The 57,671-nt window shown below is 35.1% G+C and carries 53 protein-coding genes and 1 riboswitch (2 of these 54 cut by a window edge); of the genes, 27 read left to right on the top strand and 26 right to left on the bottom strand.

All coding sequences use genetic code 11. From position 1 onward, the window contains the following. The 8 genes from AVL50_RS13455 to AVL50_RS13420 all read left to right on the top strand — a co-directional run. On the top strand, nucleotides 1-221 hold the 3' portion of the coding sequence (locus AVL50_RS13455; RefSeq protein ID WP_062617016.1) for a hypothetical protein. The gene continues 49 nt to the left of window position 1, outside the view; 221 of the gene's 270 nt are visible here — the last part of the coding sequence; its start codon lies beyond the left edge, outside the window; its stop codon occupies nucleotides 219-221. A 32-nt stretch (nucleotides 222-253) separates the two neighbouring features. Further along, nucleotides 254-1,147 (top strand): ADP-ribosylglycohydrolase family protein, encoded by an 894-nt coding sequence (locus tag AVL50_RS13450; RefSeq protein ID WP_062617015.1) that lies wholly within the window; start codon nucleotides 254-256, stop codon nucleotides 1,145-1,147. An 86-nt stretch (nucleotides 1,148-1,233) separates the two neighbouring features. Then, nucleotides 1,234-1,836, top strand: coding sequence for a suppressor of fused domain protein (locus AVL50_RS13445; RefSeq protein ID WP_062617014.1), 603 nt, complete (start codon nucleotides 1,234-1,236; stop codon nucleotides 1,834-1,836). Nucleotides 1,837-1,850: 14 nt separating this feature from the next. Then, the gene (locus AVL50_RS13440) at nucleotides 1,851-2,660 is read left to right on the top strand and encodes a metal-dependent hydrolase (RefSeq protein ID WP_062617013.1); all 810 of its coding nucleotides are present in this window, start codon (nucleotides 1,851-1,853) and stop codon (nucleotides 2,658-2,660) included. 505 nt (nucleotides 2,661-3,165) lie between these two features. Beyond that, the gene (locus tag AVL50_RS13435) at nucleotides 3,166-3,618 is read left to right on the top strand and encodes a hypothetical protein (protein WP_062617012.1); all 453 of its coding nucleotides are present in this window, start codon (nucleotides 3,166-3,168) and stop codon (nucleotides 3,616-3,618) included. Nucleotides 3,619-3,810: 192 nt separating this feature from the next. Then, nucleotides 3,811-4,209 carry a hypothetical protein gene (locus AVL50_RS13430; protein WP_062617011.1) on the top strand — a complete coding sequence of 133 codons (399 nt, stop codon included), beginning with the start codon at nucleotides 3,811-3,813 and terminating at the stop codon, nucleotides 4,207-4,209. Between the two features lie 113 nt (nucleotides 4,210-4,322). Next, complete coding sequence (locus AVL50_RS13425; RefSeq protein WP_082795806.1) at nucleotides 4,323-5,786, top strand: serine hydrolase domain-containing protein; 1,464 nt, start codon at nucleotides 4,323-4,325, stop codon at nucleotides 5,784-5,786. A 214-nt stretch (nucleotides 5,787-6,000) separates the two neighbouring features. Then, complete coding sequence (locus tag AVL50_RS13420; RefSeq protein ID WP_062617009.1) at nucleotides 6,001-6,858, top strand: sterol desaturase family protein; 858 nt, start codon at nucleotides 6,001-6,003, stop codon at nucleotides 6,856-6,858. 12 nt (nucleotides 6,859-6,870) lie between these two features. Here the strand turns inward: AVL50_RS13420 and AVL50_RS13415 are convergent, their stop codons facing one another. Further along, nucleotides 6,871-7,209, bottom strand: a complete 339-nt coding sequence (locus tag AVL50_RS13415; protein WP_062617008.1) for a hypothetical protein — start codon at nucleotides 7,207-7,209, stop codon at nucleotides 6,871-6,873. Nucleotides 7,210-7,482: 273 nt separating this feature from the next. Next, a complete protein-coding gene (locus tag AVL50_RS13410) occupies nucleotides 7,483-8,064 on the bottom strand; it encodes an alkylphosphonate utilization protein (RefSeq protein WP_062617007.1) in 582 nt (193 codons plus the stop codon). A 229-nt stretch (nucleotides 8,065-8,293) separates the two neighbouring features. Here AVL50_RS13410 and AVL50_RS13405 point away from each other — a divergent pair, with 229 nt between their 5' ends. Next, nucleotides 8,294-9,616, top strand: a complete 1,323-nt coding sequence (locus AVL50_RS13405) for an MATE family efflux transporter (protein ID WP_062617006.1) — start codon at nucleotides 8,294-8,296, stop codon at nucleotides 9,614-9,616. 97 nt (nucleotides 9,617-9,713) lie between these two features. Here the strand turns inward: AVL50_RS13405 and AVL50_RS13400 are convergent, their stop codons facing one another. Further along, nucleotides 9,714-10,817, bottom strand: a complete 1,104-nt coding sequence (locus tag AVL50_RS13400; RefSeq protein ID WP_062617005.1) for a cytochrome-c peroxidase — start codon at nucleotides 10,815-10,817, stop codon at nucleotides 9,714-9,716. A gap of 146 nt (nucleotides 10,818-10,963) precedes the next feature. After that, nucleotides 10,964-11,069, top strand: a riboswitch (SAM-I-IV-variant riboswitch). Nucleotides 11,070-11,126: 57 nt separating this feature from the next. Here AVL50_RS13400 and AVL50_RS13395 point away from each other — a divergent pair. After that, on the top strand, nucleotides 11,127-11,339 hold the full coding sequence (locus AVL50_RS13395) for a hypothetical protein (protein ID WP_062617004.1): 213 nt from the start codon (nucleotides 11,127-11,129) through the stop codon (nucleotides 11,337-11,339). A 128-nt stretch (nucleotides 11,340-11,467) separates the two neighbouring features. On the opposite strand, the gene AVL50_RS13390 is transcribed toward AVL50_RS13395, so the two are convergent. From AVL50_RS13390 to AVL50_RS13350, 9 genes are all read right to left on the bottom strand, one after another. Then, nucleotides 11,468-12,460, bottom strand: coding sequence for a GAF domain-containing protein (locus tag AVL50_RS13390; protein ID WP_062617003.1), 993 nt, complete (start codon nucleotides 12,458-12,460; stop codon nucleotides 11,468-11,470). Between the two features lie 476 nt (nucleotides 12,461-12,936). After that, on the bottom strand, nucleotides 12,937-14,133 hold the full coding sequence (locus AVL50_RS13385; RefSeq protein WP_063850705.1) for an FtsW/RodA/SpoVE family cell cycle protein: 1,197 nt from the start codon (nucleotides 14,131-14,133) through the stop codon (nucleotides 12,937-12,939). Nucleotides 14,134-14,145: 12 nt separating this feature from the next. After that, nucleotides 14,146-15,453 (bottom strand): UDP-N-acetylmuramoyl-L-alanine--D-glutamate ligase, encoded by a 1,308-nt coding sequence (gene murD, locus AVL50_RS13380; RefSeq protein ID WP_062617002.1) that lies wholly within the window; start codon nucleotides 15,451-15,453, stop codon nucleotides 14,146-14,148. Nucleotides 15,454-15,458: 5 nt separating this feature from the next. Then, nucleotides 15,459-16,673 (bottom strand): phospho-N-acetylmuramoyl-pentapeptide-transferase, encoded by a 1,215-nt coding sequence (mraY, locus tag AVL50_RS13375; protein WP_062617001.1) that lies wholly within the window; start codon nucleotides 16,671-16,673, stop codon nucleotides 15,459-15,461. Nucleotides 16,674-16,696: 23 nt separating this feature from the next. Further along, nucleotides 16,697-18,160, bottom strand: a complete 1,464-nt coding sequence (locus tag AVL50_RS13370; protein ID WP_253764283.1) for a UDP-N-acetylmuramoyl-L-alanyl-D-glutamate--2,6-diaminopimelate ligase — start codon at nucleotides 18,158-18,160, stop codon at nucleotides 16,697-16,699. A 12-nt stretch (nucleotides 18,161-18,172) separates the two neighbouring features. Next, complete coding sequence (locus AVL50_RS13365; protein WP_062617000.1) at nucleotides 18,173-20,272, bottom strand: penicillin-binding protein; 2,100 nt, start codon at nucleotides 20,270-20,272, stop codon at nucleotides 18,173-18,175. A 12-nt stretch (nucleotides 20,273-20,284) separates the two neighbouring features. Beyond that, on the bottom strand, nucleotides 20,285-20,680 hold the full coding sequence (locus AVL50_RS13360) for an FtsL-like putative cell division protein (RefSeq protein WP_062616999.1): 396 nt from the start codon (nucleotides 20,678-20,680) through the stop codon (nucleotides 20,285-20,287). A 155-nt stretch (nucleotides 20,681-20,835) separates the two neighbouring features. Next, on the bottom strand, nucleotides 20,836-21,765 hold the full coding sequence (locus AVL50_RS13355) for a hypothetical protein (protein WP_062616998.1): 930 nt from the start codon (nucleotides 21,763-21,765) through the stop codon (nucleotides 20,836-20,838). An 85-nt stretch (nucleotides 21,766-21,850) separates the two neighbouring features. Continuing rightward, complete coding sequence (locus tag AVL50_RS13350; protein WP_063850703.1) at nucleotides 21,851-22,885, bottom strand: DUF481 domain-containing protein; 1,035 nt, start codon at nucleotides 22,883-22,885, stop codon at nucleotides 21,851-21,853. A gap of 262 nt (nucleotides 22,886-23,147) precedes the next feature. Between AVL50_RS13350 and rmuC the strand changes: the two genes are divergently transcribed. Continuing rightward, complete coding sequence (gene rmuC / locus AVL50_RS13345) at nucleotides 23,148-24,665, top strand: DNA recombination protein RmuC (protein ID WP_082795805.1); 1,518 nt, start codon at nucleotides 23,148-23,150, stop codon at nucleotides 24,663-24,665. Nucleotides 24,666-24,861: 196 nt separating this feature from the next. On the opposite strand, the gene AVL50_RS13340 is transcribed toward rmuC, so the two are convergent. Continuing rightward, nucleotides 24,862-27,459, bottom strand: coding sequence for a DNA gyrase/topoisomerase IV subunit A (locus AVL50_RS13340; protein WP_062616995.1), 2,598 nt, complete (start codon nucleotides 27,457-27,459; stop codon nucleotides 24,862-24,864). A gap of 693 nt (nucleotides 27,460-28,152) precedes the next feature. On the opposite strand from AVL50_RS13340, the gene nadA reads away from it, so the two are divergent. The 4 genes from nadA to AVL50_RS13320 all read left to right on the top strand — a co-directional run bounded on the left by nadA (nucleotide 28,153) and on the right by AVL50_RS13320 (nucleotide 34,265). Then, complete coding sequence (nadA, locus tag AVL50_RS13335; RefSeq protein WP_371259038.1) at nucleotides 28,153-29,091, top strand: quinolinate synthase NadA; 939 nt, start codon at nucleotides 28,153-28,155, stop codon at nucleotides 29,089-29,091. 88 nt (nucleotides 29,092-29,179) lie between these two features. Beyond that, nucleotides 29,180-30,757 (top strand): L-aspartate oxidase, encoded by a 1,578-nt coding sequence (nadB, locus tag AVL50_RS13330; protein ID WP_062616993.1) that lies wholly within the window; start codon nucleotides 29,180-29,182, stop codon nucleotides 30,755-30,757. 305 nt (nucleotides 30,758-31,062) lie between these two features. Beyond that, nucleotides 31,063-33,192, top strand: coding sequence for a fasciclin domain-containing protein (locus AVL50_RS13325; protein ID WP_062616992.1), 2,130 nt, complete (start codon nucleotides 31,063-31,065; stop codon nucleotides 33,190-33,192). A gap of 173 nt (nucleotides 33,193-33,365) precedes the next feature. Continuing rightward, nucleotides 33,366-34,265 (top strand): WD40 repeat domain-containing protein, encoded by a 900-nt coding sequence (locus tag AVL50_RS13320; protein WP_062616991.1) that lies wholly within the window; start codon nucleotides 33,366-33,368, stop codon nucleotides 34,263-34,265. 73 nt (nucleotides 34,266-34,338) lie between these two features. On the opposite strand, the gene AVL50_RS13315 is transcribed toward AVL50_RS13320, so the two are convergent. Both AVL50_RS13315 and AVL50_RS13310 read right to left on the bottom strand, forming a co-directional pair. Then, entirely contained in the window at nucleotides 34,339-34,704 is a 366-nt protein-coding gene (locus AVL50_RS13315; protein ID WP_062616990.1) for a hypothetical protein, read from the bottom strand. Nucleotides 34,705-34,707: 3 nt separating this feature from the next. After that, nucleotides 34,708-35,925 (bottom strand): molybdopterin molybdotransferase MoeA, encoded by a 1,218-nt coding sequence (locus AVL50_RS13310; protein WP_062616989.1) that lies wholly within the window; start codon nucleotides 35,923-35,925, stop codon nucleotides 34,708-34,710. A 55-nt stretch (nucleotides 35,926-35,980) separates the two neighbouring features. On the opposite strand from AVL50_RS13310, the gene moaC reads away from it, so the two are divergent. Continuing rightward, complete coding sequence (moaC, locus tag AVL50_RS13305; protein WP_062616988.1) at nucleotides 35,981-36,475, top strand: cyclic pyranopterin monophosphate synthase MoaC; 495 nt, start codon at nucleotides 35,981-35,983, stop codon at nucleotides 36,473-36,475. Between the two features lie 135 nt (nucleotides 36,476-36,610). Then, nucleotides 36,611-37,579 (top strand): NTP transferase domain-containing protein, encoded by a 969-nt coding sequence (locus tag AVL50_RS32735; RefSeq protein ID WP_172826836.1) that lies wholly within the window; start codon nucleotides 36,611-36,613, stop codon nucleotides 37,577-37,579. A 99-nt stretch (nucleotides 37,580-37,678) separates the two neighbouring features. Here the strand turns inward: AVL50_RS32735 and AVL50_RS13295 are convergent, their stop codons facing one another. The 6 genes from AVL50_RS13295 to AVL50_RS13270 form a co-directional block, all read right to left on the bottom strand. Continuing rightward, nucleotides 37,679-39,265, bottom strand: a complete 1,587-nt coding sequence (locus AVL50_RS13295) for a polyamine aminopropyltransferase (RefSeq protein ID WP_062616987.1) — start codon at nucleotides 39,263-39,265, stop codon at nucleotides 37,679-37,681. Nucleotides 39,266-39,334: 69 nt separating this feature from the next. After that, entirely contained in the window at nucleotides 39,335-40,117 is a 783-nt protein-coding gene (locus AVL50_RS13290) for a hypothetical protein (protein ID WP_062616986.1), read from the bottom strand. Nucleotides 40,118-40,203: 86 nt separating this feature from the next. Then, nucleotides 40,204-40,755 carry a DUF4178 domain-containing protein gene (locus AVL50_RS13285; RefSeq protein WP_062616985.1) on the bottom strand — a complete coding sequence of 184 codons (552 nt, stop codon included), beginning with the start codon at nucleotides 40,753-40,755 and terminating at the stop codon, nucleotides 40,204-40,206. Nucleotides 40,756-40,860: 105 nt separating this feature from the next. Then, nucleotides 40,861-41,778: a ribonuclease Z gene (locus tag AVL50_RS13280; protein WP_062616984.1), complete on the bottom strand. Its 918-nt coding sequence runs from the start codon at nucleotides 41,776-41,778 to the stop codon at nucleotides 40,861-40,863. Nucleotides 41,779-41,939: 161 nt separating this feature from the next. After that, nucleotides 41,940-42,320, bottom strand: coding sequence for an STAS domain-containing protein (locus AVL50_RS13275; RefSeq protein ID WP_044202651.1), 381 nt, complete (start codon nucleotides 42,318-42,320; stop codon nucleotides 41,940-41,942). A gap of 67 nt (nucleotides 42,321-42,387) precedes the next feature. Next, a complete protein-coding gene (locus AVL50_RS13270) occupies nucleotides 42,388-43,323 on the bottom strand; it encodes a phosphoribosylaminoimidazolesuccinocarboxamide synthase (protein WP_062616983.1) in 936 nt (311 codons plus the stop codon). Nucleotides 43,324-43,669: 346 nt separating this feature from the next. Between AVL50_RS13270 and AVL50_RS13265 the strand changes: the two genes are divergently transcribed. Next, the gene (locus AVL50_RS13265) at nucleotides 43,670-44,008 is read left to right on the top strand and encodes a hypothetical protein (RefSeq protein ID WP_062616982.1); all 339 of its coding nucleotides are present in this window, start codon (nucleotides 43,670-43,672) and stop codon (nucleotides 44,006-44,008) included. Between the two features lie 30 nt (nucleotides 44,009-44,038). Here AVL50_RS13265 and recN read toward each other — a convergent pair whose 3' ends face one another. Continuing rightward, complete coding sequence (gene recN / locus AVL50_RS13260; protein ID WP_062616981.1) at nucleotides 44,039-45,694, bottom strand: DNA repair protein RecN; 1,656 nt, start codon at nucleotides 45,692-45,694, stop codon at nucleotides 44,039-44,041. 158 nt (nucleotides 45,695-45,852) lie between these two features. On the opposite strand from recN, the gene yjjX reads away from it, so the two are divergent. After that, complete coding sequence (gene yjjX / locus AVL50_RS13255) at nucleotides 45,853-46,398, top strand: inosine/xanthosine triphosphatase (RefSeq protein ID WP_062616980.1); 546 nt, start codon at nucleotides 45,853-45,855, stop codon at nucleotides 46,396-46,398. Nucleotides 46,399-46,465: 67 nt separating this feature from the next. On the opposite strand, the gene AVL50_RS13250 is transcribed toward yjjX, so the two are convergent. The 3 genes from AVL50_RS13250 to AVL50_RS13240 form a co-directional block, all read right to left on the bottom strand. Further along, nucleotides 46,466-46,954 carry a hypothetical protein gene (locus AVL50_RS13250; protein ID WP_062616979.1) on the bottom strand — a complete coding sequence of 163 codons (489 nt, stop codon included), beginning with the start codon at nucleotides 46,952-46,954 and terminating at the stop codon, nucleotides 46,466-46,468. Between the two features lie 173 nt (nucleotides 46,955-47,127). After that, complete coding sequence (locus AVL50_RS13245) at nucleotides 47,128-47,547, bottom strand: GNAT family N-acetyltransferase (protein ID WP_062616978.1); 420 nt, start codon at nucleotides 47,545-47,547, stop codon at nucleotides 47,128-47,130. A 314-nt stretch (nucleotides 47,548-47,861) separates the two neighbouring features. Then, a complete protein-coding gene (locus AVL50_RS13240) occupies nucleotides 47,862-48,098 on the bottom strand; it encodes a hypothetical protein (protein ID WP_062616977.1) in 237 nt (78 codons plus the stop codon). Between the two features lie 200 nt (nucleotides 48,099-48,298). Here AVL50_RS13240 and AVL50_RS13235 point away from each other — a divergent pair, with 200 nt between their 5' ends. Continuing rightward, entirely contained in the window at nucleotides 48,299-48,748 is a 450-nt protein-coding gene (locus AVL50_RS13235; RefSeq protein WP_044202641.1) for an Rrf2 family transcriptional regulator, read from the top strand. A gap of 136 nt (nucleotides 48,749-48,884) precedes the next feature. Here the strand turns inward: AVL50_RS13235 and AVL50_RS13230 are convergent, their stop codons facing one another. Beyond that, complete coding sequence (locus tag AVL50_RS13230; protein ID WP_044202640.1) at nucleotides 48,885-50,147, bottom strand: M48 family metallopeptidase; 1,263 nt, start codon at nucleotides 50,145-50,147, stop codon at nucleotides 48,885-48,887. 116 nt (nucleotides 50,148-50,263) lie between these two features. On the opposite strand from AVL50_RS13230, the gene AVL50_RS13225 reads away from it, so the two are divergent. From AVL50_RS13225 to AVL50_RS13195, 7 genes are all read left to right on the top strand, one after another. Continuing rightward, on the top strand, nucleotides 50,264-50,971 hold the full coding sequence (locus AVL50_RS13225; protein WP_062616976.1) for a LytTR family DNA-binding domain-containing protein: 708 nt from the start codon (nucleotides 50,264-50,266) through the stop codon (nucleotides 50,969-50,971). Between the two features lie 36 nt (nucleotides 50,972-51,007). Continuing rightward, entirely contained in the window at nucleotides 51,008-52,348 is a 1,341-nt protein-coding gene (locus AVL50_RS13220; protein WP_062616975.1) for a UvrD-helicase domain-containing protein, read from the top strand. Next, nucleotides 52,296-54,362 carry an exodeoxyribonuclease V subunit beta gene (locus AVL50_RS13215; RefSeq protein WP_062616974.1) on the top strand — a complete coding sequence of 689 codons (2,067 nt, stop codon included), beginning with the start codon at nucleotides 52,296-52,298 and terminating at the stop codon, nucleotides 54,360-54,362. The genes AVL50_RS13220 and AVL50_RS13215 overlap by 53 nt, the downstream gene beginning before the upstream one ends. A gap of 5 nt (nucleotides 54,363-54,367) precedes the next feature. Further along, the gene (locus AVL50_RS13210) at nucleotides 54,368-54,922 is read left to right on the top strand and encodes a hypothetical protein (RefSeq protein ID WP_062616973.1); all 555 of its coding nucleotides are present in this window, start codon (nucleotides 54,368-54,370) and stop codon (nucleotides 54,920-54,922) included. A gap of 149 nt (nucleotides 54,923-55,071) precedes the next feature. Beyond that, nucleotides 55,072-56,478: an LptF/LptG family permease gene (locus AVL50_RS13205; protein WP_063850700.1), complete on the top strand. Its 1,407-nt coding sequence runs from the start codon at nucleotides 55,072-55,074 to the stop codon at nucleotides 56,476-56,478. Nucleotides 56,479-56,629: 151 nt separating this feature from the next. Next, complete coding sequence (gene cmk, locus AVL50_RS13200; protein ID WP_062616971.1) at nucleotides 56,630-57,310, top strand: (d)CMP kinase; 681 nt, start codon at nucleotides 56,630-56,632, stop codon at nucleotides 57,308-57,310. A gap of 158 nt (nucleotides 57,311-57,468) precedes the next feature. Continuing rightward, on the top strand, nucleotides 57,469-57,671 hold the 5' portion of the coding sequence (locus AVL50_RS13195) for a class I SAM-dependent RNA methyltransferase (protein ID WP_253764282.1). Its footprint extends 937 nt past the window's final position; only the first 203 of its 1,140 coding nucleotides appear in the window; it begins with the start codon at nucleotides 57,469-57,471; the stop codon falls past the right edge of the window.

The following is a 57,671-nucleotide window of genomic DNA, read 5'->3' as shown; positions in this document are numbered from 1 at the left end:
TAGATAAATGGAACAATAGACAATATCTGGAAGATAAGGTTAATGTCGATGTATTGATACGAAAACTATATAAGATAAGAGAGTGTAAGAAACTGGATGCTATGCAGTCAAGTTATCAAGCCTTTCTTCATATTTTAGTAGAAAGAAAACCTCCAGAATTAGGTGAATTTTTAAGAAGAGAATTACTGGAATTAGAATTAGAAATTTTGAATAGGAATTAATGATTTTTTGATTATTGTTAATTGTAAGTGAAATGTTATTTAGTAGAAGAACATCAAATAAAATAAAAGAAAGACTGCTTGGTTGTCTTATTGGTGGAGCTATTGGGGATTCAATTGGCGGTTATTTTGAAGGAAATTATTCCAATCAATACCATGAGGGTTTTAGGTGGACTTTATCAGACGATACTCAACTAACACTGGCAACCTGTGAGGCTATTTATAACACAAAGAAGGTTTCTGCTGAGCAAGTAGCAAAAAGCTTTTTAAAGTGGTTTAATGAAAGACGCTTAACAGGGTTAGGTTCAAGTACACTGAAAGCGTTGAGGGAGTTGCAAGTAGGAGGGCATTGGGCTTTAGTAGGAAGAAGTGGTGAATACGGAGCTGGAAATGGTGCTGCTATGAGGATTGCTCCATTAGCTTTTAAATCATCTGTTTCAAGGCTGGATGTTCAGGATATAAGTATCATTACGCATAAAAATGATGAAGCCTATATTGGAGCATTATGTATTTATAAATCATTGGTGAGATGTTTGAATGATGAATTTATAACTTCTCAAAGTTTGATAAAACCTTTGATTGAAGAGTTGCCAGACACAAGAATTAGAGACCGATTAATTGAGTTAGAGAAAAGAAATGATCTAGATATTGAAGAATGCGGAAAACTATTTCCTCCAAGTGGATACGTTGTTGATTCAGTTCCGTTTTCAATATTTTGTGCTGAAAAAATCGTTACAAGAAGCTTCAGAGATATAATTATTAGTCAAATTAAAGTTGGAGGTGATACAGATACAGTTTGTTCCATGACAGGGCAAATTATAGGGACTGCTTTTGGTGTTGAAAAGTTTGATGAAGAATGGGTGGATAAAGCTAAAAACCTTAACTTATATCCGACGATGGAAAACCTTGTGTCAAAATGGAAATATTAGAGCATGTTTGAAACATCTCTTTTCAAGATATACGAACATACTCTTAAATTCCTCTAACAGTATAAAATCAGTAAACTATAAAGCAAATGGAAAACTCACTAGGATGGAAGGCTATTGACAATGCCTTAGATAACTTATATCAACGTAAAGAAAACAAGCATTTTGCACCCGAAATAGTACCTAGTTTGGGTGGGGATGATTATTTGGAAGGTGTAAGCGTCTATTTCAATGAATCCAATTATCATTATCATTACATATCATACGGACTTTCTGAACTGCATGAAAAAGTATCAGAAGACTCAAAGTACAGTGGGTGGGGCTATGAATTAACTTTTAGGCTTAAAAAGGTTGAAGGTGAAGAGGAGATACCTACTTGGCCTGTCAATTTACTGGAACAGGTTGCTAAAGCGACGTATGAAAATGAAATTATTTTTGATGCTTATCATACTATTTTTAGTGGACCAGTAGATCCTGAATCTAATACGAAAATTGAGGCGATTCTATTTGTGAAAGATCCTGAGTTGGGTACCATTCAAACGGAATTTGGTGAGGTGACTTTTTTACAGCTTTTTGGTTTGACTGAATCGGAATATGAAGGCATCACTGAAAAAAGTATTGATAGAAGAGCTTTTATCAAAAAAGAACAATTGACCAACCCTCAATTAATTACTGATATCACAAGAGGATAATTTGTATTCAATCAATGGACATTTTAACGCATACTTTATCAGGTGTTGCAGTAGGAACTGTAGCATCAAGTTTTGACAACTCAGGATTCACTCAAAAGTTAAAAATCATATTACTTTCAGGTATCGCAGGAGCTTTACCAGATTTAGATGCCATCAGTTTGTGGAGTGGATTTGATTCTACTTTAGGTACTCTTTTTAATCTTTCAACTAGCGGAAGAGACATTTATTCCGCAAAATTTTGGTATTCGCATCATGCATTTCTTCACAGCGCTGTGGCAGGGTTGTTGATTACTGGAGTTTTGGGAGTCCTGTTTATGTTGTTGGGATCAAGTCCAAAAAGTGGAAAGAAGAAAAGTAGGCTATCAATTTTAAGTAAAGAGCGATTTACATTGACCGCTTTCTTTTTTGGTTTTCTAATGCATCTAATAGAAGATATGCCAACACCTGCTTCTACATGGGGAGGTGTCAATTTGTTGTGGCCTTCCAATACTTACATTGGAGGTTTTGGATACATATGGTGGTGGAACAATTATGATATTTTTTTAATTGTGGTGAGTGTGATTATCGCTAATATATTATTGATGGCAATTGGTGGATTTTTAGATTTTAATATAAAAAGGTTGACCGTAATGGTATTTACTTTAGGGTTTATATTGGCCGTTTATCAAATCAAAACCAGAGGATTCGACTTTGCTTACAAAGGCCGCACTGTAAAATATCAGGAGTATGAGACAAAATCGAAGGAAATTCAAAAAGAGATTCTTGGAGAGAAGCTTTATACTTTAATGGAAAGTTTTGACAACAAATTGCGTATCTATTTTTAATCGAATCGATATACTGTAAATGAAATTTTCAACAATTTATGAAATTTAGAAATCAGGAGATTTCTGATGGTTTGTAGGGCACAAATGATACTTACGCTTAACATTCACACCAATGGAATTTAGCTTTTGACTTCTAAGCCTAGACTTTTTGTTTTTCATCAATGGAAAAATGAAGAAGAAGAAAGTTTGACAGTAGGTTATAGAGAACTTGCAGATTAATCAATTGATGGTTGAAGAAAAATAATAAACTTAACGAACTCTACTTTAAATCAAGAGAGAGTGAGAATATCAAAAATGACTGAAAAGACCTACTTGAAAAAGTATCATAGGATCATGTACAAAGTGTTGATGATTATGATGAACTCTTATTTATTCTTTGGATAAAAGAAAGGAAAGAAAATAGTTGATAAAGAAAAGTAAAACTATTAAATAGAAGTAATTAAATCAGCATCGAGACTTCTAAACATGCTCTAAATTACTGACGCAACTATAAATACCTTGCCTTATGAACTTTAAATCATTTTTCAACTATTTAAGCTACCTTCAATACCCACTGATGCTAATAGCTGTATACTTTATGTTGAGCCCTTATTTATTAGGCTTAGAACATTTAAAAGCCAATCCACAAATCGTTTTTGAAAACTTGAATTCAGTATTAATTTTTATAGGATTGGGTACAGGTTTTTCTTCTCTTCAAGATACTACAAAAACACAGAATAATTTTTCCAAGAAAATATGGGAAAACCCGCTAAAAGGGAAATTGACTATCATTTTTATGTGTTTGACACTGCTGTTTTTATTGGTTTTGGGATTGATAGGCTATTTTAAAACTGCAGATGGTATTTTAAAAGAACTATCAGTTGGAGTTATTGTATTAAGCTTGGGCATGTTGGGCTTCTTAAAAACGGCTATTGAGATATTTGAAAATCATCGAAAAGATAAGGTAATCAGTGTATAAAATCATAAATTGAAAACTATTAAAGCTAGAGATTGTAGGAAAATGAAAAGCAGTTAAACTGAACAAAATTTTAAAACCGAACATAAGAACGATCGCTCTTTAAAAGGAGTGGGTTACACATATGTATTAAACCTATTTTTAATGAAGTACTAAACCTTAATTCTTAGTACTTATAAACTAAACATTCAACTAATGGAAACTACAAAGCAGTCTATTTGTATTTATTCAAAAAAAGCAATTTGGGGATTTTCAGTTTTATGCTCACCAATATTTGGGGGAGTCCTTCTAAGAAGTAACTTAAAACAGGTAGAGAAAAACAGCGAAGGAAACATAGTATTACTCTTGTCAATTTTAATGACGATGGGAGTGATGTTTATTATGGAATTAATAAATACACTAGGAAGTTCAACTAGTTCTCTTACTTTACCATTGAATATGATTGGAGGGGCGGTACTTTCTGAATATCTATTTAAAAAGCACCTTGGAGAGGACAATTACGAGCATAAAAAGATTTGGAAACCGCTCTTAATTTCAGTAGTCATCACACTCTCAGTATTAGCTTTGGTACTCATGAGTATGATTCATCGTTAAATTAGACTTTCTCTTGTATTTTGTTAGTAGCAGTGAGCTGAAAATATTTCTATTGAAAGTGAGCGGCTTATAAGTTAACTTTATAAAGTGCTGATTAAAAATTGAATAGACCTATGAAGCATTTTATTAAAGCTATAATTCTTATACTTTTCTTTTCCTCTTGTGAGAAGAGAAGTGTTGTTACTGATATGCAAACTGAAAAATTTACAAGTGAACTCCTTGAATTGAAGGAATATTTTAATATTCCTGGACTAGCGGTTTCTATTGAAAAGGAAGGAGAAACTGTATACAGAGAATACTTTGGTGAGTCAGATGTCGAAAACGGAACAAAGTTAGATTCAAATACCTTGTTTCCTATAGCATCTATTACCAAAGTATTCTCTGGAGTTTTACTGATGAGACTCGTAGAAAAAGGAAAATTATCCCTTAGTGATCCTATTAACAGATATGTATTACAACCTGCAATTCCCGATGAGATTCTTATCCATCATGTACTATCACATACATCACAAGGAAATGTAGGGTTGCATTTTTATTATAGTTCTAGATTTTCCATTCTTACACAAGTCATTGAAAAGGCATCAGGACAAACATTTGCGGAGATTGTACAAAATGAAATCTTTATACCCTTAAAGTTAAAAAATACATTCTTGCTCAAAGATTCAACACAGATTATTGGTATAGCGAAGCCCTATATTTTAGAAGATGGAGTAGAGGATGGATTTATAGACTATGGTTATTCAGCTTCAGCAGGAATAGTTTCTAATTTAGAAGACTTGGCCATTTTTAATAAGGCAATGGATCGTGATTTAATTATCAATAAACAATCAAAAGAGACAATGTTTTCTTCCTTCCGAGAAGGTTTGCCTTATGGGTATGGAATTTTTAATCAGCAGTTTGAAAATCTAAATTTGGTTTGGGCTTACGGTCAATATGATTGCTATTCTAGCTTACTTTTAAAAGTTCCTTCTGAAGATATTACATTAATACTCTTGGCAAATAATAGCCTTTTAAGCGATCCTGCAAGGTTAATTTATGGAGATGTAACCTCTTCTCTCTTCGCTCTTAGTTTTCTGAAAAACTTTTTATTGGATTTACCTCAGATGCCATTGTTGGAATCACCAGAAACTATTACACAGGATCTTGATCACCAAGAAATCCAAAGAAAGAAAATCTTGGCTCAAGCACTTTCTGAGTCTTATATGGCCCGTTATGATACGGAGAAGTTGGAGTCAAGTGCCAAGCTTTTAGAATTTGTTTTCACTAACTACCTAGACTATTTGAATTACGCTGACTTAAATCTTTTACACAATTTATCTTTCTTAAAAGATGTAGCATTTTATAAGGAGCTGGGTGATTTTAAACGTTTTGATCAACAGATAGAAACCATTGGAGAGCAGTTATCACAACAAGAACCCAATAATCCTTATGTCCATATTTATATGGGAACTTATTATGATAGAAAAGGAAATAAAGAAAAAGCAAGGCATCACTTTGAAAGTATTGTAAAGGCCAAAAACTTTTCTCAGAATTGGTATAGTTGGGAGGCCAAAAAGTGGCTGGAGGAGAACCATTAAAACAAGAAAATGAGTATTAGTTTTCTGAATTTTTATTTCTATGATTATCCAAACCTGCTTTAAATAGTATAAAGGTCATTGGGGACTTTTCATTTTTGACAAACAACAGATAATCACTACTTTTAAAATAACAACACACATTCACCAATTAAGTACTAAGTCAAAAATAAATCATAGTTAATTTTGAATTTGTACCTATTAAACTTTTACACTGATGCAAACCTTAATCGATTACTTTTCATCTATGCCTTCTATTCATAGAACCATACTTTTAGTGAGTGGAATTATGTTTTTTTGGATGATAGAAGGTTTTCAACCCTTATTTCTTTTTAAAGGACACAATAAATGGAAACATGCATTGACGAATATTTTCTTTACACTTACAACCGCGGTGGTCAATTTATCATTGGCATTTGTGATGGTAAAAGTGTCTGATTGGGCCGTTACTCATGACTTCGGATATATGCAATGGATGTCAAGTTTTCCGTTACCCTTGGTATTGATTTCAGGTTTAGCATTATTGGATTTAATCAGTGCTTATAGTATTCACTATTTGAATCATAAAATAAAATGGTTTTGGCTTTTTCATTTGATACATCATACCGATACACACGTAGATACTACTACGGCAAATAGGCATCATCCGGGAGAAAGTGTATTGAGATTGATGGCAACTACTTTAGGAGTATTGATAATTGGAGCTCCTATCTGGATGATCTTTTTGTATCAGTCGTTGTCAGTGATTTTATCGCAATTCAATCACGCCAATATTGTACTTCCTAAAAAAGTGGATCAAATACTAAGCTGGATTATTGTGACGCCTAATATGCATCATGTTCACCACCATTTTCAGCAACCGCTGACCGATACCAATTTTGGAAATATTTTTTCGATATGGGATAGGGTTTTTGGGACTTATGCGGAAGCTGATAATAGTACATTAGTTTATGGCGTAGATACCCATATGGAATCTGAGGAAAACAGTAGAATTGCTAACCTTCTTAAAATTCCATTTCAGGAATATAGGGATATCAAAGAAATGAATAAGAAAGAGGAATTGAGTGATGGGTGATTGTAGAATCCTTTACGTTCTTGATTTTTTGTAAATGATTGATTCCATCTCTACGGCATCCAAAAAGTCTTTCCAATGTTCTTCTTTTCGTTCTAAATCAATGTTTAATGACATAAGGTGCTCTTCAATTGTTTTTTTCAACACAAAGGAAGTGTCATTCAAATACATTGCATGGTTTCTATAATCAATGTTATAGATCAGTAAAATATTTTCAGTAATGTCTTTCTTATCCTGAAAGTCAAAACCGACAGTATAACTTGAAATAATGTCATTTAAAGAGATAGACAACTGAGCATCATACTCTTTAGAAATAATTTTCTGTATACTTTCAATATGATTGGCATAAGTCATATTAAAATGGGTTAATGGTCATGATAATTGTTTGGCATGAATAGTTCTGATCTTGCTTCAGACCAAATATAATAGAGTTATACGTAAAGAAACAACGAAGTTCATCAAAGGATAACAATCTTTTAGTGAAGGGTTTTTAATAACAATCTACATTTAGTATTTCTTAAATATTTAATTAGAAAATAAAGTGAAATTAAGATTTGAGTTATTTCAATCGGTTGCATTGTAGCGAAATTTAAAAGAGCCGTTGAAGGCCCTTTTGTATGTATATTGTTATGAGTTCTTTTTTACAAACTTGGAAAGGATCACAATATGTTGCCCGTTGACTCTTCCTTCAATATGTTCTGGGTTGTCATGTACCAGAGAGATATTTCTCACAGCAGTACCTCTTTTGGCTGTGAAGTTGGCTCCTTTTACGTTCAGGTCTTTGATCAGAACAACGCTGTCACCATTGGCAAGAATAGCTCCGTTGCTGTCTTTATGAATTACTTTGTCACTTTCATCCACACCTTCGCCTGTTGCTTCTGCCCATGCTTGAGTATCTTCATCAAGGTAAAGCATATCTAATAAATCTTGAGGCCAGCCTTCACTTTTCAAACGGGACAACATTCTCCATGCTAACACTTGAACAGCAGGGTTTTCATTCCACATGCTATCATTCAGACACCTCCAGTGGTTGGCGTCCATTTTCTCTTTATCATTGATTTGCTCTTGGCAAGTAGAGCAGATATAAGCATGATCTATACTGTCAGATGAATTTTTTGGTTCTACTAAAAAAGGAGATACATGTTCTGTAGATCCACATAGTTCACAAACCCCGTTGCTTCTTTTCTGAAGCTCTTTTTCTAAACTCATTTTTAGGATATATAATTTAAAACTGTTCTAGAACTTATCAAAATTGAGGAAAAAATAAGGGATATGATAATTCATAAAGGAATATTAATGGAATGCCACTATTTTTTATTTTGTGTATTCAATTTTAATAACAAAATTTCATGTATGTCTTCCTCTGAATTCCCCTTTTCACTACAAAGGAGTTTGTAGTTTTATAATGCCAAGTGGCAATCAATTTTTAAATTAGGTTATGAATAACACCAAGGTACTTGAAGGTAGTGTTTTAAATGTATTTTTATCTTTTTCCATTCCCACTATAATGGGAATGTTGGCCGTAACATCGGCAGGAATTGTGGATGGAATATTTGTAGGGAATTATGTGGGAGCAGAAGCTTTGGCTTCCATTTCTTTGTGTGCACCTATTTTTTCACTTCTGTTTGGGTTGCCTATTCTATTTTCAGTAGGAGGGGAGGTGTTTTGCGGGAAATTTATTGGAGAAGGAAATATTGAAAAAGCTCAAACTACTTTCACCAATATCATTATTATAATTGCTCTCATTAGTATTTCCTTAACGGCAGTCTCTTTATTTTATGTTGAAGAAATTGCAGACTTTTTAGGTGCGGATCAATCTATAAAGCCTATGGTGGTGACCTATTTACAGATAATTATCAGTATGTCGCCTGTTTTGTCTTGCTATGCTTTGACCTATTTTATCAGAGTAGATGGACAGCCCAATTTAAGTTTTATATCATTACTATTAGTCGCTTTATCCAATACTATTTTAGATTATATTTTTATAGTAGAATTGGATTGGGGAGTAAAAGGAGCTGCACTAGGGACCTCTTTGTCTTATTTTGTATTGCCAATTTTATTGATTCCTCACTTCATAAAAGGCAATGGAAATTTGAAGTTTAAATTCAAATCTTTTGATTGGAAAATTTTCAAGGACATCTCCTACAATGGCTCTTCTGAGTTTTTCAGTGAATTGTCAGGTGGTTTTTTATTCTATCTGATCAATTTACAGATGTTGAAATATTACGGAACAGAAGGTGTTGCCGCTTATGCAATTGTAGGTTACTTGATGTATTTTATGATTATGCTCTGCTATGGTATGTCGGATGCTCTTAAGTCAATTGTAAGTATCAATTTCGGTGCAAAATTGATGAATAGGGTAAAGCATTTTCTAAAAATATCTGTTGTTACAGCTGTAACGCTTGGCGGAATTTTGGCATTGATGACAACTATATATGTGGATCAATTTATTGATTTGTTCTTAGAAAATGACAGTCCATCTACAAAAGCCTTAACTACCCAATTTATATTATCAGCCTCACCAATAGTGGTGATTTTGGGTATCAATATTTTACTTTCCGCATTTTTTACCTCTCTTCATCACCCCAAACCCTCTTTGATTATTTCTTTGTTGAGAACGTTGATTTTTCCAGTGAGTTTAATTTTTATACTGACGCATTTTATGGGGGGAGAAGGCGTCATTAATGCAGTCGTATTGTCAGAAGTCTTAACACTTTGTATTTCTGTCTATTTGTATTGGAAATATTTAAGGAATGTTTGAGAAATATCTTTTTTTGTAAAAATACATTCAAAATATGCTTTTAAGGAAATTCTTAAAAAGAAATCCCCCAATAGGAGTATTATTGAGGGATTTTATTTTAATTAAAAGGATCAGAATGATTGGGGTTATTGATAAACTCTTCGTCTGTCAAAAGATGAAGAAAAGCAATAATCGCATCTTTTTCCTTTTGAGTAAGGTGTAACTTTATGGGATCACCTGGAAAAATTGGTTCATTACTGGCTTCTTGGATCAAGGGGTCAAGTGTTCTGCTTCTTTTGACATGCTGATCATAATGCTCTAAAACTTCTTCTAATGTATTGAATCTTCCATCATGCATGTAAGGAGCGGTTAAAGCAATGTTCCGGAGTGTAGGAGCTTTAAATTTTCCTTTGTCAAACTCATTTTTTGTGACTTCCATCAGACCTTCTTTAAGGTTATCATTGTCATCCAGTCCATTATTATGAAACCCTCTAAAACTAATAGGATCACCTGATGTAAGGACTCCCAAATGACAGTCTCCACAGTTGCCTCCACGAATTTCACCTGCAATTGGATGGGTAAGGAAGAGATCCATACCTAATTTTTCTTGTTCAGTAGGAGTGTACGTGCCTTTTATGATCTGATCATATTTTGAATTAGAAGAAATCAAAGTTCTCTCAAACTGAGCAATGGCTTTACCAATTTTATCAGGAGTGATTTCTGAACTGCCAAAAGCCAAATTAAATAGAGGTGGATACCTTTCGTCTTGTGAAAGTCTTTCGACTACTTCCTCTAAAGTCATGTCCATTTCTAACACATTCTCTATGGGACCAAGTGCCTGTTCTTCCATACTTGCTGCACGGCCATCCCAGAAAAATTTACCGGTCCACATTAAATTCACGGTCGACATACTACTGAAGTCACCGATTCTGCCATGGATTCCTTCTGCTTTCGCTTTTCCATCTGTAAAAGCCAATTTCTGTTGATGACATGTGCCACATGAAGTAGAATGATCTCTTGACAACTGTGGATCATAAAACAGCATTCTGCCTAATTCAACACCTTTAACGGTCATTGGATTATCTTCAGGCAGTACATATTGTTTTCCAAAATGTGCTGGAATTTCTAAGACATAAGGTTGGTTGTTGATTGGTTCTGACTCCTCACAACTGGATAATAGGGATAAAAGCAACGGTAAAAAGATGAATTTTCTAGATTGCATGTTACTTTGGTTTGTCTTGAAAATACAATTTTTTTAGGAATTATAAAATTGTAAAGTATTACTCTTATCACAACTCTGTTGCATTATGTTAATTAATTTAAAAGCTATTGGAAAGCTGTATTGATTGTTGTAGAATTGCGGAAACATATAAACATCAAGACACCTTCCCTTATGGAAAGGTACCAACCGAGCAAGTAAAGCCACGGTGGTAAAATAGATGTGGTCTGATTCATGACAAAAAAACGGAATCCCCCCTTCTTAATTTTATGCTTGATGTTTATACTTTAGAACAGTAAAAACATTAAAACAATGCTAGAAAAATCTCCTTTCGACTTAACTTTAAAAGAGTGTTATGATATTTTGAAGGATAAATTTGTGACAAATCCTTCAGAAGTGAAATATAGAAACTTAACAATGCTTCAAGCGGAAAGGCTTTTAGGTTTGAGAAACACCAATGATCATTCGAGTCCAAAGCTTTATGGTCATCATTTGTTAGTGAAAATTGAAGAAAAGTTAGGATAGTTCTCTATTGAAGAAGTGCTTAGGAAGCGATAAGATAAGCGTTGTCTCTTCGTTTGGAAAGATATGACCCGTGGGGCTTTTTGTGATTGTGCTCCACAATATGAAGCTCAATGTATGAACCTGCAAGTTCAGTATGCATTTTGAAAATCGTGTGATCTATGATAGATCAACGCATCAAGCTCATTATTGGATTTTTGTAGCAGAAGTTGAGTATGCCGAAGGCGGTCCTGTTGTTTCTTCAAGGTAGATTCTTGTCGAAAACGGTCGGAGATATCTTTTCCTATAATTTTAAAACTTCTAGTTGAGGATTGGTAAATCACTTTGATCATTAAAGTGAAGATCCTTTTTTTGTCTCTTTTGAATCGAATATTTTCAGATTGGGTTGTCATGGTTGATTTTGCCTTCAGAATGGTTTCTTCAAGAAGTTCATAATCATTACCGAAGACATAATCCATAATATGTTTTTTTGAACGGCCAAGTTTATCTTCCCAAGCATAATTTCCATTTTGAATGTTCCAAAGCTCATCAATATTGGTCATTAAATCAAAGGACTCTTGAGAACTGCTGTCTTCTTGATACTCTGCAACTTTAACTTCAGCATTAATTTGTTTGATAAGTAGTTTGTAAGTATCAACAAGAGGTTGCATGTGTAAAGCATAGTCATCTTCAAACTTTCCTTTTTTATCACAAAGCCCAATTACTCCTACTAGTTCGTCTTGAAAATGAATGGGAATCAACAAAAATGAAGACCAAGGTAGACCTCTAGATAATCGGTCATTGTCATAGCGTAATAAGGGTTGCTTTAAGTGTTCTGTATATTTTAAAAAAAAGTAAGCTTTTGAAATATCTTCAAAAGGTAAAGGAGGATGATCTAGCATTGATTTATTAAAAGGGTTGCTAGTATTGAAGCTCACTTTCTTTTCCATCAAATATTTGTAATTTTTGATACCGTCTTGATGGTTAAGGATGCCTAGAAATCCATATTTACAATTGGATGCTTTTACCAAACTTTCGATACTCTCTTGCAGTATAGCTGTGGGGGCTTTATTGGATAGTAGATGTTTGTTCACTTCGCCTATCAAACGAAGTATTAAACCATCTAAGTGGGGTAGTCGAGACATACATTAAAAAACATTTTGTTGATGTAACTTAAACACCATTTTTTACAGAGAAGTTGTTTTTACTTCGAGCCTAAACATATGATAATGTAATCTTTGGAAGATTAAAAGAAAATTTCTGAAAACTAAACGTGATTTTAGAGGATTCTCTACAGTATAGAATTGTCTTATATTTATTGATGTGCTGATTAATAATAGGTATTGTACAATGAATTAGTATTATTTTAATGTAATCAGTGTCTTTGATATTTCTTATTAAACTATACTTACAGAAGTAAGAAATTGTATATAAAAGGTATTATTTTTCTAAAAAATGAAAGGAGAATTGAGATATTACCACGTTTTTGATGGTGGATATTCCCAATTCTCCTTTGTATTATTATAATAATTCAACCTTAAAATAATCCTGTAAAAGAAAGATAATTAATGACCAGAAATCTAGTATTCCACTCACCTGTTATCGTTTCATATATTAGAAATTAGTTTCTAATTCTTACATTTCTAGGTCTATTTGTTCCTTTTTGACCTTGACGCTCACTCGCTCTTTCGGCTCTTTTAAAACGGACCTCTTCTGAATCTTCTTGTGCCGATTTACTGACACTCAAAATGATACCCACAGTCATACCTGTAAATAGTAAGGAAGTACCACCCATACTGATCAGTGGTAGAGGCAAACCTGTCAGGGGCAACAAACCAACTACAACTCCCATATGTACGAAAGCTTGCAGAATTAAACTAAATGTGAGCCCTGCTGCTAATAAACCACCAAAAGCCTTCTGACTATTGGCGACAATGGTTATTCCCCGGTAAAGCAAGGTCAAATAAAACCCAATGATGATCAGTGCTCCAATCATACCGTATTCCTCCACGATAATGGCGAAAACAAAATCAGAATAGGAGTGAGGAAGGAAGTTTCTTTGTGTACTATCACCAATTCCTTTGCCCCAGAAGCCGCCTGTAGAGATGGCGATATAAGATTGCTCTGCTTGGTAAGGAAGTTCTGATTCACTCATAAATGAAGACAGACGACTCACAGCTGTTCCACCTCTTTGACCAAATTGATAGACAAACAAACCTGCCATGGCTCCAATCACTAAGAGCATCAAAAGGTACTTGATCGGTACTCTACCAATAAACAATTGTAGCATAATGGTTAGGAAAAGGAGTGAAGCGGTAGAAATATCAGAAACTCCGATCAGTCCACAGATAATCCCTGTCCAAATCAATAGAGGCACGATGGCTTTATTGAATTCACCGATGTCTCTTTGTCTTTTCCAAAGCATGGCCGCCATGTTGGTAATTAGTGCCAAACGTGCCAAATCTGAAGGTTGGAATGTGAAATTGATCAAAGGGATATTGATCCATCTTGAAGCACTGTTGATTTCAGACCCAAATAGCCAAGTGAAAATCAGAAGCGGAATGGAAAGTAATAAGGCATACCTCGATAGTCTTGAATAATAGACATAATCAATTCTATGACAAATAAACGCACCTATTAACCCAATAAAAACCAAAGTGGAATGACGAAGCAGGTAATGTTCATTATCTCCTCCAGCTTGCATATAAGCAAGTGATCCTGTAGCACTATAAACAACAAGTACCGAGAACATGGATAATGTAATCATCACTGCCCAAATAATGCTATCTCCTTCAAGTTTCTTTAAGATCTTTTCCATCTTCTAATTTTCTTATAGTTCAAGTTCTTTTACTTCCTTGATGAATTCATCACCTCTAGCCATGTAGTTTTTGAACAAATCAAAACTTGCACAAGCCGGAGAAAGAAGTACAATATCTTTATCAGAAGCATGTTTTTTCGCTAACTGTATAGCTTCTTTCATGCTTTGTGTTTCTTCTGTTGGAATAATGGCAGAAAAATCGTTTTTCAACTTCTCATTATCTACACCCAAACAAACCAATGCTTTTACATTCTCTTTTACAGTATCGACCAGTGGAGCGTAGTCGTTGCCTTTGTCTGTCCCTCCTGCAATCCAAACGATAGGTTTCTTGAAGCTTTGTAAAGCAAATAAAGCTGCTTCAACATTGGTTGCTTTTGAGTCATTGACATAAGTGACCTGATCAATCTCAGCTACTTCTTGTAAGCGATGAGGTTCTCCAACAAATGAAGGTAATGCCTTTTGAATGTCTTCTGCTGTCATTCCAGCATTCAAAGCACTCAAGATAGCCGCACTCATGTTCCAAGCATTGTGAGGTCCCTTCAATGGCAAATGGTCAAAAGTATATATTTGACCATTAAATGGAATTTCCAAAGTGTCACCTTTCAAAAATTCATTGGTAAAAGGAACTGCTTTTGGAGCAATGTTCTTGGCAGAGACTGCTTCGTTTGTGACTTTATCATCTTTACCGTAGATGAAAATATCTTCATCAGTCAAGTTTTCAATGATTCTGAATTTTGAATCTGCATATTTATCAATGCTGTACTCATAACGATCTAAATGATCTGGCGTAATATTCAAAATCAAAGAAATATTGGGATGGAAGGTTTCAATATCGTCGAGCTGGAAACTACTAATTTCCAACACATACCAATCGTATTTTTTTTCTAAAACCTCTTTTGCGAAGCTGATGCCAATATTACCCGCCAAGCCAGCGTTGATGCCTGATTTTGACAGTAAGTGGTGGATCAATTTAGTGGTTGTTGTTTTACCGTTTGTACCTGTAATTGCTATCATTTTAGCATCAGTATACAAAGACGCAAATTCGATTTCAGAATAAATCTTACTTCCGTTTTTTCTCAGTTGTTGGATGATGGGTACTGTATCAGGAATACCTGGCGATTTTACAACAATAGAAGCATCTTTTGGAGCTGAATCATGACTTCCTTCTTCAAAAGGGATTTTTTCAGCAGTGAGAACATCCTTTTGTTCTTGAGGAATTTTTCCATAATCAGATACAAAAACTTGATATCCTTTGGCTTTAGCTAAACGAGCTGCTCCAATTCCACTTTCTCCAGCGCCTAATACTAATAAAGTATCCATGATGATTATCTGATTTTAAGCGTAAGAATTGTAGTAATGGCCAATAAGATACTAATGATCCAAAAACGTGTGACAATTTTTGGTTCAGGAATATCTTTCTTTTGATAGTGATGGTGTAAAGGAGCCATTAAAAATATTCGGCGTCCTTCTCCATATTTCTTTTTGGTGTATTTAAAGTAAAATACCTGAATGATTACAGATAAGTTTTCAATTAAGAATACACCACATAACAATGGAATCATCAATTCTTTTCTCAATACAATCGCTAAAGAGGCAATGACACCACCTAATGCTAAACTACCTGTATCACCCATAAATACTTGAGCAGGGAAAGCATTGTACCATAGAAATCCAACACAAGCACCTACCAGAGCTGTAGCAAAGATTGAAATCTCACCAGAGTTAGGAATATACATGATATTCAAGTAGTCGGAGAAGATAATGTTACCGGAGAGGTAGGCGAAAATGGCGAGCGCTGTGGCAATAATAGCGGAGGTACCTGCGGCTAAACCGTCAAGACCGTCTGTAATATTGGCACCATTTGACACTGCCGTAATGATAAAAATGACCAATAATACATAAGCGATATGTGAAATGGTTTCGCTATGTAGTAATTGAGAATAATTTAATGTATTGTGTTTTAAGAAAGGAACCGTAGTCTCCAATGACTTTACATCTTGGTAGTCCACACCTTCTTTTAATTTTACAATAGGTTTTGATTTATCAAGATTTTCTGAAAACTGACGAACTTTTACATCAGAGTTAGTAACCAAAGTAACACCGACAATCAGACCTAAACCGATTTGACCAATGATTTTGAATTTACCACTTAAACCGTCTTTGTTTTTCTTTACTCTTTTTAAATAATCATCCAAAAAGCCAATTGCACCAGTCCATAAAATAGTGGTCAAAAGCAACTGAATGTAGACATTGGTTAAATCTGCTACTAATAAAACAGGGAAAACGACAGCACCGATAATAATAATACCACCCATAGTTGGTGTACCTTGCTTTTCCATTTGTCCTGCAAGACCGAGATTACGAACAATCTCACCCATCTGTAATTTTTGTAATTTTTGAATGATCGGTTTCCCAAAAATACCAATATATGCCATCGATAAGATTGTCGCTACCATTGCTCTGAAGGTAATGTACCTGAAGAGACCGGCGCCCATCATATCGTATTTATCATGTAGAAATTCGAATAAGTGATATAACATGTTTTATTTTTTTATCGCACTAATTATTTTTTTAAAGCGAGGAACAGTTCCTCTTTGTCATCAAAATGATGTCTTACACCATTGACTTCTTGATAAGTTTCATGCCCTTTTCCAGCTACAAGAATGATGTCTCTTTGTTCTGCCATTTCAACGGCTTTTACAATAGCTTCTTTTCTATCTATAATTACAGATGTTCTCTTGGCTTGAGTCGGGGATATGCCTTCCTCCATCTGTTCTAATATTTCTTCTGGATCTTCAGTTCTAGGATTATCTGAAGTAAGAATAACCAAATCACTTAACATTGCCGCTGTTTTGGCCATAATAGGACGCTTTGCAGCATCTCTATCACCACCACATCCTACTACAGTGATGATTCTTTCACCTTCTTCTCTGATATCACGGATGGTTTCCAGTACATTTTCCAATGCATCAGGAGTGTGTGCGTAATCAATAATTCCTCTGATGTTGTTTTTAGAGACAATTTGTTCAAATCGACCTCTGGCAGGACGCAATTCAGATAATGCTTGCAGTGTAGTCATCTCATCTTCACCCAGGCATGATGCAGTAGCAAAAGCAGAAAGTACATTGTATGCATTAAAAGAACCAATTAATTGGAACCAGGCTTCATGTCCATTGACCTCCATCTGAATGCCTTCAAATGTATTGTCAATTAATTTTCCTTTGAAGTTGGCCATAGTATGTAATGCATAAGTGTAGTGTTTTCCTTTACAGTTCTGTAGCATTACATTTCCTCTTTTATCATCAATGTTCACCAATGCAAAAGCACTTTTTGGCAATGTATCAAAAAGCCTTTTCTTGGCATTGATGTACTCTTTCATGGTGCCATGATAGTCTAAGTGATCATGACTAATATTGCTGAAAATTGCACCAGCCAAATCTATTCCATTCAATCTGCCTTGCACGATAGCATGTGAACTGGCTTCCATAAAACAGTAAGAACAGTTTTTCTTTACCATTTCATGGAGTAAATATTGTAATGTGACAGGATCAGGTGTGGTCAATTTTGTAGGAATTACTTCCTCATTGATTTTATTTTCAATAGTTGTCAGAGCACCTGTATTGTAGCCCAGCTTCATGAATAAGTTTTGAAGCAGTGTCACTACAGTCGTTTTTCCGTTGGTGCCGGTGATGGCAACTACTTTAATTTTTTCTGATGGATTATCATAATAATTGGCGGCGAGTAGGCCGACACTTTGCGCAGTACTATTTACTTTGATGTAGTTGACACCTTCTTGCAATTCTTCAGGGGTGTCTTCAATTAACACAGCAGTAGCTCCAAGGTCAATTGCTTTGGGGATAAATTGATGAGCGTCCATTGCATTGCCTTTTATGGCTACAAATAGATTCCCATCTTGCAATTTTCTTGAATCTAGCTCAATACCTGTTACCTCATGGTTTAGATCACCTTGCACAAGGTCATACTCTATCCCTTTCAGTAATTCCGATATTTTTTTAATTCTCTTCAATTTAAGTTTGATTTATTGTAGTTTGAGATAGACGTTCGTTCTACTATTTATTCTTCCGCCTGGAGTGATAGATTGTTGGACTACACGGCCATTTCCAGTAGAATGCACAGTGGCACCTTCAGTTTCAACAAGGTACATGGCATCTCTTAATGTCATTCCTCTTACATCTGGCATTCTTCCTTTTCTAACAGCTGCGTTGACCCAGGCAATGGTATCACCCAAGACTTTTGTTTTTACCCACTGTGAGGTATTTTCTGACACTTGTTGAATATCAAAAGCGTCTGATAGCAGTAATAAATCGTTATAATTTCCGGCTTTGATATAAGGAAATGCTTTTATATTTTCGTTGTCAACGAAATGAATATCTCTCTCTGTTGTTCTAGCGTAAACCACTTCGGCAATATCTAAGAATACAGGAGCACATACGTCACCGCCATATCGCTTAGCACCTTTAGGTTCATCAATAGCAACAATCATTGAATATCTTGGGGCATCTGCAGGGAAATAGCCTACAAATGATGTAAAGTAATTTTTGGTATAAGCACCCTGCTTTACTTTCTGAGTAGTACCTGTTTTACCCGCAATGTCAAATTCAGTAGTGTTGATTTTTCTAGCTGTTCCGCTTTCCACTACTTTTTTCAACATTCCTTGCATGGCTTTCAGCGAACGCTCAGAGCTGATTTTTTTGTTGATGGTTCTAACGCCGTATTCCGCCACCACATCATTACCTCTCAATACTCTTTTTACAATTCTTGGAGCCACCATTTTACCGTCATTGGCAATGGCATTGTAGAAAGTCAGCATTTGAAGTGGGGAAGTTTCTACTTCATATCCAATAGAAATCCAAGGAAGTGAACAGCCTGACCAATTTGGATCACCCGGACGGTTGATGTTCGGTTTTCCTTCACCTTCCATTTGGAAGCCGATAGTAGAAGTTAGATTAAAGCGATCCAAATAATGCATAAAACGATCTGGATCTTCTCTGAAATATTTGAAGACCAATTTTGAAATACCAATGTTCGAAGACTTTTCAATGACTTCTTCGACAGACAGCATCCCAAATCCGTTATAGTGTGCATCGGTCATAATACATTCATCATAGAACATGTATTTTCCATCACCAGTATTTACTGAATCTTCCAAATTGATATCAAATTCTTCTAAAAGCGCCAGCATTGATGCACTTTTGAAGGTTGAACCTGGCTCCATAACTCCTTGAATGGCGTAGTTGAAATCTTCAACATATTCACCTTTAGAGTTTTTACCTAAGTTGACAATTGCTTTGATTTCACCAGTTTTTACTTCCATCAACAGCACGGTACCGAAGTTGGCCTCATTGTCTATCAAAGCTTTTTCAAGAACATTATGAGCATGCTCTTCAATGTCCATATTGATGGTCGTCTGAATATCCAATCCGTTTTCTGCTCTCACTTGAGCACCATCATCAAGAGGCTTCCATTGATTACCGGAAACTCTCTGGAATAGGGCTTCCCCATCAGTACCAGCAAGGTCTTTATTGAAACTGAATTCCAAGCCTCTTCCTGTAAACTGTGCGTTTTCATCTTTACTGATAAAACCGATGGTTCTTCTGCCTAAATCTTCAAAAGGCTTGAAACGCTTTTCATACTTAGTGAAAATCAAACCGCCAGTATGTCTTCCTTGACGGAAAATAGGCCAGTTGTCTATATGTTTTTTATCCTGATGTTTTACCAGCTTATGGCTGAGGATAATATATCTTCTTTTCTTTCTTCTAGCATTTCTCAACAGGCTATCGTATTCAGCAGCACTTTTTTCTTTGAAATACCTAGAAAGTAAGTAGCTCAATGAATCAATACCATTATTGAAAATACTGTCATTGGATACGCATGGGTCAAAGGCTAGTTTATAAAAAGGAATAGAAGTTGCCAATAAACTGCCATCATCGGCAAGGATGTTGCCTCTTGTAGCATCTACTCTTCTTACTTTTACTCTATTCGCTTTACCAGCTTTTGCCCATTTGTCTGTCTCAACAAATTGTAAATCTGAGATACGCACAAGAATTGCAGCGGCCATGACCACAATCAATAAAAATGCAAATCTTACACGTAGTAATATGGAATTTCTAATTCCCATTTATATAAAAAATTAATGATCCTCTAAATTAGATACTGAAATCACAATCGGCGCCGTTTCTAAAGGCACTAAACCCAATGGGGCTACTCTTTCCTTGATTTTTGAACGCTTGCTTTCATTGATAAAATCATATTTAAGCGTACTGTATTCCACTCTCAATTTCTCAACAGATTTTTCCAGTTTGTTGATTCTTAAATGTGACTTCTCCGCTTGAAATCCATTGGCGATATATAGGATTCCCAAGAACGTTACAAAAAGAATTTTCTGAATATACCTACTATTCTCATCTTCACTTGAATTGGAAATGAATTTGAGCTTAGACAGCTTTTTTACCCATTTAGAATTGGAAACTTTTGGAGCATGCTGGGGCTTATTTTCAGGAATTTCTTTATAAGTATTTGCTCTCATGGAAAAATAAAAAATGTATGTAGTATCTAAAGCTTCAAATTTGCTAAAAATCTATTGCTTTATGATAACGATTGTGAGAAAAATAGGAAAAAAGTACCAAAAAAATGACTATAGTATAAAAATAATCATGAAATGCCTTCTTAAACAAAAAACGACTATAAAATAGTAAAGGATGATTTTCCTAAAAGTTCACCGTCACAGTATAAATTGACACTATATACCCCTTTGTTAAGCAGGTTTTCTGATTGATAAACTAATTCCACATTTTGCAGATCATTTTCATAAGATAATGTCTTTTTAGTGGTGTAAAATCGGTTTTCATCAGACCCTTTCAATCTGAAAAACTTAATTTGGTTGTCGGGGTTATAAATTGTAGCACCTTCCTGATCAACCAAACATAAAAAGATATCTTTATCCTCTTGTTCAATCAGTCTATTCGGTGTCAGTTTAAATCGGATTGCTACTTGAGAAGTATTCTTTCTTTTAAAAGAAATACCTTCTTTGAGTTTGTTCTTTTTGCTTCCTCCCCAAATAGTGATATTTAGTGCTCTTAGATTTTTAGCGTCATCAATAATTTTTTCTAACTCCCCTTGATGGGTTTGTAAAGAATCTATTTGAGTTGTTAAGGAGTTTCTTTGATGAGTAAGATATTGATTTTCTGTTGATAGAGAGTCGTTAACGTCTTTCAGAGAAGTAATTTGTAAATCTCTTCTTTTCAAAATTCCTTCATAAACGCTCACCTTGCTTTTAATTTGATTGTATCGGTTTTCTTCAATTAATTGTATTGATCTTAGTTCTTTTTTCTCTTTCTCCAGAGAATTTTTGATACGCGTTAGTGAGTCAATATCCTCATTCATAAGATCAAGGATTTGAATCTGCTTATTTAATTCTGTGGAAATAGAATCTAATTTGGTATAGGTCAGAACAAGCTCCACATTTTTACTTTGAACCCTGTCCTGAAGATGTGATGTATTGTCAGATCTCAGGTACAATTGTAAAAGATTCAGTAATAAAAGTGTGATTACTAATCCAATAAGTATTTTTCTTCGTTTGCTAACCTTATCTAAAAAAATGTTTTCAGTCATTCTGCATTTGTAAGTTAAACCACAAAATAATACATCTGAGGGTTTTTTTAAAAATGATAAAGAATAACTTTTGAAAAATTAAACATTACAACTCCCATCCAAAACCAAAGGAATATTGATAATCGACTTCCTTGCCGACTTCAGCAGGCTGACTGTCATAGTTCATATTATAACCTGCTTTTATATAAAAATCATAAGGAAGGTCATATTTGATATTTGCACCAACATCAGCACGCCAACGGTCTTCTCCGGTCAGTGTCCTTGAGCCTCTGGCGTTGGTATTGAAGGAAAGGTCTCCAGTATCAAATAGGTTCACTTCTGTACCAATGTACCATTCAGCACTGTTGTTTGAAGGTTTTGTAAAAGGATCTCCATTCTCATCTACGGTTTGCGTAAATGATTCATTCAAGAAAGAAGCACCCGTAGAAAAACCCCAATAGGCGGTGTTGGTGTGTATAATATATTTACCAACACCAAGTGATGAAGTGGTACGCAGATTAATAGATTGTTCAGTGTTGGTCAAATATCTAAAATCCACTGTTCCATAAAAACCATAAGGAAGAAAGTAATTACCTGTCAACGTTCCGTCATTTCTTTCAATAGCAGCTACATTGTCTTGTGTGGATCTAAGGCTATTCAGACTGAGGGAAAGCGCCCACCGTTTAGTGTTATAGCCTATAAAAGCAGAGCCATTGAGTTGTGATAAATTATTGGCTTTTGTATAGCTGTACCCCACATCTATACTGGCTGATAGTTTACTTAAAAATGATTTTTCAACTGATTTTAAGTTGACAATGTCATCGGGATTGACATCAATAGTTCCCTCTTCATCTGATACAATTTGAAGTGATTCTGGACCCTCAGAGACCACTTTTCCACTAATTCTCCTGCCGTTGGAAAGTGTCACCATAAAGTCAGTATTACACACCATACTTTGGATACCTTCCCATTCTATTTTAAAGTTAGAGTCCGAATAATCGGTTTCAATCTCAACTACACCTCGGTCCATACTTTTAATTTCTCCAACAATAATATCTCCATTGATCATCACCAATGAATCCATTTGAGCGTATGTGAGGAGGGGAGCAAAAAAGAATAATAGTAGTGTGAATTTTCTCATTTTTAGTTTTGAGTTATTAAAAATTTTGGATTGAAGTAAAATTGTCGTTGAGTTATCAAAGTGTAGAGCAATATTGTTTGATTACTCAATTAAAATTTAGAAACATTTTTTCTGAAAAAAAATAGAAATGTAAACTATTTGAACCGTTGACCTTAAGTGATCTGTTATAAATTCCATCTTATCATTTGAAAATTCGTTTTCTGTAATACTCTATTTCTACTAACTTCGTATAAACTTTATCAAAAAGATTGTTCAGAAGATTATGCAGTTAGAGACTTCCGTTATCATATTACTCATTATTGTATTTTTTTTAGGCTTAATGATTGGGGCCTGTTTCGTTTATTTTTATTACCGTCAGAAATATGCCAACGAAGAAGCTCGGTTTAGATTGGAAGTAAAAGAGCGTTTGAAACTTAATCAGAATCAAGAACAATTGAAATCGGAAATTGAGCAATTAAGGAATTCCAATAATAAGCTTGATATAGAACTCAATACCTCAAAAGTGAGGGTAGAAGAGAAGTCGAATAAATTAATTGAGGTTCAAAATCAATTGAATAGCCTGCGTACTAATTATGAATTAATAGTAAGTACGGAAGCAAAAAATAAAGGGACTTTAGAAATCGTTCAACAAGGGAAATTAGAGTTAGAAAATCTTAACCTCACACTAAATGAGGAAAACATATCTTTGAAAGAGGAAATTGTAGCTTTGACTGAAAAGCTAACGTTCTTGGAAGAAAAGTTGGGACAACAGAACCATGAAGTACAGCAATTAAATCAGCATTTTAAGAAGGAATTTGAAAACCTTGCTCAGCGAATTTTTGAAGAAAACACGAATAAATTCACCCAACAGAATAGAAATAACCTTGATTTGGTACTTAATCCTTTTAAAGATCAAATTGAAAACTTCAGAAAGAAAATTGAGGACAGTTACGGAAAAGAATCGAATGAACGCTCTTCTTTAAGAACCGAATTGAAAATGCTGAGAGAACTGAATCATCAAATTTCTCAAGATGCTCAAAACCTAACGAAAGCCCTAAAAGGTGACACCAAAACACAAGGCGATTGGGGAGAAATGATCTTAGATTCCGTATTAAGAAAATCAGGATTGAGAGAAGGACATGAATACCTAGTACAACCGACTTACAGAACTGAAGAAGGTGATTTGCAAAAGCCTGATGTGATTATCAATTATCCCGAAGGAAAACAAATTATAGTTGACTCAAAGGTATCTTTAAATGCTTATGAACGTTTTATTAATGCTGAAGATAAAATAGAACAACAACACGAAATTCAATTGCATATTCGTGCTCTGAAAAGTCATATTGATGAGCTGGCAAAGCGTAACTATCAACAGTTAGAGGGAATTCAAACATTGGATTATGTCATGATGTTTATCCCAATCGAACCTGCATTTTTAGTGGCATTACAAGAAGATGATGCACTTTGGGATTACGCTTATCATAAAAAAGTAGTGATCGTTGGTCCAACTACTCTGATGGCAACACTTAAAGTAATAGAGGAATTGTGGCGTAATGAGCATCAACAAAAAAATATTGAAGACATCATCAAACATGCTACAAGAATCTATGATAAGGCAAGAGGTTTTGTAGAAACAATGTTGGACCTTCAAAAGAAAATTAATGCCACAAAAGGAGATGTTGATAAAGCCGTAGGGCAACTTTCTGAAGGCAAAGGGAACTTTATTTCTTTAGTGAACGATATGAAGAAGAAAGGGAATCTGAATCCTAAGAAGAGTTTGCCGGAGGGGTTGGAAGAGTAGTGAACTATTCATAGTGTAGCCACGTAGCCTTGCTACGTGTGTCTGATATTGATCTAATGTCTAAAAATAGATATACCAGATATTTTATTATTCCATTGTTTTGCGTAGCGGGCTACGCTTCTACAAGGCTGTAGTAATTAAATTATGAGTTAAAACAAAAACGACTGAACAAACACTGCTCAGTCGTTTTTTATGTTTAGAACAACTTTAAAGAATCTCTTCCTCCATCGTTGTTATTATTATCGTTTGAATTGTCATCAGGCTTAGACCTGTCATCAGAAGTGTCAACTGGATCATCTGCTGAAAGTAATTTTGCGTCCGTTACTTTATCGTAAGGAAGTTTATTACCTAGTGCTTTCCAGCCTTTCACTTCCACAAACTCTTTCAAGTTGACTTTTGTCTTTTCACGCTTTCTGCCGTTAGTGTATTTCAATTCAACGTCTGGAGAAAGTTGAGTAGTGACTAGAAGTAATCTTGAAGCATTGGCTTCGTTGATAAACTTAAAGCGTTTATTCATGGTAGACGTTTCGATATGGAAACGCTTGATGTAATACTGTCTGTTGTTGGTGTCGTAATGCACCGCTGAAATGGCTTTGTAAGGCAAGAATTTCTCAATCAATACCACCTTTTTCGCTTCATAACGATTCGTCACCTCAAAGTTGGTCAATTCATATTCACCGTCTTCATAGAAAATAATCAAACGATCTTCATCTTTGAATTTACCTAAGTATTTACCGTTTTCATCTTTGTTCAATACACCTACTGCATCGTCATACCAAAGGTCAATAGCAGGAAGCGTAGAAATACCTTCACGTTTCAATGTGACTCTTCTTACAGGATATTTCGTCAAGATGTTACCTTGAGAAGATCTGCCTTTGATCTCTAAATCAGCAAAGTCATATTCAAATGACTTCACTTTGGCAGGGCAATTAGGAGATAATGAAACGCCTACAATTTCTGCCTCACCGTTAGGATTAGAAGTGAAATAAGTCACTTTCGATTTCGGAGAACCTTTAGTGACATTGTATTCTTTGTCTCTTGTGAAACTTGGAACTTGGAAACGTTTCACTCTTGTAATGCCCGTTGCTCCATCAAGGTAAATGGCATTGTAAACCTTTCTTTCGTCACCTTTTACATAAACTTCCGCATGAATGATGTTTTTACCCACGAATTTCTTTTCACCGATTTTCGTGATCACATATTCACCCGTATTTCTAAATACAATGATGTCGTCAATATCCGAACAGTCCATCACTTCTTCCACGCCATCTTGACGTTTAAGGTTGTAACCGATGAAACCTTCTTTCTTGTTGACATAAAGTTTGGCGTTGTTTGCCGCTACTTTTGAAGCTTGGATTGTATCAAAAGTTGTCAACTCAGTACAACGCTCGTGATCCTTTCCGTATTTTTTAAGAAGATTATTGAAGTAGTCAATCGCAAACTCAATGATATGCTCAAGATTGTATTCTACTTCTTTTAATTCTTCTAGTAAATTCTTCAATAACTCATCCGCTTTGAAAGTATCAAACTTAGAGATTCTCTTAATTTTGATTTCAGTCAAACGGATAATATCATCTTGAGTGATTTCTCTGTAGAAACTAGGCTTGTATGGAGTAAGTCCCGTATCAATCGTTTCTAAAACCGCCTCCCAAGTTTCACATTCCTCAATATCTCTATAGATTCTATTTTCAATAAAGATTTTCTCTAATGAACTGAATAGAATTTTCTCCTGTAATTCACCTTTCTTGATCTTCAATTCCGCTTCAAGAAGGTTTACAGTATGGTCCGTATCGTTTTTAAGAATTTCTTCCACGCCCATAAATACAGGAGTCTCATCGACAATCACACATGAGTTGGGAGAGATAGAAACTTCACAGTCTGTAAAGGCATAAAGTGCAGCAATAGTTACATCAGGAGACTGACCATTCGCTAACTGTACTTCGATTTCCACTTCTTGAGCAGTGTTGTCGATTACCTTTTTGATTTTGATTTTTCCCTGATCATTCGCTTTAATGATAGAATCAATCAAACTTGAAGTTGTACACGTAAATGGGATCTCTTTGATTAATAAGGTCTTGCTGTCCGGCGATTCAATTCTTGCTCTTAAGCGAACTTTACCACCTTTCAGGCCATTATTATAGTTGGAACAATCGGCCAAACCACCTGTAGGGAAGTCAGGAACCAGGTTGACTTTTTTACCTTTTAGAATATCAATAGAACCTTTAATCAGTTCTTTGACATTGTGAGGCATAATCTTCGTCGCCAAACCTACGGCAATACCTTCAACACCTTGAGCCAGTAATAATGGGAATTTTACAGGAAGGTTGATCGGTTCTTTCTTTCTGCCATCATAAGAAAGTTGCCAATCCGTTGTTTTAGGGTTGAAAACCACCTCCAAAGCGAATTTAGAAAGCCTTGCCTCAATATATCTTGGCGCCGCTGCACTGTCACCTGTTCTGATGTCACCCCAGTTACCTTGTGTTTCGATAAGGAGTTCTTTTTGTCCCAAGTGTACAATGGCATCACCAATAGAAGCGTCACCGTGAGGGTGATACTGCATGGTAGAACCAATGATATTTGCCACCTTATTGAACCTGCCGTCGTCTAATTCCTTCATTGCATGAAGAATTCTTCTCTGTACAGGTTTCAGTCCATCATAAATGCTAGGTACCGCTCTCTCCAAGATTACATAAGATGCATAATCCAAGAACCAGTTTTGGTACATACCATCAATGTGAACTACTTTATTGCCATTATTATGATCTGAACTATTTGTTGATTGCTCGTTTTCCACGTTCCTTCTTAAAGTAAATTGCCGTCAAAAAAATTGCGAATGTCACAAAAATATAGAAATGTCAGAATCATACAAATGAAATTAATCGAAAGGTGTGAAAATGCTGACTATATTCTATAGATGCGTAAAAAAATAACATTAATTATAAAAAATGTATCATTGTTAAATATAATAGAAAACTTTGTTTAATTAAAATACATTTCGGCCGTTATTCTCTAAATGTTATCATTTATAAGTGTATTTAGTACTTTAAATGTTGTGGGTTCTACTTCTATTCTTCATGATTTTTCACAAAAAAGTCCTTTTTAATTTAGATTTAATCTAATTAATGATTTATATTGCAACCGTTAAGTAGAATTAATCTAAATAAATTAAGCTATGATTCAACAAGATCCTATTTTTTTATCGACAACAAGTAAACACTTATTGGATATGCTTTCGGTAGAAGGAGATGAATTGAGTTCAGAGATAACTTGTAAGAAAAAAAACTGCTGCAAAAAATATAAAAGAAAAGGGAAGCATTGTAAGAAATGTCCAAAAATTTAGAGCTTTAGTTTAATTTTTAAAGAATTAAAAAGCTCTCAATTCCCAAAGTTTCATTAACTTTGCCGTGTTAGAAATACCGTAGATTTAATGAAAATGCTTACACAAGAGCTTAAAAATAGAGCAGATCAGTTGGGTTTTATCGATGTGATGGACCATAACCCCACCGATCTTAAGGCTGAAATTACACGTTTAAAAGAAGAAAAAAACGCTGTTTTCTTAGCACATTATTACCAAGATGCTGAAATACAGGATCTGGCAGATTTTGTTGGAGACAGTTTAGCATTAGCACAAAAAGCAGCAGATACAGATGCTGATATAATTTTATTTGCTGGCGTGCATTTTATGGCAGAGACAGCAAAAATTATCAACCCAAACAAAAAGGTAATTTTACCTGACTTCAAAGCAGGTTGTTCATTGGCAGAAGCTGCACCAGCTGAAGAATTTGCTGATTTTGTGAAAAAACATCCAGATCACACCGTTGTTACTTATATCAACTCTTCAGCAGAAGTAAAGGCTTATACAGACATCACCGTTACTTCTACTAATGCCTTAAAAATCATTAATAGTCTTCCTGAAGACGAGAAAATTATATTCGCACCAGACCGTAACCTTGGTAAGTATATCATGAAAGAAACAGGTCGTGATATGTTACTATGGGACGGAGCATGTGTGGTACATGAGGCATTTGCATTGGAGAAAATCCTAGATTTGCATAAGGAATATCCACATGCAAAAATCATTGCTCACCCAGAGTCAGAGATGCCTTTATTAAAGGTCGCTTCTTTTGTAGGTTCAACAGCCGCGTTGCTGAAATACGTGCAAAATGATGAAGCAGATGCTTATATTGTTGCTACTGAGGCGGGTATCTTGCACAAAATGAGAGAAGCAGTTCCTCACAAGAACTTAATTCCGGCGCCATCTAAAGAAGATAATACATGTGCTTGTTCTGAATGTCACTTCATGAAAATGAATACTTTGGAGAAAGTATATAACTGTTTACAATATGAATATCCAGAAGTTGATGTTCCAGAAGACATTCGACTTAAAGCAATAGGCTCAATCGATAGAATGTTTGAGTTATCATAAACTTTTGATTAAAGCTGTTTGTTATAAGTAGTAGAGTGACTTTACTTTATTGCTCTAATAAACAGCTTTAATTTTTTAATAACAGTCCATGAAGAAAGTTGATTTTCTAATCGTGGGTTCTGGTATTGCAGGTCTCAGCTACGCTTTGAAATTGTGCGAGCATTTTCAGAGTAAAAATCATCACCCAAAGATTTGCTTGATCACAAAAGATGATCCTTTTGAAAGTAATACCAGATATGCACAAGGTGGAATTGCTGCTGTAATTGATGCAGACGATTCTTACGAAAAACACATCAAAGATACATTAGTAGCTGGTTCTCATATCAATAATGAAGAAGTGGTGAAATTGGTGGTTGAAAATGGCCCTGACAGAATCAGAGAGCTTATTAATTGGGGAACTCAATTTGATAAGTCGGAAGATGGTGCATACAACCTTGCCAAAGAAGGGGGGCACTCAGACCATCGTATTCTTCATTTTAAAGATGTAACAGGACAGGAAATCCAGAGAGCGTTATTGAATGCAATCAAAAGCTATGATAATGTAGAAATATTACAGGATTATTATGCTGTTGATTTAATTACGCAACATCACTTAGGAGAAGATGTAACAAGGTATAGAAAGGATACGCAATGCTATGGTATCTATGCACTCAATAAAATCACAGATGAAGTTGAGACGATTCTATCAAAAGTAACGTTGCTGGCAACGGGGGGCATTGGTCAAGTATATAATACAACCACCAATCCAAGTGTTGCTACGGGTGATGGCATTGCGATGACCTACAGAGCTAAAGGTGAAGTGAATCATATGGAGTTTGTGCAATTCCATCCCACTGCACTGTATCAAAGAGGGCATGAAGGGAATGCATTTCTGATCACAGAAGCGATGAGAGGTGCCGGTGCTATTTTGAGAAATAGCAAAGGAAAAGATTTCGTTAAGAAATATGATGAGAGAGGCTCTTTGGCTCCAAGGGATATAGTGGCAAGAGCTATTGACTCTGAAATGAAAAAGGAAGGTAAAGACCATGTTTGGTTAGACGCCACCTTGATTGATGAAGAGGAACTGAAAGGACATTTTCCTTCTATATACAAGACTTGTTTAGATATGGGAATTGATATCACAAAAGATTATATTCCTGTAGCACCTGCATCACATTATTTGTGTGGTGGTATTGTCGTCAATACAAAAGCAGAAACAAGCATCAATAATTTGCTCGCTTGTGGTGAATGTACTTGTACTGGATTACATGGAGCCAATCGTTTAGCATCCAATTCATTATTAGAAGCGGCAGTGTATGCACATGAAGCTTTTGAAACTGCGTTAGATCTTATTGATAAAACAGCTTGGAAGAAGGGAATCCCTGAATGGAATAAGGATGGTACCACGGTACCGGAAGAAATGGTCTTAATTTCTCAATCTAGAAGTGACCTTCAGAGAGTAATGTCAAATTATGTAGGGATTGTGAGATCTGACGAACGTTTGAAGAGGGCTTTCAAGAGAACAGGTCTTATTTATGAAGAGACAGAAGCTTTATATAAAAAGACGGTGATTTCTCAACCGCTTTGTGAGCTTAGGAATATGATTACAATTACTTATCTCATTATTACCGGAGCAAAAGGAAGGCATGAAAATATAGGCCTTCATTATTCTATAGATTACGAATAAAATGGAAATCCACTTAAAGAAATTTGAGTGGATTTTTTTATTAATTCCTGATTTTGTTAATGAAAAAGTGAACTTTGTTTAACGAAACTTTGTTTTAACATTTCGTGTTGATGTGTTTTTTACACTTTTTTTCAATAGAAGATTTTTTCTTTAAAACCCACTTTTTTATAGTATAAACCCAAAAATCAATTGTACATAACTAAGTTTTTAAGATTTTTTGTTTAATAAAAATGAAAATTGTTTAAACAAAACATCTTTACACAAAATTTAAGATCTGAATTTCAAACCATAAAATCTTAAATGAGATGAAAACTTTAGATTTATTAAAATTGGTTTTTATATTTTCTATCCTGTTTACATCATGTACAGAAGAAGATGACAACCAAAATCCAACTAACCTTCCCGCTAATGCAACAACAATTGCTGGAATTGCATCATCAACATCTGATTTTTCAACATTAACATCTGCATTAACTGCAGCAAATTTGGTAGACACATTTGATGACGCAAATGGGGAATTTACTGTATTTGCTCCAACAAATTCAGCGTTTGCTCAACTATTAGCAGAAAATAATGGTATTTCCACTTTGGATGATATTTCATCAGGTGCACTTGATGTATTATTGAAAAACCACGTTGTAAAAGGTAAAGTTTTATCATCTCAACTAGAAGATGGTCAGATGGTAGAAACTTTGGCTGGTACAAAACTAGAAGTAAGTATAAGTAATGGAGTTGTAATGGTAGGCGGAGTTACTGTAACAACACCAGATGTTGAAGCAAGTAACGGTGTGATCCACATTGTAGACAATGTAATTGTACCTACAGAGTCTTTAACTATCGCTCAATTAGCGATCAGCACACCAGATTTCTCGACTCTTGTAACAGCCTTGTCAACTGCTAATCTTGTAACTCCTTTTACTGTGCCTACAAACCAGTACACAGTATTCGCACCAACAAATCAAGCATTCGCAGATGCTGGTATCAACTTGGATGAATTAACTGAAGCACAACTACAAAGAATTTTATTACACCATGTAGCAACAAATAGAGTGTTATCGTCAGGACTTGAAAATGGTGGAATGGTGGAAACATTGGCAGAAACTGAATTAATGGTGAAAATCGAAGGAGGAAGTGTCATGATTGGTGAGGCAACAGTAGTACAAGCAGATGTAAGTGCTTATAATGGTGTTGTACACGCAATCAATAAAGTATTAATTCCAGAAGATGAGCTTGATACAATTTTAGGTATCGCATCATCAGATGATTTTTCATCCTTAGCAACAGCACTTACTTCGGCTAATTTAGCCAGTATGTTTGGAGAAACAGATAAAATGTACACTGTATTTGCTCCAGACAATATGGCCTTCCAGTCATTATTAGATGCAACAAATGGTATTTCTTCTTTTGATGACCTTTCTTTAGAAGCACTTGATATCTTATTACGTCACCATGTTGTAGAAGGTAAAGTGATGGCGATGGACCTTGAAGATGGCCAAATGGTAACTACACTTGCAGGTACAAAACTGGAAGTGAAATTGATGGGATCTGACGTGATGATAGGTGGTGTAAAAGTAAAAATGCCAGATGTTGAAGCAAGTAATGGCGTAGTTCATGTTGTTGAAAATGTAATCGTTCCAACTCAGGCATTGACAATCGCTCAAATTGCAATCAGTAATAATTTCACATCTTTAGTAGATGCTTTAGCGAAAGCAGAATTAGTTTCTCCTTTCACGGATGCAACAAATGAATTCACAGTGTTTGCACCAACAAATGAAGCATTTGCAGCAGCAGGAATTGACCTTAATACAGTATCTAAAGAAGATTTAGGCAGAATTCTAAAACATCATGTAATTCAAACTGGGGTATTGTCTTCAGCACTTACTAGCGGACAAAAAGTAGAAACTTTGGCAGGCACGAAGTTAGAAGTGATGATTGAAAATGGAACGGTAATGATCAGCGAAGGTATGGTAGCTTTACCAGATTTGAGTGGTGTAAATGGTGTGGTACATGTGATCGATAAAGTATTAATGCCTTCAACAATTGTTGATGTGGCCACTAGTGCTGGAAACTTCACCTCCTTATTAGGTGCTTTAGATGACACTAATTTATTATCAACATTCAATGTAGATTTTGTAGATGGTGTGTTGAAAGAGTATACAGTTTTTGCACCAACAGATGAAGCATTTGCAGCATTGTCAGGTGTTGAAATTACAAATGAGCAATTAGCTGCTATCCTTACCAATCATGTAGTATCAAATGAGGTATTATCATCAGACCTTGTTGATGGACAAACCGTAGAAACGCTTGGAGGTGCTGAATTAACTGTAAGCATCAGCAATGGAGTTGTGACAATTGGAGGTGCTACAGTGTCCACTCCTAATGTTGATGCATCAAACGGTGTAATTCATATTATCAACAAAGTCATTACAGATTAGTTAAATTTTATTGAATAGAGTATCAGTTATTACAAATGGGCCACATCATTATTGATGTGGTTCATTTTTATAAAAAAGTGTATATTAAGAACTAAGACAAAGTAATTGATAATTAATTCTTCATTATTTTGGCTTCGTACTTGAAATATTAGACTCACTCAAACCTTAATACTATGTTCAAAAAATTATCTTTATTTGTTTTCACAGCCTTACTTTTTTCTTTTGCAAAAAGTTCTGATGTCATTTTAACCTACACAAAAATGGGCGATCACGAAGCACTAGCAGTTCTTCCTGATGGTAAACGCTTTATTGCAGGTAGCACGGGTTATCTGGATTTATGGGATGTAGAGACGGGTAAGAAGCTAAAGACATATACAGAGTGGGGCAGCCATGAGGCAATTGCTATTTTACCTGATGGCAAACGCTTTATTGCAGGCAGTACCGGTAACTTAGATCTCTGGGATGTAGAAACCGGTGAGAAAATCAGAACATTTACACAGTGGGGTAGTCATGAAGCAATAGCCGTGTTACCCGATGGTAAACGTTTTATTGCAGGTAGTACAGGTAATTTAGATTTATGGGATATAGAAACCGGAGAAAAAATTCGTACATATACAAAATCAGGTAGTCATGAAGCAATAGCCGTGTTACCCGATGGTAAGCGTTTTATTGCAGGTAGTACAGGTAATTTAGATTTGTGGGATGTAGAAACGGGAGAAAAGTTGCGTACTTATACAAAAGCAGGAAGCCACGAAGCTATCGCTGTGTTACCTGATGGAGAACGCTTTATCGCAGGTAGTACGGGTTATTTGGATTTGTGGGATGTGGAAACGGGCGAGAAGCTTCTATCTTATACCAAAATGGGAAGTCATAGAGCAATATCATTGTTACCCGATGGTGAGCGTTTTATTGCAAGTAGCACGGGTTATTTGGATTTATGGGATATAGAAACTGGAAAGAAGCTACATTCTTATACACAATTTGGCCGCCATGATGTAATCGCTATTCTTCCTAATGGAAAACAGTTTATAGCCTCTAGTAACAGAAGGTTAGAAAAATGGAATGTAGAATAAAAACCAATAATCCATGACATTTTTTAGTATGTAAATGAATTATTGGCGTTGTATTTAAGCTTCGAAACTGTCCCTAGCAAGTGCTGTTAGGGTTTTCGAAGTTGTTGCTTTCATCTTCATCACGGTCAGTCAGACATTTGAAATCTTTTTCAATCAACAGTTTCAATGTAGAACCATCTTCATTTTCCTGAACCGCAGAATAACCCACTTTACTTGTAGAATGCCACTCATTGATTTGTGCTACATTAAGACGGAATTGTAAACGGTTATTATCCATTTCAACACTCATTTCACCTTGTTCAACAGATTTTACACCGTAAGCAAAAGAGGTTTTTCCCAATTGTGAAACAGTCCATACTTCACCGTCATTATAGAGTGTGTCAAGATCAACTTTATTTAATCTTAATCGGATACTGTTGTCTAATAATCTTAATTTCATAATCTATTTTTTATAGAACCAAATAGGTAATTTTTCATTTTTTGAGAAATCGGACCTTTCTCCTGATAATTCAAGAAAAGCATTTGCCTTAATAAGGCTTGTCAAGTCGCCTGATCCTCCCCCTGTAATTGGTTTAGCCCAAAGTTGACCTTCATCATCATAATAGGCGTTAACTTGAAGGAAAAAAGTAAGAGGTTTCTTAAACGTAAAATTCTCAGCTAATGTAGCATACTTTTTAACTAATGGAGAACTAATACATTGCTGATTGTATAACCAAGGTATTAAATATCTATTAGAACACAGATAAGTTGATACTGGATTTCCTGGCAATGCAAAAATAGGTTGTTGGTTGGCTGTAATACCAAACCAGAATGGTTTTCCAGGACGTTGTTTTACGCCATGAAATCTTTTCTTCACACCTAATTCTTCGAATACCTGTGGAAGATAATCAAACTTTCCTTTTGAAACCCCTCCGCTGAATACAAAGATATCATATTCCTCAAAAAGTGATTGAATAGATTGTTTTAATTCATCATAATTATCTTTAAGGTGGAAAATCTTGGAATACAAACCTTCCTCTTGTAACCTACTTTGAATTGTATGGCAATTAGACATCCTGATCTGTTGTGGAGCAGGAGTTTCTTCAATGCTCACCAGCTCATCGCCAGTAGCAATAATAGCTACTTTTGGTTTTGAATAGACCTTTACCTCATGCTGCCCAACGGTGGCTAATAACCCAATTTCAGCAGATGTGATGGAAGTACCACTTTTTAAAATCAAATTGCCTTCTTTTTCATCACTACCTTGTAAGTGTATATTGCCGAAAGATTTAATACCCATAAAATCTTCAACGATCATGGTATCTCCCTCTTTTTTTGTCCACTCATAAGGAATTACCACATCAACATTGTTCGGCAACATTGCTCCAGTCATGACCTCAAGACAATTTTGAGATTGCTGTAATGTCATTTGAGGACTTCCTGCTGCTTGCACACCTTCAATCTTAAACTGACGTGTTCCTTTTTCAATTTCACTGTAATTAATTGCAATACCATCCATAGCCACTCTGTTGAATGGAGGGAAATCTCGGTCTGCAAATATATCTTCCGCTAATACATTGCCCACGGCATCAAAAAGTGAAACCATAATTACCTCAGTTTTTAAAGTGACCTGATTAATTATTTGGTCAACTTCTGATGGTTCTATCAAATGATTTTGCATAGTAGTTTGTTTATTCTGAAATTGAACTCCGAAAATACTTACAGAAAGCTTAAGAATGAAAAAAGAAGAAGAAAAAAATAATACCTTAACGCACCTTGACGAGGAGGGAAACCCTTCTATGGTGGACGTTGGAGGTAAAAGTGTAACAAAGAGAATTGCAATTGCTCAAACTGTAATAAGCTTTCCAAAAGAGGTGGCACTTCAAATTCAGGTACAAGATAATTCAACCAAAAAAGGTTCTATTTTCCAGACAGCCATGATTGCTGGTATTATGGGGACCAAAAAGACTTCGGACCTTATTCCATTATGTCATCCGCTTCCTTTAGATAAATGCAATGTTGAGATTGAATGGTCTTCTGAAACTGAAATTACGATCAAAAGTACTGCTTCAGTGACTTCAAAAACAGGAGTGGAAATGGAAGCGTTAACAGGAGCGAGTGTTGCCGCTTTGACGATTTATGATATGTGCAAAGCACTTTCACATGATATTATCATCAAGGAAACAAAATTGATGCATAAAACAGGTGGTAAATCTGATTTTAATAGATAAATGAAGCGTCAGAAACATCCAAAAATAGGACAAAAGAATATAGGGAATTATGGTGTGAGTGAATTCGCCTTGGTTGGAATATCAAATAGTACTATAAAAAACTTTGTAATATCCATTTCAAAAAAAATATCATCCTTGAAAATAACCTTTTTGGATAAAAATGAGGAGGTCAGTAGTGATGTGATTGTTTCTTTTGTTGATGGGCAAGAGGTTTCTAGTACTGAAAATAAAATTGATGTTGACGTTTCATTTTCTTCGTTTGAATTGAGAACGTTCTTCAAAAATTGTGATCTTACTTTGGTCAATGGAAATTATTTTGATGGGCGAAAACAACTTTTGTTTATAGGGGAGAAAGAATCTTTATCCAATGATCTTGGAAAGATCAAGAATCCGGTGGCGGTTGTACTTAAAAATGAAGTGAAAGAATTACCGAAAGCATTATTAGGAAATAAGCCAGAAGTAGTAAATTTGCCTATTTTTAAGATGGATGACTTAAAAGGTATTACAGATTTTATATGTTCACAATCCGTGTTCAAGCCAAAGCTTAAAGGCTTGGTACTTGTTGGTGGTAAAAGTACCCGGATGGGAGAGGATAAAGCGATGCTGAATTATCATGGTCAGCCACAATGGAAATATTCCTATGAACTTCTCAGTCAATTTTGTGATGATGTTTTTGTATCTGTAGGAGAAGAAGATGATAGGTTTTCAGAAGTTGCTCAAATTCAAGACAAGTTTTTAGGTATGGGGCCGTTAGGAGGTATTTTATCTGCTTTTCAGAGTGACCCTAATTCAGCTTGGTTGGTTGTTGCATGTGATTTACCGCTGTTGAGCCAGGCTTCATTGCATCAATTGGTTGTTTCAAGAAATCCTCAAAAATATGCGACATCATTTCAAAGTCCTCAGATGGATTTTCCAGAACCTTTGATTTGTATTTGGGAACCTAAAGCTTATGGGAAATTATTGGAGTTTTTGAGTTGGGGGTATTCATCCCCAATGAAAACTTTGGTCAATAGTGATATTGAGTTAGTAATTCCTAATCATGAAAATGAAATGGCAAATGCCAATACACCAGAAGAATATCGAAGATTGAAAGGTCTTTTGTAGAGAAAGGTCTGATATCATTATGGAGAGTATAAAAAATAAGAGGTGGTTCGTAAAGATTCTTACAAACCACCTCTTGTTTTTTTTAGACCTTCTTAAATCTTAAAATAAATCCCAATTTCCTTTACCATAATAAGTAGGGAGAACTGGATTATGGACAGTATTGACTTCCACTTTTGAGCTGTCAAATTCAATAAGCCCTTTACCAAAAGAGGTAATACTGTTAAGTGATTCATTGTTGATCCATCGAGTAGGAATATTTTCAATATTTAAACCTCTGATTTTTTGTTTCATCTCATCTGGACTTAAGGTTTTGGTTCCCATCACCCATCCCCATTCACCAAGTGTAAGTACCTGATTTCTCATAGGAATAGTATTGAACCCAGCTTCTTGCATTGTTTTTTCAATACAGTAAAAAGCTCTCGTAGCGTAATATGGACTTCCAGCTTGAGTGACAATCACACCATTTGGTCTTAAGTGGTGCCAGCACATTCTAAATGTTTCCATTGATTGAAGCCTTCCTAATTCAATAGACTTGGGATCCGGAAAGTCCATCAAGATCACATCAAAAAATTCTTCTGTCTTTTCTAGATAGGTAAAAGCATCTCCATTAATCACTTCAACTTTTGGGTTGTTGAGTGAATTGTCATTTAATTCTACAAAAATAGGATGTTCTTGACCTAACCTTGTCATTCCAGGATCTAAATCCACTAAAGTGATTTTTTCAATAGATGGATATTTAAGAGCTTCTCTTGCCAAACAACCATCTCCTCCACCAAGAATCAATACTTTTTGAGGACGGCCATTTAATGATAATGCAGGAATGGCCATTGGTTCATGATAAAGCCATTCATCAAAAGTACTTAGCTGTAAATGCCCATTGATGTATAACCAATAATCATTTTTCCATTTGGTAACCACTAGTCGCTGATAAGATGTTTGCTCCTGGAATACAACTTTATCTTTATACAAATGCTGTTCTCCATAATTAATAACTTCCTCAGCATTGTACATCCCGATTCCAATTACTGCAAAAAGTGAAATACTTCCTATCTTCAATTGTTTTACCCATTTGGGAGAGATGATGTCATCCAATCTCCAAAGTAAAAGGATTGCAACACTTAGATTGACAAAACCCAATATAAATGGAGTATAAGTTAATCCTAAAAAAGGGAGACCAATAAATGCAAAGAATAAACCTCCAAATAAACTACCGAAGTAATCTTTCTCCATCACAGAAGAAATGTTGACTTTTAATGTCTCAAAAGAATCATTAAGACGAGTGGCTAGAGGGATTTCCAAGCCAATTAAAAATCCAATACAGATGCTGGTGAAGTAAATCAATACTCCATCAATTGGTAACGGAAAGACGTGCAGGCCTTGGTTGAAACTCACATAGGCAGAAATTCCATAAGCAATTATTGAACTGAAGGAAACTAGAAAAGAGAGAATAAATTCTACAAGAATGAATTTCTCAATCAAGTTCTTGTCCATATACTTACTGTATCGACTACCTAGTCCCATTGCAAAGAGCATAAATGAGAGTGTAAGTGTCCACTGTAAAACGGAGTTGCCAAGAAAATAAGTTGCTAAAGTAGATAAGACATATTCTGCTACAATACCTGATAAACCAGTAGCAAATAAGGCTAATTTTAAAGTGTTTGATTTAGATAAAAACGAAGTTCTCATTGTTTGTTTGAAACAAAAACCCTCAGCTGTTTGGAACTGAGGGTATTGAAAATAGTAAATAAATATTTTTTATTTTCCTCCAGAAGAAGAAGATCTTGATCTAGATGATGATCCACTGCCATATCTAGAAGATGAGCTTTTGTAGCCTGATGATCTAGAACCTGCCGCAGAACGTGCAGGTGAACGGCTTACACTGTTATTTACAGTGCTTTTGAAGCTGCTGCTAGTACTCATTCTTCTTGAGAAGCTAGGATTTGATTTTGTTACGCCTGATGAGTAAGTTCCATATCTTGGAGATCCAGAACTACCACCATAATAATTTCTTCCTGAGCTGTAATGTCTTCTATAATCGTAATAGCTAGATCTATAGATTGGGCCGTAATAACCCATTCCAAAGATGCTTCTAAACATGGCATATCGGCCGTAGAACTCCCAGAAACTAGTTCCTGTACTTGGGTTCGTTTTCCACTGACCATATTTAGAGTTACCTACATATCCAGAATAACCAGGAGGTGATACTTGCTTTGATACTTTTCCGTCTACTTTTGAAGCGATTTCCATTCCGATATCACCAGAGTGTAAGTTGAAAAATGCTTCAGAAACAGGGTACCATTCTGTTGTTTTAGTTTGCGGAACACTATCTGCTCCTAATGTGATGATTTTGTATTGGTGACGATATTCATCTGCAGTGAACATATGCTCTTCTGCATCCATATCATGAAGTAAAATAGTGAAGTTGTTTACGTCGCTCATATCGACAATAAACTGATCAACAGGTGTTTTTTTGAAGGTTTCTTGAGAAGAACAAGAAATCAAAAAAAGGAAGGATAGAAATACGAATATTCTTCTCATGTTTTTAGATGTTTGCACGTTAAGATTGTAAATGTATATAAATAATGTAACGTAATCTGAGCTTAAAAAGATGTTTAAACAATCACTTAGCTTGTAGGTAAAATATTTGAGAAGGCATCAGGAGAGTAGACTATACCTTTTGAGGCTTCAAACTCTTCGTCGCCGAATCGCTCCAATGTGATGACGTTTTTTTCTGTATCATCATAATATTCCCAGCACATATATTCTAAACTGTCGTCTCCATCTGTTGTGGTAGTATTTCTCCAATACCCAACACTTTTAGAATCTCTGTAATAGGTAATACCTTCAAATGTGATTTGCTTAGGTGGTTTGCCTTTTTGTAAAATTCCATCTTCCACGTCTTCAGGAAGTTTGCCCCACATGATTTTTCTAGAAACTGTACCAGTTATATAGTCGTCATCTCCAACGCTTAAAAAAACACTGTCAGTAGCACTTTCAAGTTTGAATTCATAAGAGAAGTCATTGTCTCCCCAGTCGTATTCATACTCTTCAGTTACCTCCCAAGTTTGAAGGTCAAAATCAAGTACATATCCTTTACGTAAGTCAGTAATTCCTATATTGGTAGGGTCGTAGTGTGACTCCTCTTTCTTTTTCTTTTTGAAAAATCCGAATGGCATAATTATTTATATTTTATTTGACACTATCAAATATAATATAAAACTCATGATTAGAGAGCGTTTGAAACATAAATTTCATTAAAAAAGGGGAATATAGAGGTTGAATTAATCTGTCTCTACAATTGTGAATTTTTTACCTTCTCTTGCTAGTTCAGTATTTTCAAATTCAGTTTGCGCTTCTTCACGTAGTGCTTTCAAATCACCATAGCGTGCTGAGAAGTGACCAATTAATAATTTCCCTACTTTAGCTTCCTTTGCAATTTGACCTGCTTGAAGAGCTGTAGTATGGAATGTATTGTTAGCTCTCTCCAAATGTCTGTGCATGAAAGTAGATTCGTGATACAGCACATCCACTCCATATACTTTAGAGATTACACTGCGACTGAATTTTGTATCAGAACAGAAAGCATAAGATCTTGATTGTCGAGGAGGGAGAGTTACATCTTTAAATTGAATAGTTTCTCCTTGGAAATCAATGTTTTCTCCTCGTTTTAAAGCCCTGAAAGCATCAAACGGAAGGCCTGATGGAAGTTTTTCAGGGATGATTCTGTACTGTTTCTTTTTCTCTCTGAATAGAAAACCTGTACAGGGTACTCTATGTGTTAACGGTATAGTCTCTACAGTGATGTGGTCATTTTCAAAAATCACATCAGGAAACATAGTGGGATTGTCATAAAGGCAAATCTTATAATTAAGCTCAGTATTAGAATGCTTGAAGCTTGCCAATAAAACTTCGTCCAGCCCTCTAGGTCCATGAATATACAGGGGCGCTGTTCTACGTTGGATATTCATCGTAGAAAGTAAACCCGGTAAACCGAAGAAATGATCACCGTGAAGGTGACTGATAAAAATATGCTCGATTTTGTGTAGGCTGATACCCATTTCTAATAATTGATGTTGAGTAGCTTCTCCACAATCAATTAGAAACTGATGATTACCTATACGTACATGTTGAGATGTCATGTGCCTGCCTTTCACAGGTACTGCAGCACTTGACCCTAGAATTGTAATTTCGAACGACAAGGGATAAGTTTGTTAGTAATAAATCAATAAGCAGTTGACCAACTTTATCCGAATATTTTTTAGAATGAATATCAAAACAAATTCTTTAACTGCCTAAAAAGCTCGAAATGCAAAAATTGCACTTCGAGCTTTATAAAAATAATACTATTTAATAATAAGGCTTAATTTTCTTCTTCGCCTTCAATATCTTTTTCGATTTCATGTAAAAAAACAGAATCAATTGCCTCTTGTACCGTTGGTAAAAGGTTAAGAACTGTTTCTAACTTAGAAATCTTAATTAATTTCATCACGTGCTCGTTCAAACCAGCAAGTACTAATCTACCGTTTACTTCTCCAGCAAGACGGTTGGCTACTAAAATAGAGCTTAATCCTGATGAATCAACGTATTTTACGCTAGATAAATCGATAATTAAATTCTCAGTACCTGATTGGAACATTGTTACAATTTCCGCTTTTAATTGAGGTGCTTTTAAAGAATCTAACTTTTCTTCTTCAGGAATTAATACCGTATATTTTTCGCTCTTATTTACAGAAAATCTCATAATTTCTTTTAATAATATCTATTTTAATAAAAAGCAATATACACACATTTATTTATAGATCGTAAAATTATCCTAATTGTGTGCTTATTGAATTAAAAATTTCTTCGTCACGGTTGTCATAGGAAGTTTTTTCAAACTTTTCACCAGTGATTTTCTCAAACAATTCAATATATCTATCAGAAACAGAATTTACAAACTCATCACTCATAATCGGCTGAACTTGTCCGTCTTTTCCTTGGAAATTGTTTTCGATCAACCATTGTCTTACGAACTCCTTTGATAACTGTTTTTGAGGCTCGCCTGCATCTTGACGCTCAGCGTATCCTTCTTTGTAAAAATACCTTGATGAATCAGGGGTGTGAACTTCATCAATCAGGTAAATTTTACCGTCATATTTTCCAAACTCATACTTTGTGTCAACTAAAATAAGTCCTTGTTCATCAGCGAACTCCGTTCCTTTTTGGAATAAAGCATAAGTATATTCTTCTAACTTTGTGTAATCGTCTTCAGAAACAATTCCTTGTGCTAAAATTTCCTCACGAGAGATGTCCTCATCGTGTCCTTCTTTTGCTTTTGTAGAAGGTGTGATGATTGGCGTAGGTAATTTGTCATTTTCCTTTAACCCTTCAGGAAGAGCCACACCGCACAGCATTCTTTTACCTGCTTTGTACTCTCTCCATGCATGACCAGCAAGGTAACCTCTGATGACCATTTCCACTTCAAAAGCGTCACACTTTTTACCGATGTGTACGTTAGGACTTGGAGCATTTTCCAGCCAGTTAGGTACAACGTCAGCCGTCAGTTTCAAGAATTTTTCTGCGATCTGATTTAAAACTTGTCCTTTGTAAGGAATTGCACGATCAAGTACAACATCAAATGCTGAAATTCGGTCGGTGGCAACGATGGCAATCTTGTTTTCGAAGAAATACACATCTCTGACTTTGCCGTGGTAAACACCTGTGGCATTTTCGAAAGAAAAATTGGTGCTTTTAATTGCGTTCATAACTTTTAAATGATGTACTTAATATTAGTATAATGTATAATTTTGCTGCAAACATACATAGGATAAATGTTTTATTGCAATTTTCTATTCATCAATTTTTGACAAGTTTTTTCTTTTCTCGTAAAACTATTGTGAAAATCAGTAGAAACGCAAAATATAATAATTGTATTTTATAATGATTTATAGAATAAATAGTGAATATCCTTGAATTTCATGCAAATATGTTCGTAATTTGAATCAGGGAAGAAATAACCTTCACCAAACTATTCAATTTACAAACTGCCACAGGTACTGCTACTGATCTTCAGGTTCCTGTATACTTACTTATATATTGATTTAAATTCTCATGTTAGACTTAAAAGAAAATATCCTTGATAAATTGGCTGGATTATATTCAGGTAAGCTGTTTAAAGTTGTGGATGACTTTAAATATGAAGTTGACGCTCAAACTTCTATAACTGTAGATGAAATGAATAATCTTCGTTTAGAGATTATTATGGATGGCTGTGAAAGTGGAGAAACGATGCCGTTAGCTACAAAAGAAGTTGGCAGTGACATGTTTGAAGTTTGCTATAATGATAGAGAAGAAAGCCTTGAAGGCAAGGTAGACCTCTTGAATAGAATGTTGAGTTTTAAAGTAGAAAGCCCTAGAAGTGGTGAAACACAATTTGTGGGTTGTATTTAAAATTCCAGCACTTTCTACTTTTTGTATCTTTTATCTCGAATAGATTAAGTCTCTAGCACTGATCATTGCACCTTCTGAAGGCTGAGCACCCCCAATCATCTGTGCAATCTCCAATACTCTTTCTTTCTCTGTTAAAGTTCTGATCTTACTGACAGTAGATTCTCCAGAGTGATCTTTATAAACATAATAATGCTGTTTGCCTAACGCTGCAATTTGTGGCAGGTGGCTAATGGTAAATACTTGATGGTTATCACTCATCTCTTCCATGATTTTACCGACTTTGATAGCAATTTCACCAGAAATACCTGTGTCGATCTCATCAAAGAAAATAGTTGGTAAAGAAGTTTTGCTGGCTAAGATATATTTAATCGCGAGCATTAATCTTGAGAATTCACCGCCTGATGCCGCATCTCTAAGAGGAAGTGGTGTTCTACCTTTATTGGCAGTAAATAAGATTTCAACTTCATCAATACCTGATGCTGATACCTCAGTTATCTTCTGATCTACAAGGATTCTACCGTTCGGCATTCCAAGGTCATTCAAAGCATTGTTTAGTTCTTCAGTCAAAGGAACAATGACTTTTTTACGAGCTTCAGAAAGTGTCTCAGAAATTTCCATTAGTGTTTCATAAGCCACTTTTTTCTCGGTTTCAGCTTCTAAAAGTGCTTCATCAAAACTTTCTACCTTATCTACTTTTGAACGGATGTCTTCTCTTTTTTCAATCAGTTCCTGAAGGTCATTTACTCTATGTTTCTGCTGTAAACCATAAACTTGATCTAAGATTTCCTTGATTTGGAAAATACGTTCTTGATCGAAAAGTAAATCGTTTTCTTCTCCCTCAATCTCACTGATGATGTCTCTCAATTCAATATGACAACTGTCTAAACGATCTCTTAGATTAGATAATTTGTCAGAAAAAGAAGACAAACTAGACATCTCTGTGATGGAAGTATAGATGCTTGCATCCGCAGAAAAATCAGATCTACTTAATGACTCTAACACAGTGTTCAAGGCAATCTTGATGTTCTCAGCATTTTCAAGTCGCTCCAGTTCTTTCTCTAATTCTTCTTGATTGATATCATCCAAATTTGCCTCATCAAGCTCATTCAATTGGAATTGATTGAACTCAAATTCTTCTTTCACTTGATGGTATTCATCTAAGAGGTGCTGATACGCTTGAGCTGTTTTTTTATATTCTTTATAAGCAACAAAGACATGTTCAACTTTGCCTTCTAGTTTGCCATAAGAATCCACCAAGTTCAATTGGTAGATGTTTGAACCTAATTGTAATGTGTCATGTTGAGAGTGGATGTCCATCAATCTTTCACTGATTTTACGCATCACTTCCAAGCGTACAGGCGTATCGTTAATGAATGCTCTTGATTTTCCGCTAGGAGTAATTTCGCGTCTTAATAGAGAAACCTCTTCATAATCTAGTTCAAGGTCCTCGAAAACATCATGTAATTTGTAAGAAGAAACATCAAAAGTACCTTCAATCACACATTTTGTGGTTTGATCAAATAATGCTTTCGTATCCGCTCTTCCTCCCTTTAGTAAACCCAATGCACCTAGCATAATGGATTTACCAGCACCTGTTTCACCGGTAATAATATTTAAACCTTTGTCAGGAGTAATTTCTGTATGTTCTATTAAGGCGTAATTTTTAATCAGTAGATTTTTTAACATGACTTTATGATTTTATGGTCATCTATAAGTACTAAAATAAAAATACCCGATTACATTTGTCTTAGTACTTACCTTTACTACGTTTGTACTGCAATAGTAATCAAAAATGATTAGTATATCTATATTACTTTGCCAAATTTACAAGAAATGTTTAAAAAATGAATAAAAAAGTAGTAGTTGCGTCAAAGAATCCTGTGAAAATTAATGCTGCGTTATTAGGAATGCAGAAAATTTTACCAAATGTTCAATTTGATGTCATGGGATGTGATGTGCCTTCAGGTGTGTCAGAACAGCCTATGACAAGTCAGGAAACGTGGCAAGGTGCTTTGAATAGAGCCAATAATGCGAAACAAAATGAACCCAAAGCTGATTATTGGGTGGGTATGGAAGGTGGAATCGACAAAGATGATGCTGGAAAGATGATTGCTTTTGCATGGATGTGTGTGCTGGATAAAGATGGAAATATGGGGAAAGGACAGACAGGTATGTTTTACCTTCCACCTAAAGTGCAAAAGTTAGTAGAAGAAGGAGTAGAACTAGGTCATGCCAATGATCAGGTTTTTAATGAAGTTGGTTCGAAACAAAAAGGAGGAGCTGTAGGATCTCTTACTTTTGGTGCTTTAGGACGAACTGAATATTATGTACAAGCGATGGTTTTAGCAATGATACCTTTGGCTAATCCAAAGCTGTATTTGTTGGATTAAGTATTTGAGAGTTCGTTACACTTACAAAATAGATAAGTTTAACGAACTCTTTTTAGTTTGCCGACTCTTACCTTAAATGTTTAGGCGCTCTTTTTACAGCAAAAATATTTTTCCGGATTGGGTTAGTATGAAGAATGCCAACAGAGCAAGCAACACTGCCTAAAATTGCAATGCTCGCAACAGCAGGTGAGCCAACAGCACCACCAAGAAAAGCACCTCCAACACATGCCCATGTCGCTATTCTCCATCCTTTTATACGCTCTCCATAATCATAGGTATAGTCTAACGCATCTGGTTTTGAAACTTCAGTCTGTGTTGCTATTAGCTGATTATAATCAATGTGATCAAATAGATATTGATTCGCAGCATCAATACTATTGCCTGTTTTAGTGTTTACTAGATCTATCTTCCCATCTTCCCAAACTTTTGTTACTTCATAAATTTGCCGGCTTTTGATATTAATTACTTGTTCTCCAACTGAGAAATGATGTTGTTGAGCATTAGAATATGTTCCGAATGAAATCATTGTAACAATTGTAAAAATTAGGTTTTTCATTTTTCTGTAAATATCTATTTAATTATAAAATCATCACATTTTGTTAATGTGTCAAAGTGATGTTACTACTTATTTTGATAAGGGAGATATTGATATGAAAACCCTAAAATATAAACTGAGTTAAAGGGTTAAGTTTAACTAGTCTACTGACGTACTAAAACTGACTTATTTGACTATAACCTCTTCTGCATGTAATTTCTAGCGATGTTTTCTGGGTAAACATCTGCTTTTCCTATATACTCGTACCCTCTTTTTTCATAAAATGGTTGAGCTTGAAAACTCATTGTATCTAAAACTATTCCCAAGCACCCTCTCTTTTTGGCTTCTTCCTCTGCTGAATTCATGAGTTGAGTACCTAGATTTTTTCCTCTTTCGTGAGGTGATACCCACAGATGATCTATATGTAAAACTTTCCAGTAGGATTTAGCTGTGAGTCCTGCTATCAATTCATCATTGTCATCTTTAATGTAAATTGATAATGGCTGTACGTCCTCAAACCTTGAAGTAATATACTGATTACTATATTCTCTCAATCCATCAAAAATTTTATGGTCTAACACTTCAGAAGGATTATTTGTAATGGTCTTTTTCATTCTATCAAATGTTTTGTTCTTAACTATACGGCGGAAAATAGCTCTAAATTCCCTATCGGAATGGATATATAATTTTGTTAGTAGGCTTTAATACATCAAGAATAAATGTACTATAAAATGAAAGGGTTAATAACATAGAGGACATGTTATTAACCCTTTTTCAATTGTTAAAGAGAGTGATAAGTCATTAAACTCATCAAAAAGATCTTCTAATTAACAAATTGCTCCTTTAAAAAACAAGTATTAATTGTATTATTTACGCAATTAATAATATAATATTAATAATGTGTAATTCAATATTTCTTAAGTGCCTTTTATTTGACTGCATTTTCAATTTTGAACTTTGCTTTTTTGCCAGCTTTCTCTAAACCAGACGGTTCAAACTGTGTGTAGGCCAAGTAACCAATGATGCAAATCGCAGCAATAGCAATTAGTTTGATGGCTGTTTTTGCAATTCTCCATACAATTAAAGCAATAGCGATAACTACGATTAGTAGTGTATATTTTTGTTCCTCTGATAATACAGCGAAAAATTCTTGAAACTGATCCATAAAAAATGAACTTTTAAAAAATGTGACCTAATAGTTTTCAATGATAGTTATTTTTTCTCAATCAAATCAATATAAATAAAAGAAATATTACACACTATACTTAAAATGTTGTATTTATCTGTTAACTTAAATAGATAAGTAAGAGAACTTATGTAAATTGCAGTAAACTATATATAACCGGTATAAACTATAGGATTAGTATGTTATCCAAAAAGACAAAATATGCACTCAAAGCGTTACGCTTTTTGGCTTCAAAATATGGTGAGGGGCCTGTTTTGATCAGCGAAATTGCTGAGACAGAACATATCTCTCAGAAATTCTTGGAAAGTATATTGTTGGAGTTAAGAAAGGGGAGAGTTCTGAGTAGTAAAAAAGGAAAAGGTGGAGGATATTATTTGATTAAAGATCCAAACGAAGTGACACTTTGTGATATTCACCGAATGATCGAAGGACCTATTGCACCTTTGCCTTGCGTAAGCTTAAATTACTACGAACCTTGCGACGATTGCGATGACGAAGTGAGTTGTACATTGAAAAAAGTAATGTGCGACGTGAGAGATGCTCAATTAGATATTTTGAAACAGAAATCATTGATAGACCTGATACCAGAAGGGGTTGAAGCTCCAAAGTCAGATTTGATTGATGAATAAATAAGAATTAATTATAATCTTTTTTTGATTTACTACTTACAAGAAGCCATTAATGAAAGTTAGTGGCTTTTTCATGTACAAAAAAGCTACTCCATCATTTGATAGAGTAGCTTTTTTATTGGTAAAAACTATGGGATTATTCTTCCATTGCTTCCATTCTTTGTAATAATGGAGGGTGAGAATAATGCATCTTCACATAATTAGGATCAGGAGTTAAGTTACTCAATGAATCCACTGATAATTTCTTTAAGGCATCAATTAAAGCTTCGCTTGATGAAGTGTCTTTTGCATAAGCATCGGCTTCAAACTCATTCTTTCTTGAGAATGCATTCACTACTAAACCAGTAATCATTGAGATAGGGCTATAAAGCATTGAGAATGCAACTAAGTTCAATGGTGATAAGATTTGACGTTTCGTATTGAAAATGGCTTGCATTTTACTTGCTCCCATTGCCTCCGCTAATTCACTTGAGTTGATAAATAAGCTCAAAATGAATAATGTAATAAACATGTTTACAGCTGAAATTAAGAACATCTGTAACGTATGTTTTCTCTTATAATGACCTACCTCGTGTGCCAAAACAGCTACGATCTCGGCAGTTGATAATTTTTCAATTAATGTATCGTATAATACAATGTTCTTATTTCCTCCTAAACCGCTAAAAAATGCATTTGCTTTTGTCGATCTTTTAGAGCCGTCCATTACCATTATTCTACCTAATGGGAAGTCAACGCCTTCAGCATATTTTTCAATGGCTGTTCTTAATTCTCCATCTTCCAAAGGAGTAATTTTATTGAACATTGGTAAGATCAAGTTGGCATAGAACATTGTTGCTCCTAAAGCAAACAACATAAATACTACCCAAGCAATGATCCAATATGTATCAGGGAAATTAGAATAGAAAGCAACAAAGCCCCATAATAATAAACCACCGATCAAACCACCTAATGCATATCCTTTTACTTTGTCAAGGATATACGTTTTGGGTGTCATTTTATTAAAACCATACTTTTCTTCAATCTTAAAAGTATTGTGTAATTCAAAAGGAATTCCAATAAGGTCTGAAATCAATGAAATGATAGCAAAAAAGGCTAATACCTGCGTTACATTAGAATCAAAAGTATCTCTTGTAAACTTGTCAATCCACGCATATCCACCTCCAACAAGCAGAATTACTGTCAATAAATAACTGGCTGTACTGCTGTAAAAACCAAGTTTATCTTTTTCAACTTGATAGTCCTGCGATTTCTTATACTCATCACTGTCATATAAACCAGAAAGTTTGGCTGGCAACGTGGCACTCATGGCTTTTATATTCAGAGAACTTAAAACTCTTTCGAGAATAAATTCAGCCGTTAGAATACCTACGATTATATATAAAATTGTTTCTCCGTTCATGATTGTGTTAAAAAAATTCTTACAAATCTAATAATTCATGGGAAAGGATAGTAGTATTTGCAACGAAAATATAGAACTTGTAACGCAACTAGGAGTATTAAATTAATTGACAAAAAATGCAAAGGAGATATAATTGTTTAATTGTAGACGATGAACAACTCGCAAGAACCTTATTATCAGCCTATATTGAAAAAATCCCCCATTTAGAAGTCATAGGTAGTTGTAAATCCCCTTTGGAAGCCATGAATTATTTAAGAGAAGGCAATGTAGATATCCTTTTTCTTGATATACAAATGCCTGAATTAAACGGTGTCGATTTTTTAAAAACGATTGCTCAACAACCTGCCGTGATCTTCACAACCGCTTATGCCGAATATGCTGTCACTTCTTATGAATTAGATGCAGTGGATTATTTGCTTAAGCCGTTTGGATTTGATCGTTTTGTAAAGGCAGTCAATAAAGCCATAGAAAAAGTGGAGGCTAAAAATACTCCTTCAGATAAAAAAGAAGCGGAAGAGGTACTTTATATAAAAGGGGACCAGAAAATATATAAAGTGGAGCCTTCGAGCATATTATATATTGAAGGGTTAAAGGAATATGTCTCTTATTTTATAGAAAACCAACAGCGAATTATTTCTCTTCATTCACTGACTAAACTTGAAAAAGAGTTAGCACAATATAATTTTATGAGAGTGCATCGCTCGTACATTGTCAACCTAAATCATGTGACCGCTTTTGAGCGACATGCACTTTGGATTGATAAAGAGGAAATTCCAATTGGAAAAACGTATAGAGATACTGTTAAAGAAAAACTCAACTGGTAAACTAAGCCTTCTAATAACTTTCAAAACCTAGAATTAATGTTCAAAATATATAGATCTTCAGCGGGAGCTGGAAAAACTTTTACGCTGGCAAAAGAATACATCAAAATTGTTCTTCAGATTCAACTTTTTGATGAAGAGTTCAATCCCAATTACTATCAGCATGTTTTGGCCGTGACTTTTACCAACTTGGCCACTTCAGAGATGAAGGATAGGATTCTAGAGCAATTAAAAACGTTTTCTCAAAAGCCCGATCCAAGTACGGAAGGGATGTTGGATACCATTGTGAAAGATTATAAAGGAATGGATGAAAACATAGTGCTGAATAGGATCTATAGCCGTTCGAAGATTGTTCATCAAAGGATTCTTCATGGTTATTCTAACTTTTCGGTAAGTACAATTGATGCGTTTAGTCAGAAAATTGCCCAAGCCTTTAAGAGAGATCTTAATTTTCCTTTCAATTATGAACTGGTTTTGAATGGCGATGAATTGATCGAAGATGCCACTTATATTTTGATGGATAAACTAGGTCAGCAAGAACATGAGAAACTGACGGAAGCTTTAGAAGTATTTTCGATCAAGAAAGCAGAAGAGGGAACAAGTTGGAATATTTTGCCTCAAATCAAACAGTTTGGTAGAGTATTGTTTGATGAGGATCAACGGAAGATTATTGAGAAACTAGGAGTCAACCCGACCACCAACAATAAAATGAGTATTGAGGATTATACTCAATTGGCAAAGAAACTTCGAAAGGTAATTTATGAAGATCTTCAGCAGGAAAAAGATATAAAACTAGAAGATTTCAAAGAAGAGATGTCTGCGGTGGGAGTGCCTTTGGAAAGTCTAGCTAGGTTTGTGGCGAGTTACGCAGGGAAGTTTGAAGGTAAAATTGGAGATAATGATGTGACACCCAATACCACTGCTCAGAAAGTTTTTGACGGAACAGATGGGAGTGTATTGACAACGAAGGCCAATTACAAGAAAAGTCCAGCTCAGTTTGATCTTGCTTTGCCTATTTATCAAAATAGAATACAAGACCTATTGGCTTTAGTACAAAAGGCAACGTTGATCAAAAATGTGTATGATAAAATCTATTTGATCATTACAGCTGAAGTGCTTAAAGAAGAAATGGGAGCACTGAAAGAAGAGCAAGGCGTGGTCCACATTTCTGAGATTGGAGAGAATATCAATAAGATTGTAGAAAGCTCGCCGGTACCTTATTTATATGAGCGTTTGGGTGAGCGATACAGACATATTCTGATTGATGAATTTCAGGATACTTCCAAGACGCAGTGGCATAACTTAATTCCATTGGTAGCTCATGTCGATGTATCAGGGAGAATGTTTGGTAGTAGGAGATGCGAAACAGTCCATTTATAGATGGAGGGGTGGAAAGCCGGAAATGTTAGTGGCATTACCATCACTGCCTACAGCCAAAGGAACCGCTTTGGAAGAGGAAGAATATACACTTTCTGCAAGTGCTGACCCTCAGAACTTGGATACCAATTGGAGAAGTTATGAGAATGTGATTGACTTCAATAACTCTTTGTACAAGCATATTGATGAAGCTTACAAGAATGAATTATTGTCTAAGTTTTATCAAGATGTTTACCAGAAAAGCAATAAAAATAAAGGTGGTCAGGTAAGGGTCTCTGTTTGTCAAAAAGTAGGTGCGAAAGATACTGTTTTAGAGCCTAACTTGGAGAAAATTGTCAATACCATCACTACGTTGGTGTCTGAGAATAAATTTCAATTGAAAGACATCGCCATTTTAGTGAGATTTAATAAAGACGGCTCTCAGATCGCTGAAAAATTGGTAAAAGAAGGTTTGGAGGTGATTTCAAGTGAATCCTTATTGGTGAACAGTGCACCAAGTGTTCAGTTTTTGGTGCAAATGATCCGCCTTCTGGTGACACGAGCAGATAAAATTCTGTTTATGAATATTGCCCGCTTTTTAATGGGGCATTTTCAAGATGTCAAAAATGAAAGATGGAAGACCGTCAATGCAGAACCTCAAACGGTAAAAGGAGATGAATATATCCGATTAGGAGATAAAGTGGAGCAGTGTGAAAGCCATAAACAGTTTGAGTTGTTCCTTGAAAGTGAATTTGGAGTGCATCTCTCGATTTCAAATTTACGTCGAAAATCGCTTTATGATTTAATAGAGTTATTGATCAGAACATTCCAATTGAATCAAAGAGTAACAGAGCAATCCTATCAAGTGAAGTTCCTGGATTTTATTTTGGAGCATTCCGAAAAGAATGGCAACAGTGCTCAGGAATTTTTGCAGAAATGGGAAATGAAAAAATCTATGCTTTCGATTTCTACACCAGAAAACACCAATGCGGTTAGAATTTTATCCATTCATAAATCAAAAGGTTTGGAATTTCCAGTGGTGATTTTACCTTTCGCAGATTGGTCGACTATTCCGAAGAAAGGGGAAAGTAAATGGTTTGATTGGGAAAACAATGATATTATTCCGGAGCTTAATGCAGTTCAGCTCAGTGTTAATTCTAAATTGGAGGGAACACCCTTTGAGGAAGAATATCATGAAGAGTGTAATGATACGTACATTGATGCGATTAATATGCTCTATGTAGCAACGACCAGAGCAGAAAAGTACTTGCATATCATTTGTACAGAAGAAGCAAAAGTCAATAAGAAAGGAGAGAAATATGAAACCAAAGACACCGTTTCTGTTCCTATTTTAAATTATATCAAAAAGAACAACCCGACAGAACTTCCAACAGATGAAATTGACGATGTATTGTTCAATGAATTCCAATTCTATGAAGGTATCACTGAAGGAAAAGGAGCAGAGGAAGAAGAAATAGAAAAGCAGATTAATGATATTATTCATACCGATAATACCGATCAATTAAAACTAAAAAGCGGTACTTACGAACAAGGTGAACAAGAGGTGTCTTTCTTAGACATTCTTGAGGCGCAAGAAAGCGGTATATTAGTTCATAAGGCTTTTGAAAAGATAAAATATAAGGACGATGTGCATGATGCGGTCCGAAATTTGGAGGTAAACGGTTTTATCTCATCCACCGAAAAAGGAGACTATATCCAAAAATTATTTGACGTGGTGCATCATCCAGAATTAGAAACCTATTTTGATGAAAAATCGGGTTATGAAGTTTTAAATGAATCAGAAATAGTAACCCCTTCCCGCTTTGAAATGCAACAAGTGACGGTAGACCGTCCGGACCGTTTGTTGATAAGAGGGCAAGAAGCTGTTATTCTGGATTATAAAACGGGTTCTTATGAAAAGGATCACGAACGACAAATTCAAAGATATGGTACGGAATTACAGAAGATGGGATATACGTCCATCACACTTAAATTAGTATATACAGAAAACTTATATATCAAAAACGTAACTCTTTAATAACAATGAAAAAAGTACTGACACTAACTGGTGTATTCTTATTGTTTGCCCTTTCAACTTTTGCTCAAAAGGGACAGCAATTTCCAACAATGGAAGCTGAAACGTTGACAGACAAAGCCATTACATTACCTTCAGCCGGCAAAGGAAAGGTGACATTAATAGGTGTATCTTATTCAAAGAAATCGCAAGCCAACTTAGAAACTTGGATGCAACCAATCTACGATGTATTTATCAATCCACCAAAATCAGATCTTTTCGGTTCAGTATCTTATGATGTGAACATGTATTTTGTAGCGTTAGCAAGAGGAATTGCCAAAACTGCAGAGAAATCAATCAAAGGGTCAATGAAAAAGAAAATTGATAAAAAATTACAGCCTAATATTGCCATTGTAATGGGAGAGGTAAAACAGCATAAGAAGAAATTAGGATTAGGAGATAAAGAAGATCCATATTTCTACATTTTATCTCCCGAAGGAAAAATATTACATATTACATATGGAAAATATTCACCGAGTAAAATGTCGGCAATAGAATCTGCTGTTGATGAATATATGGATTAAACTCCCATAAATTAATTCTAAAAGGTTGTTAAAGTTTTAAAAAACTTGCTTTACATCCAAAAAGTGTATTTAAAATAAAAAGCAGTTTTTTAGATTTGCGTTACTCATGAAAAATTATTTGTGGGTATAGTAAAATCACACTATAAAGTATGAAGAAGCTAGATAAGCTATTATTAAAAGCATACATAGGTCCATTTGCGTTAACATCGTCAATTGTACTATTTATTTTTTGGTCTCAATACATGATCTCCAAGTTTGTATATTTCTTAGGAAAGGACTTAGGATATGATGTTTATATGGAATTGTTTTTCTGGTTTGCACTAGCTTTAGTACCAGTAGCCCTTCCATTAGCTGTACTACTTGCTACACTGATGACTTATGGTAGTTTAGGTCAACATTCAGAGTTAACAGCCATCAAAGGTGCAGGTATTTCTCTATTAAGAATTTTACGTCCAGTTTTTCTATTTACAGTAGTTGTAGTTTTAGTTCAATTGGTCTATAACGATACAGTGGTGCCACACGCTAACTTGAAAGCGTACAGTTTACTTTATGATATCAAACAAACTAAACCAACAATCAACCTCAAAGAAGGTGCTTTCTATGATGGTTTAGAAGGTTACAGTATCAAAGTGGCTAAAAAAGATAAAGACGGTGAAGGTATTCATGATGTAATCATCTACAAGCATGAGGGGCACAGAGGTAACAAAGAAGTAATCTTGGCCAACCATGGTAAAATGCAATTGATCAATGATGATACTTTTATGATGCTTACTTTGTTTGAAGGTAATGCTTATAGTGAAGTAGAAGATAAAAAGAGTAAGGCGGATGTTCAGTATGTACATTCTGAATTCGATTCTTCAGTATTTTATTTCAGCATGGCATCATATGCTATGAATGAGACAAAGGAAGATCTTTTCATGGGGCATAACTTAATGAAAAACCGTACTCAGTTATTAGGAGAGCAAGATTCACTCAACAAAGCTATGGTAGACTATAGCAACATGTTAGTGAAAAACGGAAATACACAATTCTACTACCGTTTTACTTCTAATAAAAAAGAACATGATGCTGAGAAAGTAACGAAGAAAAAATTTGATGCTGGAACACCAGAAAATCAATTGAGAATTTACTCTTCAGCTTACAACAGTGCGTCAAGTTTCTATAATGTATTGAAATCAAATGCTTCTAGAAATAAGAATCAGACAAGAGAAGAAGTGCGTTATACTTTAGATGTACAAAAGAAAATCTCTACTGCGATTGCAATCTTGATGATGTTCCTTATCGGAGCTCCACTAGGTGCAATTATCAAGAAAGGTGGCTTAGGCGTTCCTGTTCTTGTGTCAGTATTCTTCTTTGTAGTGTATTATATCATTACAATCACAGGTGAAAAAATGGCCAAAGAGCTAGTAATCGACCCTGTATTGGGAGCTTGGTTGTCGAACATCTTCTTATTTGTGATGGGTATGTTCTTTACTTTCCAGGCAAAGAACGATGCTAAATTATTTGATACAGATTACTACGGTGTACTATTGAAAAGTCTTTTCAAAAAGAAGTAATAGTCGCCTAGTTTAAAATACCAAAAACCCTATGTGTTTTTAGAATACATAGGGTTTTCTTTTTATATTCGTATGCTTTACGTTTTTAAAAGGTAAAGCAATTTTTGTAGGCTGTCTTAATAAGATAGCAATGAATGAAGATCATTAAGAAATGAAGAAAATCATAATCGCCCTGGATGGGCATGCAGGTTGTGGAAAAAGTACTACCGCTAAAGCAGTAGCAAAAGCTTTAGATTATATATTTATTGATACAGGAGCAATGTACAGAGCTGTTACGTATCATTTTCTTTCTAATGAAATTGACTTTTCAGATCCTACTGAAGTCGAAAAGGCTTTAGGTGAAGTATCTCTGAAGTTTGTCTTGAACCCTGCAACAGGTATTGGTGAGATTCATGTGAATGATGTGAATGTGGAGCCATTTATCCGTAATATGGAAATCACAAGCAGAGTAAGTGATGTGGCAAGTATCAAAGCAGTTCGTGTATTCAATGTCGCTGAACAACAAAAAATGGGAGAGGAGAAAGGTATTGTGATGGATGGTAGAGATATCGGTACAGTAGTTTTCCCTGAGGCAGAGTTGAAAGTATTTATGACTGCTGATGTGACGGTGAGAGCGAAACGCAGATTGAAGGAAATGGAAGCGAAAGGAGTAACAACCAACCTTGAAGATGTAGAAGCGGATATCAGAAACAGAGATCACCTTGATTCCACTAGAAAGGAAAGTCCTTTGAAAAAAGCAGATGACGCCATTGTAGTAGATACATCAGGTTTGACAATTGAGCAACAAGTAGAAAGTATTTTAAAACTGGCAAAGAAGAAAATCGGAGCCTAGTTTTAAATATTTATAGAAAGAAGGTCAACTTTATTTTTACTAAAGTTGACCTTTTTTATTAATCAAAAATTACTGCCCATTGTCAATGAATGTATGTGAGTTGGATGATTCCATAATTTTCTGTGTACATTTGCAAAAAAATAATAAAAGATACCACATTGGCAGATCAAGATTTCAAGATGACAGCCAAGACCTTTTTTGGCTTGGAAGAATTATTAAAAGAAGAACTTCTTGCAATTGGAGCGAGGAACGTAAAAGCAGTGAATAGAGCAGTGACTTTTGAAGGAGATAAAGAAATCCTTTATAAAGCTAACTTACATGTAAGAACCGCTTTGAAAATCTTACTTCCCATCAAAAACTT

It is taken from the genome of Flammeovirga sp. SJP92, assembly GCF_001583495.1.
Taxonomy (GTDB): domain Bacteria; phylum Bacteroidota; class Bacteroidia; order Cytophagales; family Flammeovirgaceae; genus Flammeovirga.
Note: the sequence above shows the minus strand (reverse complement) of the source record. Positions and strands in the feature narration are given on the sequence as shown.

What these genes read in the sequence shown, in the direction of transcription:
- AVL50_RS13450 (WP_062617015.1), top strand. Translation starts at nt 254, where the DNA reads ATGTTATTTAGTAGAAGAACATCAAATAAAATAAAAGAAAGACTGCTT.
- AVL50_RS13445 (WP_062617014.1), top strand. Translation starts at nt 1,234, where the DNA reads ATGGAAAACTCACTAGGATGGAAGGCTATTGACAATGCCTTAGATAAC.
- AVL50_RS13440 (WP_062617013.1), top strand. Translation starts at nt 1,851, where the DNA reads ATGGACATTTTAACGCATACTTTATCAGGTGTTGCAGTAGGAACTGTA.
- AVL50_RS13435 (WP_062617012.1), top strand. Translation starts at nt 3,166, where the DNA reads ATGAACTTTAAATCATTTTTCAACTATTTAAGCTACCTTCAATACCCA.
- AVL50_RS13430 (WP_062617011.1), top strand. Translation starts at nt 3,811, where the DNA reads ATGGAAACTACAAAGCAGTCTATTTGTATTTATTCAAAAAAAGCAATT.
- AVL50_RS13425 (WP_082795806.1), top strand. Translation starts at nt 4,323, where the DNA reads ATGAAGCATTTTATTAAAGCTATAATTCTTATACTTTTCTTTTCCTCT.
- AVL50_RS13420 (WP_062617009.1), top strand. Translation starts at nt 6,001, where the DNA reads ATGCAAACCTTAATCGATTACTTTTCATCTATGCCTTCTATTCATAGA.
- AVL50_RS13415 (WP_062617008.1), bottom strand. Translation starts at nt 7,209, where the DNA reads ATGACTTATGCCAATCATATTGAAAGTATACAGAAAATTATTTCTAAA.
- AVL50_RS13410 (WP_062617007.1), bottom strand. Translation starts at nt 8,064, where the DNA reads ATGAGTTTAGAAAAAGAGCTTCAGAAAAGAAGCAACGGGGTTTGTGAA.
- AVL50_RS13405 (WP_062617006.1), top strand. Translation starts at nt 8,294, where the DNA reads ATGAATAACACCAAGGTACTTGAAGGTAGTGTTTTAAATGTATTTTTA.
- AVL50_RS13400 (WP_062617005.1), bottom strand. Translation starts at nt 10,817, where the DNA reads ATGCAATCTAGAAAATTCATCTTTTTACCGTTGCTTTTATCCCTATTA.
- AVL50_RS13395 (WP_062617004.1), top strand. Translation starts at nt 11,127, where the DNA reads ATGCTAGAAAAATCTCCTTTCGACTTAACTTTAAAAGAGTGTTATGAT.
- AVL50_RS13390 (WP_062617003.1), bottom strand. Translation starts at nt 12,460, where the DNA reads ATGTCTCGACTACCCCACTTAGATGGTTTAATACTTCGTTTGATAGGC.
- AVL50_RS13385 (WP_063850705.1), bottom strand. Translation starts at nt 14,133, where the DNA reads ATGGAAAAGATCTTAAAGAAACTTGAAGGAGATAGCATTATTTGGGCA.
- murD (WP_062617002.1), bottom strand. Translation starts at nt 15,453, where the DNA reads ATGGATACTTTATTAGTATTAGGCGCTGGAGAAAGTGGAATTGGAGCA.
- mraY (WP_062617001.1), bottom strand. Translation starts at nt 16,673, where the DNA reads ATGTTATATCACTTATTCGAATTTCTACATGATAAATACGATATGATG.
- AVL50_RS13365 (WP_062617000.1), bottom strand. Translation starts at nt 20,272, where the DNA reads ATGGGAATTAGAAATTCCATATTACTACGTGTAAGATTTGCATTTTTA.
- AVL50_RS13360 (WP_062616999.1), bottom strand. Translation starts at nt 20,680, where the DNA reads ATGAGAGCAAATACTTATAAAGAAATTCCTGAAAATAAGCCCCAGCAT.
- AVL50_RS13355 (WP_062616998.1), bottom strand. Translation starts at nt 21,765, where the DNA reads ATGACTGAAAACATTTTTTTAGATAAGGTTAGCAAACGAAGAAAAATA.
- AVL50_RS13350 (WP_063850703.1), bottom strand. Translation starts at nt 22,885, where the DNA reads ATGAGAAAATTCACACTACTATTATTCTTTTTTGCTCCCCTCCTCACA.
- rmuC (WP_082795805.1), top strand. Translation starts at nt 23,148, where the DNA reads ATGCAGTTAGAGACTTCCGTTATCATATTACTCATTATTGTATTTTTT.
- nadA (WP_371259038.1), top strand. Translation starts at nt 28,153, where the DNA reads ATGGACCATAACCCCACCGATCTTAAGGCTGAAATTACACGTTTAAAA.
- nadB (WP_062616993.1), top strand. Translation starts at nt 29,180, where the DNA reads ATGAAGAAAGTTGATTTTCTAATCGTGGGTTCTGGTATTGCAGGTCTC.
- AVL50_RS13325 (WP_062616992.1), top strand. Translation starts at nt 31,063, where the DNA reads ATGAAAACTTTAGATTTATTAAAATTGGTTTTTATATTTTCTATCCTG.
- AVL50_RS13320 (WP_062616991.1), top strand. Translation starts at nt 33,366, where the DNA reads ATGTTCAAAAAATTATCTTTATTTGTTTTCACAGCCTTACTTTTTTCT.
- AVL50_RS13315 (WP_062616990.1), bottom strand. Translation starts at nt 34,704, where the DNA reads ATGAAATTAAGATTATTAGACAACAGTATCCGATTAAGATTAAATAAA.
- AVL50_RS13310 (WP_062616989.1), bottom strand. Translation starts at nt 35,925, where the DNA reads ATGCAAAATCATTTGATAGAACCATCAGAAGTTGACCAAATAATTAAT.
- moaC (WP_062616988.1), top strand. Translation starts at nt 35,981, where the DNA reads ATGAAAAAAGAAGAAGAAAAAAATAATACCTTAACGCACCTTGACGAG.
- AVL50_RS13295 (WP_062616987.1), bottom strand. Translation starts at nt 39,265, where the DNA reads ATGAGAACTTCGTTTTTATCTAAATCAAACACTTTAAAATTAGCCTTA.
- AVL50_RS13290 (WP_062616986.1), bottom strand. Translation starts at nt 40,117, where the DNA reads ATGAGAAGAATATTCGTATTTCTATCCTTCCTTTTTTTGATTTCTTGT.
- AVL50_RS13285 (WP_062616985.1), bottom strand. Translation starts at nt 40,755, where the DNA reads ATGCCATTCGGATTTTTCAAAAAGAAAAAGAAAGAGGAGTCACACTAC.
- AVL50_RS13275 (WP_044202651.1), bottom strand. Translation starts at nt 42,320, where the DNA reads ATGAGATTTTCTGTAAATAAGAGCGAAAAATATACGGTATTAATTCCT.
- AVL50_RS13270 (WP_062616983.1), bottom strand. Translation starts at nt 43,323, where the DNA reads ATGAACGCAATTAAAAGCACCAATTTTTCTTTCGAAAATGCCACAGGT.
- AVL50_RS13265 (WP_062616982.1), top strand. Translation starts at nt 43,670, where the DNA reads ATGTTAGACTTAAAAGAAAATATCCTTGATAAATTGGCTGGATTATAT.
- recN (WP_062616981.1), bottom strand. Translation starts at nt 45,694, where the DNA reads ATGTTAAAAAATCTACTGATTAAAAATTACGCCTTAATAGAACATACA.
- yjjX (WP_062616980.1), top strand. Translation starts at nt 45,853, where the DNA reads ATGAATAAAAAAGTAGTAGTTGCGTCAAAGAATCCTGTGAAAATTAAT.
- AVL50_RS13250 (WP_062616979.1), bottom strand. Translation starts at nt 46,954, where the DNA reads ATGAAAAACCTAATTTTTACAATTGTTACAATGATTTCATTCGGAACA.
- AVL50_RS13245 (WP_062616978.1), bottom strand. Translation starts at nt 47,547, where the DNA reads ATGAAAAAGACCATTACAAATAATCCTTCTGAAGTGTTAGACCATAAA.
- AVL50_RS13240 (WP_062616977.1), bottom strand. Translation starts at nt 48,098, where the DNA reads ATGGATCAGTTTCAAGAATTTTTCGCTGTATTATCAGAGGAACAAAAA.
- AVL50_RS13235 (WP_044202641.1), top strand. Translation starts at nt 48,299, where the DNA reads ATGTTATCCAAAAAGACAAAATATGCACTCAAAGCGTTACGCTTTTTG.
- AVL50_RS13230 (WP_044202640.1), bottom strand. Translation starts at nt 50,147, where the DNA reads ATGAACGGAGAAACAATTTTATATATAATCGTAGGTATTCTAACGGCT.
- AVL50_RS13225 (WP_062616976.1), top strand. Translation starts at nt 50,264, where the DNA reads ATGCAAAGGAGATATAATTGTTTAATTGTAGACGATGAACAACTCGCA.
- AVL50_RS13220 (WP_062616975.1), top strand. Translation starts at nt 51,008, where the DNA reads ATGTTCAAAATATATAGATCTTCAGCGGGAGCTGGAAAAACTTTTACG.
- AVL50_RS13215 (WP_062616974.1), top strand. Translation starts at nt 52,296, where the DNA reads ATGTATCAGGGAGAATGTTTGGTAGTAGGAGATGCGAAACAGTCCATT.
- AVL50_RS13210 (WP_062616973.1), top strand. Translation starts at nt 54,368, where the DNA reads ATGAAAAAAGTACTGACACTAACTGGTGTATTCTTATTGTTTGCCCTT.
- AVL50_RS13205 (WP_063850700.1), top strand. Translation starts at nt 55,072, where the DNA reads ATGAAGAAGCTAGATAAGCTATTATTAAAAGCATACATAGGTCCATTT.
- cmk (WP_062616971.1), top strand. Translation starts at nt 56,630, where the DNA reads ATGAAGAAAATCATAATCGCCCTGGATGGGCATGCAGGTTGTGGAAAA.